This is a genomic window from Litchfieldella rifensis, assembly GCF_042646605.1.
GTDB lineage: Bacteria > Pseudomonadota > Gammaproteobacteria > Pseudomonadales > Halomonadaceae > Litchfieldella > Litchfieldella rifensis.
Window position 1 is genome coordinate 1 of the sequence record NZ_JBHRUG010000049.1, and the last position, 57,192, is coordinate 57,192.

At 59.0% G+C, this 57,192-nt stretch carries 49 protein-coding genes (1 of these 49 only partly in view); 38 read left to right on the forward strand and 11 right to left on the reverse strand.

Going from position 1 to position 57,192, the window contains the following annotated elements; translation table 11 throughout:
• From ACFOEV_RS21705 to ACFOEV_RS21790, 18 genes are all read left to right on the forward strand, one after another.
• On the forward strand, positions 1-411 hold a 411-nt coding region (locus ACFOEV_RS21705), incomplete at its 5' end, for an elongation factor 1-alpha C-terminal domain-related protein (RefSeq protein ID WP_449280250.1).
• 163 nt (positions 412-574) lie between these two features.
• Positions 575-1,807: a capsular polysaccharide export protein, LipB/KpsS family gene (locus tag ACFOEV_RS21710; protein WP_386777084.1), complete on the forward strand. Its 1,233-nt coding sequence runs from the start codon at positions 575-577 to the stop codon at positions 1,805-1,807.
• Positions 1,804-2,967 carry a hypothetical protein gene (locus tag ACFOEV_RS21715; RefSeq protein WP_386777086.1) on the forward strand — a complete coding sequence of 388 codons (1,164 nt, stop codon included), beginning with the start codon at positions 1,804-1,806 and terminating at the stop codon, positions 2,965-2,967. The genes ACFOEV_RS21710 and ACFOEV_RS21715 overlap by 4 nt, the downstream gene beginning before the upstream one ends.
• Positions 2,968-3,119: 152 nt before the next feature.
• Complete coding sequence (locus tag ACFOEV_RS21720; RefSeq protein ID WP_386777088.1) at positions 3,120-4,043, forward strand: hypothetical protein; 924 nt, start codon at positions 3,120-3,122, stop codon at positions 4,041-4,043.
• A 76-nt stretch (positions 4,044-4,119) separates the two neighbouring features.
• The gene (locus tag ACFOEV_RS21725; RefSeq protein ID WP_386777090.1) at positions 4,120-4,848 is read left to right on the forward strand and encodes a sulfotransferase family 2 domain-containing protein; all 729 of its coding nucleotides are present in this window, start codon (positions 4,120-4,122) and stop codon (positions 4,846-4,848) included.
• Positions 4,849-5,022: 174 nt separating this feature from the next.
• Positions 5,023-6,096 carry a glycosyltransferase gene (locus ACFOEV_RS21730; RefSeq protein ID WP_386777092.1) on the forward strand — a complete coding sequence of 358 codons (1,074 nt, stop codon included), beginning with the start codon at positions 5,023-5,025 and terminating at the stop codon, positions 6,094-6,096.
• The gene (kdsA, locus tag ACFOEV_RS21735) at positions 6,096-6,938 is read left to right on the forward strand and encodes a 3-deoxy-8-phosphooctulonate synthase (RefSeq protein WP_386777094.1); all 843 of its coding nucleotides are present in this window, start codon (positions 6,096-6,098) and stop codon (positions 6,936-6,938) included. The genes ACFOEV_RS21730 and kdsA overlap by 1 nt, the downstream gene beginning before the upstream one ends.
• Positions 6,939-6,943: 5 nt before the next feature.
• Entirely contained in the window at positions 6,944-7,498 is a 555-nt protein-coding gene (locus tag ACFOEV_RS21740) for a KdsC family phosphatase (protein ID WP_386777096.1), read from the forward strand.
• Complete coding sequence (gene kdsB / locus ACFOEV_RS21745; RefSeq protein ID WP_386777098.1) at positions 7,485-8,276, forward strand: 3-deoxy-manno-octulosonate cytidylyltransferase; 792 nt, start codon at positions 7,485-7,487, stop codon at positions 8,274-8,276. The genes ACFOEV_RS21740 and kdsB overlap by 14 nt, the downstream gene beginning before the upstream one ends.
• Positions 8,266-9,198 (forward strand): KpsF/GutQ family sugar-phosphate isomerase, encoded by a 933-nt coding sequence (locus tag ACFOEV_RS21750; RefSeq protein ID WP_386777100.1) that lies wholly within the window; start codon positions 8,266-8,268, stop codon positions 9,196-9,198. Before kdsB ends, ACFOEV_RS21750 begins: the two co-directional genes overlap by 11 nt.
• A gap of 20 nt (positions 9,199-9,218) precedes the next feature.
• On the forward strand, positions 9,219-9,812 hold the full coding sequence (cysC, locus tag ACFOEV_RS21755; RefSeq protein WP_386777102.1) for an adenylyl-sulfate kinase: 594 nt from the start codon (positions 9,219-9,221) through the stop codon (positions 9,810-9,812).
• 56 nt (positions 9,813-9,868) lie between these two features.
• Positions 9,869-11,275, forward strand: coding sequence for an undecaprenyl-phosphate glucose phosphotransferase (locus ACFOEV_RS21760; protein WP_386777104.1), 1,407 nt, complete (start codon positions 9,869-9,871; stop codon positions 11,273-11,275).
• The gene (locus tag ACFOEV_RS21765) at positions 11,265-11,642 is read left to right on the forward strand and encodes a hypothetical protein (RefSeq protein WP_386777106.1); all 378 of its coding nucleotides are present in this window, start codon (positions 11,265-11,267) and stop codon (positions 11,640-11,642) included. Before ACFOEV_RS21760 ends, ACFOEV_RS21765 begins: the two co-directional genes overlap by 11 nt.
• 116 nt (positions 11,643-11,758) lie before the next feature.
• Positions 11,759-12,772 (forward strand): UDP-glucose 4-epimerase GalE, encoded by a 1,014-nt coding sequence (galE, locus tag ACFOEV_RS21770; protein ID WP_386777108.1) that lies wholly within the window; start codon positions 11,759-11,761, stop codon positions 12,770-12,772.
• Positions 12,773-12,836: 64 nt separating this feature from the next.
• Complete coding sequence (gene pgi, locus ACFOEV_RS21775) at positions 12,837-14,582, forward strand: glucose-6-phosphate isomerase (RefSeq protein WP_386777110.1); 1,746 nt, start codon at positions 12,837-12,839, stop codon at positions 14,580-14,582.
• Entirely contained in the window at positions 14,570-15,994 is a 1,425-nt protein-coding gene (locus ACFOEV_RS21780) for a phosphomannomutase/phosphoglucomutase (RefSeq protein ID WP_386777112.1), read from the forward strand. Before pgi ends, ACFOEV_RS21780 begins: the two co-directional genes overlap by 13 nt.
• A gap of 55 nt (positions 15,995-16,049) precedes the next feature.
• Positions 16,050-16,931, forward strand: a complete 882-nt coding sequence (locus ACFOEV_RS21785; protein WP_386777114.1) for a UTP--glucose-1-phosphate uridylyltransferase — start codon at positions 16,050-16,052, stop codon at positions 16,929-16,931.
• Positions 16,932-17,494: 563 nt separating this feature from the next.
• The gene (locus tag ACFOEV_RS21790) at positions 17,495-17,977 is read left to right on the forward strand and encodes a hypothetical protein (RefSeq protein WP_386777116.1); all 483 of its coding nucleotides are present in this window, start codon (positions 17,495-17,497) and stop codon (positions 17,975-17,977) included.
• A 139-nt stretch (positions 17,978-18,116) separates the two neighbouring features.
• Here the strand turns inward: ACFOEV_RS21790 and ACFOEV_RS21795 are convergent, their stop codons facing one another.
• The 3 genes from ACFOEV_RS21795 to phhA are packed head-to-tail and all read right to left on the reverse strand — an operon-like array spanning position 18,117 to position 20,506.
• Positions 18,117-19,304 carry an amino acid aminotransferase gene (locus ACFOEV_RS21795; protein ID WP_386777118.1) on the reverse strand — a complete coding sequence of 396 codons (1,188 nt, stop codon included), beginning with the start codon at positions 19,302-19,304 and terminating at the stop codon, positions 18,117-18,119.
• 1 nt (position 19,305) lies between these two features.
• Complete coding sequence (locus tag ACFOEV_RS21800; RefSeq protein WP_386777120.1) at positions 19,306-19,644, reverse strand: 4a-hydroxytetrahydrobiopterin dehydratase; 339 nt, start codon at positions 19,642-19,644, stop codon at positions 19,306-19,308.
• 52 nt (positions 19,645-19,696) lie between these two features.
• Positions 19,697-20,506 carry a phenylalanine 4-monooxygenase gene (gene phhA / locus ACFOEV_RS21805; RefSeq protein ID WP_386777122.1) on the reverse strand — a complete coding sequence of 270 codons (810 nt, stop codon included), beginning with the start codon at positions 20,504-20,506 and terminating at the stop codon, positions 19,697-19,699.
• Between the two features lie 252 nt (positions 20,507-20,758).
• On the opposite strand from phhA, the gene ACFOEV_RS21810 reads away from it, so the two are divergent.
• The 4 genes from ACFOEV_RS21810 to ACFOEV_RS21825 all read left to right on the forward strand — a co-directional run bounded on the left by ACFOEV_RS21810 (position 20,759) and on the right by ACFOEV_RS21825 (position 29,091).
• The gene (locus ACFOEV_RS21810; protein WP_386777124.1) at positions 20,759-22,321 is read left to right on the forward strand and encodes a sigma-54-dependent transcriptional regulator; all 1,563 of its coding nucleotides are present in this window, start codon (positions 20,759-20,761) and stop codon (positions 22,319-22,321) included.
• Position 22,322: 1 nt separating this feature from the next.
• Positions 22,323-22,943, forward strand: coding sequence for a hypothetical protein (locus ACFOEV_RS21815; RefSeq protein ID WP_386777126.1), 621 nt, complete (start codon positions 22,323-22,325; stop codon positions 22,941-22,943).
• 134 nt (positions 22,944-23,077) lie between these two features.
• Positions 23,078-27,616, forward strand: a complete 4,539-nt coding sequence (gene gltB, locus ACFOEV_RS21820) for a glutamate synthase large subunit (RefSeq protein WP_386777127.1) — start codon at positions 23,078-23,080, stop codon at positions 27,614-27,616.
• Positions 27,616-29,091, forward strand: coding sequence for a glutamate synthase subunit beta (locus ACFOEV_RS21825; RefSeq protein WP_386777129.1), 1,476 nt, complete (start codon positions 27,616-27,618; stop codon positions 29,089-29,091). The genes gltB and ACFOEV_RS21825 overlap by 1 nt, the downstream gene beginning before the upstream one ends.
• On the opposite strand, the gene ACFOEV_RS21830 is transcribed toward ACFOEV_RS21825, so the two are convergent.
• Positions 29,061-31,067 carry a RecQ family ATP-dependent DNA helicase gene (locus tag ACFOEV_RS21830; protein ID WP_386777131.1) on the reverse strand — a complete coding sequence of 669 codons (2,007 nt, stop codon included), beginning with the start codon at positions 31,065-31,067 and terminating at the stop codon, positions 29,061-29,063. The genes ACFOEV_RS21825 and ACFOEV_RS21830 overlap by 31 nt on opposite strands.
• Before the next feature lie 103 nt (positions 31,068-31,170).
• Here ACFOEV_RS21830 and ACFOEV_RS21835 point away from each other — a divergent pair, with 103 nt between their 5' ends.
• The 7 genes from ACFOEV_RS21835 (at position 31,171) to ACFOEV_RS21865 (ending at position 41,733) form a co-directional block, all read left to right on the forward strand.
• Positions 31,171-31,749 carry an endonuclease dU gene (locus ACFOEV_RS21835; RefSeq protein WP_386777133.1) on the forward strand — a complete coding sequence of 193 codons (579 nt, stop codon included), beginning with the start codon at positions 31,171-31,173 and terminating at the stop codon, positions 31,747-31,749.
• Between the two features lie 97 nt (positions 31,750-31,846).
• Positions 31,847-32,506 (forward strand): dienelactone hydrolase family protein, encoded by a 660-nt coding sequence (locus ACFOEV_RS21840; RefSeq protein ID WP_386777135.1) that lies wholly within the window; start codon positions 31,847-31,849, stop codon positions 32,504-32,506.
• Positions 32,507-32,522: 16 nt separating this feature from the next.
• The gene (locus ACFOEV_RS21845; protein ID WP_386777137.1) at positions 32,523-33,221 is read left to right on the forward strand and encodes an SDR family NAD(P)-dependent oxidoreductase; all 699 of its coding nucleotides are present in this window, start codon (positions 32,523-32,525) and stop codon (positions 33,219-33,221) included.
• Between the two features lie 109 nt (positions 33,222-33,330).
• Positions 33,331-34,794 carry a hypothetical protein gene (locus ACFOEV_RS21850; protein WP_386777139.1) on the forward strand — a complete coding sequence of 488 codons (1,464 nt, stop codon included), beginning with the start codon at positions 33,331-33,333 and terminating at the stop codon, positions 34,792-34,794.
• Positions 34,791-35,744, forward strand: coding sequence for a hypothetical protein (locus ACFOEV_RS21855; protein ID WP_386777141.1), 954 nt, complete (start codon positions 34,791-34,793; stop codon positions 35,742-35,744). The genes ACFOEV_RS21850 and ACFOEV_RS21855 overlap by 4 nt, the downstream gene beginning before the upstream one ends.
• Complete coding sequence (locus ACFOEV_RS21860) at positions 35,741-40,639, forward strand: hypothetical protein (RefSeq protein ID WP_386777143.1); 4,899 nt, start codon at positions 35,741-35,743, stop codon at positions 40,637-40,639. The genes ACFOEV_RS21855 and ACFOEV_RS21860 overlap by 4 nt, the downstream gene beginning before the upstream one ends.
• The gene (locus ACFOEV_RS21865; protein ID WP_386777145.1) at positions 40,636-41,733 is read left to right on the forward strand and encodes a Wadjet anti-phage system protein JetD domain-containing protein; all 1,098 of its coding nucleotides are present in this window, start codon (positions 40,636-40,638) and stop codon (positions 41,731-41,733) included. The genes ACFOEV_RS21860 and ACFOEV_RS21865 overlap by 4 nt, the downstream gene beginning before the upstream one ends.
• Before the next feature lie 17 nt (positions 41,734-41,750).
• Here ACFOEV_RS21865 and ACFOEV_RS21870 read toward each other — a convergent pair whose 3' ends face one another.
• The 3 genes from ACFOEV_RS21870 to cfa form a co-directional block, all read right to left on the reverse strand.
• Positions 41,751-42,665, reverse strand: coding sequence for a sensor domain-containing diguanylate cyclase (locus tag ACFOEV_RS21870; protein ID WP_386777147.1), 915 nt, complete (start codon positions 42,663-42,665; stop codon positions 41,751-41,753).
• Between the two features lie 223 nt (positions 42,666-42,888).
• Positions 42,889-43,233: a class I SAM-dependent methyltransferase gene (locus ACFOEV_RS21875; RefSeq protein ID WP_386777149.1), complete on the reverse strand. Its 345-nt coding sequence runs from the start codon at positions 43,231-43,233 to the stop codon at positions 42,889-42,891.
• On the reverse strand, positions 43,143-44,294 hold the full coding sequence (cfa, locus tag ACFOEV_RS21880; RefSeq protein ID WP_386777151.1) for a cyclopropane fatty acyl phospholipid synthase: 1,152 nt from the start codon (positions 44,292-44,294) through the stop codon (positions 43,143-43,145). The genes ACFOEV_RS21875 and cfa overlap by 91 nt, the downstream gene beginning before the upstream one ends.
• Before the next feature lie 209 nt (positions 44,295-44,503).
• Between cfa and ACFOEV_RS21885 the strand changes: the two genes are divergently transcribed.
• Together ACFOEV_RS21885 and fdhA are read left to right on the forward strand one after the other, a co-directional pair.
• Positions 44,504-44,809: an MTH1187 family thiamine-binding protein gene (locus ACFOEV_RS21885; RefSeq protein WP_386777153.1), complete on the forward strand. Its 306-nt coding sequence runs from the start codon at positions 44,504-44,506 to the stop codon at positions 44,807-44,809.
• Between the two features lie 241 nt (positions 44,810-45,050).
• A complete protein-coding gene (gene fdhA, locus ACFOEV_RS21890) occupies positions 45,051-46,244 on the forward strand; it encodes a formaldehyde dehydrogenase, glutathione-independent (RefSeq protein ID WP_386777155.1) in 1,194 nt (397 codons plus the stop codon).
• Positions 46,245-46,304: 60 nt separating this feature from the next.
• Here the strand turns inward: fdhA and ACFOEV_RS21895 are convergent, their stop codons facing one another.
• A complete protein-coding gene (locus ACFOEV_RS21895) occupies positions 46,305-47,237 on the reverse strand; it encodes a LysR family transcriptional regulator ArgP (RefSeq protein WP_386777157.1) in 933 nt (310 codons plus the stop codon).
• A gap of 95 nt (positions 47,238-47,332) precedes the next feature.
• Here ACFOEV_RS21895 and ACFOEV_RS21900 point away from each other — a divergent pair, with 95 nt between their 5' ends.
• A complete protein-coding gene (locus ACFOEV_RS21900; protein ID WP_386777159.1) occupies positions 47,333-47,941 on the forward strand; it encodes a LysE/ArgO family amino acid transporter in 609 nt (202 codons plus the stop codon).
• Between the two features lie 35 nt (positions 47,942-47,976).
• Here the strand turns inward: ACFOEV_RS21900 and ACFOEV_RS21905 are convergent, their stop codons facing one another.
• The 3 genes from ACFOEV_RS21905 to ACFOEV_RS21915 all read right to left on the reverse strand — a co-directional run bounded on the left by ACFOEV_RS21905 (position 47,977) and on the right by ACFOEV_RS21915 (position 50,090).
• The gene (locus ACFOEV_RS21905) at positions 47,977-49,242 is read right to left on the reverse strand and encodes a TrkH family potassium uptake protein (RefSeq protein ID WP_386777161.1); all 1,266 of its coding nucleotides are present in this window, start codon (positions 49,240-49,242) and stop codon (positions 47,977-47,979) included.
• A 139-nt stretch (positions 49,243-49,381) separates the two neighbouring features.
• Positions 49,382-49,795 (reverse strand): potassium channel family protein, encoded by a 414-nt coding sequence (locus ACFOEV_RS21910; RefSeq protein WP_386777162.1) that lies wholly within the window; start codon positions 49,793-49,795, stop codon positions 49,382-49,384.
• Positions 49,755-50,090, reverse strand: coding sequence for an NAD(P)-binding protein (locus ACFOEV_RS21915; protein ID WP_386777164.1), 336 nt, complete (start codon positions 50,088-50,090; stop codon positions 49,755-49,757). The genes ACFOEV_RS21910 and ACFOEV_RS21915 overlap by 41 nt, the downstream gene beginning before the upstream one ends.
• Before the next feature lie 271 nt (positions 50,091-50,361).
• On the opposite strand from ACFOEV_RS21915, the gene hppD reads away from it, so the two are divergent.
• The 6 genes from hppD to ACFOEV_RS21945 form a co-directional block, all read left to right on the forward strand.
• Complete coding sequence (hppD, locus tag ACFOEV_RS21920) at positions 50,362-51,462, forward strand: 4-hydroxyphenylpyruvate dioxygenase (protein ID WP_386777166.1); 1,101 nt, start codon at positions 50,362-50,364, stop codon at positions 51,460-51,462.
• A 222-nt stretch (positions 51,463-51,684) separates the two neighbouring features.
• Complete coding sequence (locus tag ACFOEV_RS21925) at positions 51,685-53,145, forward strand: sodium-dependent transporter (RefSeq protein WP_386777168.1); 1,461 nt, start codon at positions 51,685-51,687, stop codon at positions 53,143-53,145.
• A gap of 519 nt (positions 53,146-53,664) precedes the next feature.
• Entirely contained in the window at positions 53,665-54,813 is a 1,149-nt protein-coding gene (nosP, locus tag ACFOEV_RS21930) for a nitric oxide-sensing protein NosP (protein WP_386777170.1), read from the forward strand.
• A 1-nt stretch (position 54,814) separates the two neighbouring features.
• A complete protein-coding gene (locus tag ACFOEV_RS21935) occupies positions 54,815-55,939 on the forward strand; it encodes an ATP-binding protein (protein ID WP_386777172.1) in 1,125 nt (374 codons plus the stop codon).
• 169 nt (positions 55,940-56,108) lie between these two features.
• Positions 56,109-56,990, forward strand: coding sequence for a uroporphyrinogen-III C-methyltransferase (cobA, locus tag ACFOEV_RS21940; RefSeq protein WP_386777174.1), 882 nt, complete (start codon positions 56,109-56,111; stop codon positions 56,988-56,990).
• Between the two features lie 37 nt (positions 56,991-57,027).
• Positions 57,028-57,192: the beginning of a septal ring lytic transglycosylase RlpA family protein gene (locus tag ACFOEV_RS21945; RefSeq protein ID WP_386777176.1), read on the forward strand. It continues 273 nt past the right edge of the window; only the first 165 of its 438 coding nucleotides appear in the window; the start codon lies at positions 57,028-57,030; its stop codon lies beyond the right edge, outside the window.

A 57,192-nucleotide genomic window follows, 5' to 3' on the forward strand; every position in this document is an offset into this window, starting at 1 on the left:
TTCACGGCCGATATCGTGTGGATGCACGACACGCCGCTGGCGCCCGGCAAGCTCTACGACTTCAAGCTGGCGACCCGCGACCTGTCCGGTGAGATCCGTGGCATTGACTACCAGATCGACGTCAACACCCTGGCGCGGCATCCCGCGGAGTCGCTGGCGCTGAACGCCATCGCGCATTGCGAGGTCGAGCTGACCGCCGCGATCCCGGTAGACGATTACCGCCAGAGCCCGGGGACCGGCAGCTTCATCGTGGTCGACCGGCTGACCAATGTGACGGTGGGGGCGGGGATGATTCGCGGCGCGGTACAGGCCTCCGGCGGCAAGCGCGAGCAGGTCGATTGGCTGGCGTTTGAGCTAGAGCTCAATGCCCTGATCCGCAAGCATTTCCCGCATTGGGAAGCGAAGAAATGATTTTTATAAAATAATCTGCTGTGTAATTCCTCATTATTGCAAGTTGGTTTTCTAATTTCCTCGCCAAGCTCTTTCCTTTTCAAGGAAAGCTAATATTGTCTGGTGCTGTACTTATAATATTTAATTTGGTCAAGTGAAAGATAATTAAATTAGAGAGGCCCCTGTGAGAATCTTATGGTTTGTAGCCACCATTGAAGATGTGAAATTTCTCAAGACTTTTAAGAAGAGCTTCGATGGTAAAATTGATGTATTTCACTTGAACTATATTACTTTAATGAATATGAGGCTTGAAAAATGCAAGCATCTTCTGCCTAAGAAATCAAGAGAATGTTTTAATAAGGATCTGTCAGAAAGTTTTAATGTCTTGTCTCAAAGACTAAATGATAACGAGGCAAGAAAAGCATATTCAGCAACTCGAGTGGAGGTCAAGAATTATTTGCAGCGTTTCAGAGATGAACACATTGCATTTATGATACCCAGCGGTAGACATGTGCATCATATAGCAGCAAAAGAGATAGCTAAAGAAAATGACGTGCCTTGTTTGTTCATTAACTACTCGAATTTCCCTGGTTACACTGTATTTGATAGGGAAGGAACTGATAGGGATTCAGAAATTTATGCCAACCCACGATGTCTAGATAGTTTTAATTATTGCCCGAAGGAGGAAGAAATAGAGAAAGTGTTTTTATCTTTCTCGGATCTCAAGAAGAAACAAAAAAAACTACCGCAACGAAATAAAGGTAAATTACATTCTTTAGCAAAGAAAACTGCCTTTAAAGTAGACACCATTTTTCAAAGAGTGACAAGTGTATATGGAGATCGACGAGTTGGTATTCTTTCATCTCGCGATGCAGTAATAAAAGGCAGGAATGGGGAGGGTGATCGTGAAAATATAAATATAGAGCTAAAAAGCTATGAGGGGGAGGGCTATATTTTCTTTCCACTACAAGTTTCTACAGATCAGCAGGTATTAGTTAACTATCGAGGAAAATCGATATTTAAAGCGATAGATGAGGTGGTGGAGTTAGCTAGATCCAGTAACCAGGCGCTGGTGATAAAAGAGCATCCTGCTGAAATGAATCGCAACAAAGTGATCAGCCATATAAAAGAAAAAGCCAAGAAATATAATAATATATATATAACAGATGAAAGCGTCTACGACAACTTTAAAAAGTGCAGAGAAGTGGTTACCGTTAATTCAACAGTCGGTCTTGAAGCCATTCTTTCAAATAAAAAAGTCACCTTCCTGGGAGATACTTTCTATAGTCGGTTATCTAGGCAGCAGCTGTGCATATACTTGAAAAAATATCTGATCAGCGTGGACTATAACACGCGAGAAGGCCTTGACCAAAAAAAGATAAAAGAAATTGCTAATCGGTTTGAGAGATTGCAATGAAGTTAAATTACCACAAGTTGATCATTTTTGTTGTGCTTATATTGTACTTCGTGGCTCCTAAAAGCATGACCATAAATTATATTGGTGACTTTAAAGAGATACCTGGTCATTTAGGGCCGTGGTATATCGAGAGGCTTCTTCTACTAGGAGTCTGCTTGGCCTATATTTGTATAAGCTTTTGTTATGGAAAATTCAATCATAAAGAAATGTCAGTATTTTTCTTTCTTTCTTCAATAGCGGTAATACAGTTCCTCGATGGGAACCCTGTTGCTTTTTACGCTGTTATAGGTTCATCCGCTGCCTATGCATTATTAAAAAGTCATAATGAATTGAATTTCACAAAAAGAGAGATAACGATAATTGTATTGTTGATTTTATGTTACCCACTTCAATATGTTTTCTATCGATTGGGAACAAGAACGACCGCTAGTTTCTTGGATGCTAATATATCTGGATATTATCTATTCCTTTGTTATATCGTGTTGCGAAATGCCTCTAATTTTTGGATTAGGTCTATACTTCCTGGTTTGATGATGATAGCTGGCGTGATGAGTTTGAGTAGAAACTTCATTCTCGCAATTTTCTTGTTTGAACTATTCAACTTTTCTTTGATAAGAATCAAGCTTTACCAGGTTGATACGAAATATCGCCTATTAAAAGCTTCTCATTTGACTGTGGTTACAACTTTTCTGGTTTTGATGACATCAGTTTATTTAGTGTCTCAGCCATATGAGAAAGCAACGGGTAGTACTGAAAGATTGACGAATCTACAGGATGGATCTAACTATAAAAGAGCATTAGCTAATACACTTATGTTAGAAAGGATTTTCGAAAAAGGGGATTTTCTTTTATACGGAAATGGTACTGAAAAAGACTCTGTTGAAGCACCTAGGCCACATAATGCATTTTTTAGAGCAATACATCGCTATGGGTTGCCATTAGCGTTGGCCTGTTTCCCGATCTTTTTTATGGTTATAGACGGCTTCAGACTCGGAAATTATGGAGCTGTACTTGGGCTTTTTTCATACTACAGTATACTTAATGATTTTATTACAGGAACTGAACTCCTTCTGCTTGTTATCATGCTGACTATAATGAGAAAGTTGCAAATGGCTCGTCAAGAGAACGTAGCATATAACTTTCATTCCGCGTGTAGATAGATTGTGTAATATGTGTCTCTGGTTTACGTTCGCCCTGGACAAGCCGGCTTAGGAATAGAACCTTTTATCTTTATAGCTTGCTTATAACATGTAAGGAAAAGATAAGCAGCATGGAACTATGAAGTTAGTGTTTTCAGAAGAAGAGGGCGAGGATGAGAATTTATTTGCATATTGGATACCATAAGACTGCAACGAAGACGCTTCAAGAGCATGTTTTTTATAAGTTGAATCAAGTTCAATACTTAGGGAGAAGTAGAAATTTAGATGTGCAATGCACAAAAATTCATAGAGAACTAGTGAGCTTAATCTGTGAATGTACACATAAAGAGTATTTGCTTAAGTTAGAACCGTTTCAAGAAAAGCTGAATAATTATCTTGGAGCAAATGAGAAAGCAAAGCTAGTTAGTAATGAGCTTATTCTTGGAGATGGGCAATCATTCATGGGAGGGGAGGTTCTCCTTAGTGAGCGCATTTCTAGGATAAAAGAGATATTCCATAACCATGACATATATATACTGCTAACGACCAGAAAGCAACCGTCAGCAATATACTCGCTATATGTTCAGAAGAAGCCGTATTTGCCTAACACCACGAGAAGATTTTCTGACTTTTGTGCCGATGAAAAATTGTTGTCTCTATATGACTATATGAAGGTTTATAAGACATTAGAGGAGCACTTTCCTCAAAAGGTGAAACTGGTGGATTTTGAAGAGATAGTTAACGGGAGTGGATTAAAAGATATCATTGAATATCTAGGGGCAAATGAGGGATGCAGTTGGAAGTTGCCAAATACCAACACAAAAGAAAAAAATAGCCTTGGTGTGGTTACCGGAAAATATAACATAAGGAAAATCATATACGGAACATTAGGGAATGGTGTCGTAAGTTCAATAAAAAACAATGAAAGATTGTTGAAAATTCTGACTCCCGTATGGAGAAAAATTGCTAACAAGACATTAGTGAAAGATGTTATTCCAAATATGACGAAAGATGAAGAAAATCATATTCTTGAGATATACAAAAACTCAAATCAAGAGCTTTTCAGTAAATTTGGAATAAACTACATTAAAAATTAACTGTTGTTTATAAGATATGAACCCCTTGTTATTAAAGCCTAAAGAGATAGTGGATTAAAGGAATAAAGGGAATGTTATGTCTATAGTACATAAGCTAAGGCGGCAGGTTTCAGAGTTAGATATTTTAAAGAGTGTATACTTGAATTCAATGAGGCCATTGCCAGTACATTTGAGATATAACATAAACAGAGCATTAAGGTCACCTTATTCGACTTTGGAAGATGAAAATAAAATTATATTCATTCACATCCCAAAAACTGCTGGCAATGCAATAATGAAGTCTTTATATGGTGCACCCGCTACGGGGCACGATTATGCTATGAGGTATCTAAAATATGATGCTGAAAAGTTTTACTCGTATTACAAGTTTGCTGTCGTAAGAAATCCATGGGATAGATTGGTTTCCTCCTTTTTCTATTTAAAGCAGGGTGGCATGGGTTTTTTCGACAAAGACTTTGCGAACAAGTATTTGTCGACAATTGATTCTTTTGATTATTTCCTAGACAAGATGGCTGATGATCTAAAGTATAGAGAAAAAATTCTCTCCTGGGTGCACTTCGTTCCTCAAACGAAATTTATTTGTGATCCATCTGGCAATGTATTAGTAGATGAGGTCCTGAAAATAGAAAACATCGATGACGCCTTTGGGGATTTAAAGATTAAGCTCGGAAAGCAAAGCGCAAGCTTGATAAGACATAATGATAGCAAAAGAGATAGCTATAAGTTTTATTATAATAATAAAGGCGTGGATGTGGTGCAGTATATCTATACGCAGGATGTCAATAGGCTGGGATACGAGTTTTAGTGCTTTAATATCAAGATATGTTCCAGGAAATTATAGCTTGTTTAGAAGCGCAGCGCGCTTGAATTTCAATTCATTTTTCACAAATGAAGAGCAGAAAAAATAGATTTGTGTTTTCTAAGTTAGCCCGTCATATAATTTATTTGTATTTTTAAAGCTAAGCTTATAGAGGATAATATGAAGTATCTTCACATCATAGAGGCTACAGCGACTGGCACTTTATCAATGGCAAGTTTGCTTGCTAATGCGCAACAGTTGCAAGGGAACGATGTGAAGGTCGTTTACTCATTGAGGCCTGAGACACCAGAGGATATTGAGGAATTCTTTGTTTCTGATATTAAAAAAATAATGATAGACATGTCAAGTCCCAAGGGAAAGCTGCTTAGTATATTTTCGATAAAAAAAGTCCTCGATAGCTATTGCCCAGATGTTATCGTAATGCACTCTTCTTTCGCTGGCTTTATTGGTAGATTGGCGGTTTTTTTATCAAGAAAAAAATCAAATTGCTATTATATCCCCCATTGCATTTCATTTATGCGAAAAGATATTGGCAACTTGAAAAAAGGGATTTTTGTTGCACTTGAGAGAATAGCATCAATAAAAAAGTGTACTTATATAGCCTGCTCAAATAGCGAGCTTGAAGAAATAAAAAGCAAGATTCCGAATTGTGAGTGCCTTGTTGTCGAAAATGCTGTCTCTGATTCTTTCTCGGATATAAAGAATTCCACAAAAAAAGTGCCTGAAAAAAAATCAATAGTCTCGATAGGCCAAATCCGTACTCAAAAAAATCCTAAGCTTTTTGCGGAAATCTGCAAAAACTTAAAAGGAAGAAATATAGAATTTATATGGGTGGGGGATGGAGATGAAGATCTCAAATCTCACCTCATCGGAAATGGCGTGGTTGTTACGGGATGGGTAAGTCCCGAAGAGGTAAAAAAACATTTGGCTAATGCCAAAATATATCTCTCGACTTCAAGCTGGGAAGGGCTTCCTGTCTCTTTGATAGAAGCAAGTTATGCCGACGTGGTAATTGTTGCAACAAACTGTCCCGGCAATACAGATATAGTCACTGATGGACATACTGGATATTTGTATAAAGATGCTGGCGAGGCTGCCAAACGCATATTAGCACTGTTGGCTTCAGATGAGACTATGGAAAAAATTGCAAAACAGGCTAGGGAATGCGCATTGTCCAGATTCTCATATGAAGGATATGTGAGAAAAATGACTGAAATTATGGAGAGTAACTGATGTTGTCAATTTCAAATTCTGTGACTGTCGAAAATACGGCCCCTTTTGTGCTTTTTGGGGGAGTTAATGTCCTCGAGAATCTGGACAAGACACTCTTTGCATGTTCTGAGTACGCCAGGGTAGTGCAAAAGATGGGTATCCCATTTGTTTTTAAAGCTTCTTTTGATAAGGCTAATCGATCTTCGATCAACTCTTACCGTGGGGTGGGATTGGAAGAAGGACTGAGAATTTTTGAAGAGGTTAAGCGAGAGTTTTCAATCCCGGTGATTACTGATGTCCATGAGTCCGAGCAGGCAATGCCAGTGGCGGAAGTGGTTGATGTATTGCAACTGCCAGCATTTCTGGCTCGCCAAACAGATCTTGTTTTAGCAATGGCTAGAACAGGAAAGCCAATAAACATTAAAAAACCCCAATTTATTAGCCCTGGTCAAGTGAAAAATATAGTCGAAAAGTTTAGAGAAGCAGGTAATGATCAGTTGATATTATGCGAGCGGGGTAGTTGCTTCGGTTACGATAACTTGGTTGTCGATATGTTGGGTTTCCGACAAATGAAAGAAGTCAGTGGCAATTGTCCGGTCATTTTCGATGTCACTCATAGTCTGCAATGCAGAGATCCATTTGGCTCAGCGTCTGGGGGACGTCGTAGCCAAGCGTTGGAATTGGCGCGTGCGGGAATGGCTGTTGGTTTGGCTGGCCTATTCCTGGAAGCGCACCCCGACCCGAATCAAGCCAAGTGTGATGGGCCTAGCGCGTTGCCTCTCGACATGCTTGAGCCGTTTCTTGCTCAGATAAAGGCCATCGACGATTTGGTAAAAAATCTTCCAGAAATCGAAATCTCATAAATCTCATGGAGAAAATCATAGATTTACGACGTTCTATCAAACTTGTTCTTTTTGATGTGGATGGGGTGCTGACGGATGGCACTCTTTATATCGGTGGTAGTGGGGAAGAATATAAGCCTTTCAATGCCAAAGATGGAGTGGCAGTTTCTCTTCTCAGTCATTATGGAATAAAGGCAGGTGTGATTTCTGGAAAATCAAGTCCTGCGCTTCTTTACCGAGTAAATCAGCTAAAAATGGATGTCATCAGAACCGGCTGCTCAGAGAAATCAATCGCGCTACATGAAATTGCGCAAGGACTTGGGATTTCCGCAAGTGAAGTCTGTTTTGTCGGTGACGATATTATCGATTATCACGCCATGAATGAAGCTGGTGTCTCTTATGCTCCTAATGATGCCCATCCTTTGATACTTAAGTGTGCTGACCAAGTTACAAAGTGCGCAGGTGGTGCCGGTGTCGCAAGGGAAGTCGCGGAAGATATACTGTCTGCACATGGGTACTCGCTTCATGATATGTACTCCTTTATGTTGAAAAAGGACATGTTTCACGATGTCACCCAATGAGTTTGAAAACCGTCGGACAAAAGTGGTTATTCCCGCACGTTATGCCTCGAGTCGCTTTCCCGGAAAGCCACTAGTGGAGTTGGCGGGTGTACCAATGGTGGCTAGGGTTTATCGAAAGGTAGCGGAGGCGCTACCAGAAAGTGAGGTGCTCGTAGCTGCTGACGATGAGCGTGTTGCTGATTTTCTTGATGCCCAAAAAATACCTTGTGTCATGACATCTACTGGCCATGAGTCGGGCACGGACAGGATTGAGGAAGTTGCTACCAAACTGGCATGGGGGGACGAAGATTTAATCGTCAATGTGCAGGGTGATGAGCCGCTAGTCCCTTCCAATATGTTGCAAACTTTTGCTGGCTTTTGCAGTAACCGACCAAAATTGGAAATGGCGACGATCGCATGTCCAGTCGAATCTTCTGAACTGCTTCATGACTCTAACTTGGTAAAGGTCATTCAAAACAAGAAATTTCAGGCTATCTATTTTTCACGTCATTGTATCCCTTTTTTTCGAGATGAGCCTGTGGGAAATTGGCCTTGTGAAATATATCTCAGGCATATTGGTATTTATGCATACCGTCGAAGCATTTTGAGAAAAATAACGGAAAATTCTGCTTGTCAGCTGGAATTGGCTGAAAAACTCGAACAGTTGCGTGCCATCTGGCTAGGAGTTGCAATCGATATCATGCAATGGGGTGAATCTCCCCCACATGGTGTCGATACTCCAGAGGATGCAGAACGAGTGGGAAATTTATTGAAGCAAGGAGAAGCTTATGAATATTGATCATGTCGAGATGGGAAAGCAGGTTTTTATTAAAGAATCTAATGCTCTTATCGCTGTTTCAAAAAAGCTGGACAGCGTGTTTTCCAAAACCATAGATAAAATACTGGAATCTTCTGGCCGTGTTATCGTATGCGGTATGGGGAAGTCGGGTATCGTGGGAAAGAAGATTGCTGCAACACTAGCCAGCACCGGCACCCCCAGTTTCTTTATGCATCCTGGCGAAGCCTATCACGGCGACTTGGGTATGGTTACCAAGGAAGATATCTTTCTTGCCATATCCAACTCAGGTGAAACTGAAGAGGTTGTCAAGTTAATCCCCTTTCTTAAAGACAATGGTAATTATTTGATAAGCTTGACGGGAAATCCTGATTCTTCGCTCGCCAAAGCTTCACATAGTCATCTGGATGTCGGTGTTGATGAGGAGGCTTGCCCGTTGCAGTTGGCACCGACCTCATCAACGACGGCCACTTTGGCAATGGGCGATGCTTTGGCCGTGACCCTGATGAAGGCAAGAGACTTCAGGCCAGAAAATTTTGCTCGCTTTCATCCAGGCGGTTCACTCGGAAGGCGGTTACTTAGCCGAGTGGAAAATGAAATGACCTCCGAAAATTTACCTGTCGTTAAGGCAGATGCCGAAGTCCTTGATGTTATTAAAGCCATGTCAGTCGCGAGTCTTGGAATCGCGATTGTCCGGCATGATAGGGGCTGGGGTATCATCACGGATGGTGATGTGCGTAGGGCTATTGAAAAGCATGGTGAAGCTGTATTTGTAAAAAAAGCCCACGATTTTATGACACCTGATGCAGCAAGGATATCACCTGCCACGCGTGTTGAAGATGCATTAATCATAATGGAGTCCAAAAAGATCTCTGTTCTTCTTGTTATGGAAAAACAAGACTTGCTCGGCGTCTTCAAAAAATAAATGGCTGAAGGATTTTTCTCATGAGTCAGAATACCGTCTGGCATGCACACAAGGTGTGCCGAAAGCATCGCGAGAGAGTCAATAACCACAAGTCCTGCCTACTATGGTTCACCGGCCTTAGTGGCTCAGGTAAGTCAACTATCGCCGGACTGGTGGAAGAAAAGCTTCACATGATGGGGAAGCGCACTTATCTACTAGATGGCGATAATGTCCGTAAGGGCATGAATCGCGACCTAGGCTTTTCTGACGAAGATCGTATCGAGAATGTTCGACGTATCGGGGAGATGTCACGTCTATTCGTCGATGCTGGCATTATCACGTTGTCGGCCTTTATCTCGCCGTTTTGCTCGGAGCGGCAGAGCGTGCGTGGCCTAATGTCTGTGGGTGATTTTATCGAAGTGTTTGTCGATGCTCCGATCTCAACCTGTGAACGGCGGGATCCCAAGGGACTGTATCAGCGTGCACGTGATGGTCTGATCAAGAACTTCACCGGGATCGATTCACCCTATGAAGCACCCACCAATCCGGAGATTCATCTACTGAATGACGGCATTGACCCTAATGAGATGGCAGAACAGGTGATCGCTTATCTGAAAGAGCATGACTACATATAGTCATTCATGAAAAAAATTCACAACAAGTTCGACTTAGGATTGCAAGGGGGTTAACTATGGAAATGACAGTGACGCGAGGTAGGGTGCGCAGCCTCTCGCACAACCGTTGGTTGATTAGTTGTACTGCCCGGTTGGCCGATATCCTGCTGACATTATTGGCCGGTTATACCGCCTACGTTGGTTACTTTTCCCAATGGCAAATGGAGGAACAGTACCTGTGGGGCATCATCGTCGGGGCATTGCTGGTAGCAGCAGTTTTACCCAATCTGGGGGTATACCGTACTTGGCGGGGCCGCTTATTGAGCCCCTTGTTGTTCAAGCTGATGATCGGTTACGTCATCGTGGGTGTCATCTGTACCAGTCTGTTGTATTTGACCGGACTGAGTGAGAATTTCTCACGGATATGGATGGCGGCCTTGTTTTTGGTAGCCTTTGTTGGCTCGGTATCTGCCAGGGCCATCGCCTATCCGATTATCAATCGCTTTCGTCTACAGGGACGCAACCGTCGGCAAGTGGTCCTGATCGGGGACGCCCACTCTTGCGCAACGGCAGCGCAGCACCTGCAGGCGGAGCCCACCGCGGGCTTCGATATCAACCGGATCTATCTGATAGGGCAGGATACCATGAGCGAACTGGCTGATCTGGAGCTGCGCTGGAAGTCCTATGACGCCAATATGGTGCAAGATATCGATACCGATGAGGTATGGATTTGCCTGCCTATCTCACGTGGCAACCGGGTCAAGGAAGTGATTGCGGATCTGGGGCTGACAGCAGCCAATGTTCGCTTCATGCCGGATATGCGCGACTTTCGATTGATCAATCACGATATCTCCAACGTGGCTAACCTTTATCTGCTGGATATGAGCTGTACGCCAATCTCGGGGGCGGCACGCTTCTTGAAGAGCGCCGAGGATCGCATTATCTCGGCGCTGATTCTGCTGATGATCTCGCCGGTCATGCTGGCACTTGCTGCAGGGGTAAAGCTTTCATCGCCGGGGCCGGTGTTCTATCGCCAGGAGCGGGTAAGCTGGAACGGCAAGTCGTTCGATATGTTGAAGTTCCGTTCCATGCCAGTGGACTCTGAAAAGGACGGTGTGCAGTGGGGTGGATCGAAAAAGAAGACCACTACCAGGTTTGGTGCCTTTATCCGCAAGACCAGTCTGGATGAGCTGCCGCAATTCATCAATGTGCTGAAAGGGGACATGTCGATCGTCGGTCCTCGTCCTGAGCGCACGGTATTCGTGGACCGCTTCAAGCGTGAGATTCCCGGTTATATGCAGAAGCATTTGATGAAGGCCGGGATCACCGGCTGGGCACAGATCAATGGTTGGCGAGGCGATACCGATCTGGAAAAGCGTATCGAATGTGACCTGTGGTATATCGAGAATTGGTCGCTGATGTTGGATTTGAAGATCATCTTTTTGACTATCTTCAAAGGGTTTATCAGCAAGAATGCGTATTGATCCGTCGCTGGCGCGATGGCCGCTGGTGATTCTCAGCATCGCGCTGCTGGCCTTCCTGATCGGTGGGCTGATGCCTAGCCCCGTGCGTGCTGCTATCGAGCAGCGCATGAATCTGCCGTTCTCCGTGCCTCCCGTGGCGCATGTGGCGCTGTGCGCGGTCATGACTGCCAGCCTGCGCTGGTGGCGGCCGGCTTGGCATGCCGGTGCCGTGTTGGCGGTCGTGCTGTTGATCGGCGGGGTTGCCGAGATTGGACAGCACTGGATTCCTCACCGCACTCCAAATTGGGGAGACATGGGCCTGAACTTGGCCGGGGGGCTACTAGGGCTGCTGGTGATGTCGTCTGGCCGTCGTTATTCCGAACGTTGACTCGCCATTCCAACCATAACTCGTCGCGCCAGTCATCAAACGGGGCCGGTCCTCGCTTTCTTGCCGCCATGCGTTTTACGGGCGGGGTGGCGTCTAAAACATAGGAGTCAGTGGATATGTCGATCCTGGTTACTGGCGGAGCGGGCTATATCGGCTCGCATACCGTACTTGAGTTGCTGGAAGCGGGCCATGACGTCGTCGTGGTGGACAATCTCAGCAATGGCTCACAGGAAGCCTTGCATCGGATTGAAGCCATCACCGGCAAGTCGGCGCGCTTCATCGAAGGGGACGTGCGTGATCGCACGCTACTGGATGAGATATTTGCCACCTATCCGGTAGAGGCGGTGATCCACTTTGCCGGGTTGAAGGCCGTAGGCGAGAGTGTGAATCGGCCACTGGCCTACTACGACAATAATGTGCACGGCAGCCTGGTACTGTGCCAGGCCATGGCGGCGGCAGGAGTGTTCAAGTTCGTATTCAGCTCCTCGGCGACCGTTTATGGACCCGATGCTCCGGTGCCTTATGTCGAGAGCATGCCGAGGGGACGGACTTCCAACCCCTATGGCACTTCGAAGGCCATGATCGAGCAGGTGCTTACCGACCTGTGCCGGGCCGATGATCGCTGGTCGGTGGCGCTGTTGCGCTATTTCAATCCCATCGGCGCGCATCCTTCCGGCTTGATCGGTGAGGACCCGCAAGGCATCCCCAACAATCTGATGCCATTCATCGCGCAGGTGGCAGTCGGCCGTCTGCCCGAGCTGTCTGTTTTCGGCAATGACTATCCCACCGAGGATGGCACCTGCGTGCGTGATTACCTGCATGTCGTGGACTTGGCCATCGGTCATGTGCAGTCCTTGGCCAGCCTGGCGGCACCTGGGGTGCATACCTACAACCTGGGAACCGGTCAGGGATATTCTGTGCTGGAGATGGTCGAAACCTTCGAACAGGTCACCGGTCAAAAGGTGCCGTATCGGTTCGCCCCTCGCCGTGATGGCGACCTGGCAGCGTTCTGGGCCGATGCCAGCAAAGCGGAACGAGAGCTGGGTTGGCGTGCGGAGAGAGGGCTCCGCGAGATGCTGCGTGATACTTGGCACTGGCAGAAAAAGAACCCCAACGGCTATCGCGAATAAAGCGGGCTAGGTAGCCACCAGTGAGGGAAGGGGAACGTTTTTATGCCATTAAGGAGATTATGACATGGAGTCATCCACAGTAGCTTCCACCGAGAAATCAGATCCCCGGGAGCAGGCGACCGAACGGCTATCGCAAATGCTCGAGCATAGCGCCGACGAGGTCATGTCGTGTTCCTTGCATCAGTTGATGCAGGATGATCAGGGGCGTTTCAGCCAACTGAGCCGACGTGTGGGGCCATTTCTCGTTGATTTCAGCAAGCAGCGTGTCACCAGGCAGACCATGGATCTTCTCATCTGGCTGGCCAGCAATAGCGGCTTGTCGGCGAAGCGCAAGGCATTGCTAGAGGGCGAGATCGTCAACGCGTCGGAGAGACGTCCGGCTTTACACCCCTTGCTGCGTTGGCCCCACGATAAACGACCACCTGCAGGTTGTGAGTCGGTAGTGAAGGCGGTTCATACTGAATTGCAGCGCATGGAGGAGCTGGTTGAGCGTATCCGCGGAGGTGGCTGGCGTGGCGCGACCGGTGAGACGATCACCGATGTGGTCAATATCGGGGTTGGCGGGTCTGACCTCGGTCCACGTATGGCGTGCCAAGCTCTGAGCGAGTTTGCCCCGCATTCCGAGCGAAAGATGGCAGTGCATTTCGTCTCGACGATGGACGGTGCTCAACTGGCGCCTTTGTTGCGCCGCCTGGATCCGAAAAGAACGCTGTTCATCCTGTCGTCCAAGTCCTTCACCACCGTCGATACCCAGTTCAACATGCGCACCGCGTTGTCGTGGCTGATGCGTGAATTGGGACAATCCGAGTCTTCCATCAAGCGTCATCACATCCTGGGGGTCTCCTCGCGGGAAGACCGCATGACCCAATGGGGGCTGCCGGCCGAGAATCAACTGCATTTCGCGGAAGGTGTGGGAGGACGATTCTCACTGTGGTCCCCGATAGGGATCAGTGTCGGTTTGGCGCTGGGAATGCCGACTTTCCATGAGCTGCTGGCGGGAGCGCATTGGATGGATCGGCATTTTGCCGAGGCGCCAATGATCAAGAATTTGCCAGTGCTGTTGGCCATGCTGGGCGTGTGGAATAGCGACTTCCTGCACATCCCCAGCCATGCCGTGCTGCCCTATGACGGTCGTTTGGCACTGTTGCCAAGCTATCTGCAGCAGTTGGAGATGGAATCCAATGGCAAGTCCACCACGGCCGAAGGAACGCCGATCGATGGTACGACGTGTCCCATTCTCTGGGGTGAGGTTGGCCCGAATGCTCAACACGCCTTTTTCCAGTTGCTGCATCAGGGCACGCATGATGTGAGCTGCGAGTTCATTGCCCCTGTGCAGCGTTACACCGAAGCTCACCATGATCGGGAGGCGTCGGAACTGCAGGCTCAGCATCGTCTTACGCTGGCCAACTGCCTGGCTCAATCCCAATTGTTGGCATTGGGAGATGACGCGCTCGATACCTCACTTGGCGATGACGCCATCGTTGGCTACCGCGGCAATCAGCCGAGTTCCACCCTGCTATTGGATACCTTGACGCCTTGGTCTTTGGGGGCGCTGCTCGCGCTCTATGAGCACAAGGTCTTCGTCCAGTCGGTGGTATGGAAGATCAACCCCTTCGATCAACCGGGTGTGGAATTGGGCAAACGCCTTGCAACCGGCTTGCACGACATTCTCGAAGAGCTGGCGCCGATGAACGACGAGCTGGATGCCTCGACACGCGAACTCCTGGCACATATTCATATGGCGGTTCCGCGAGGCGATGGATCGACACTCTCTTCCCGTTACCAGGAGTATTCCCAATGCAAAGCGTGATGATGCATGACGAACAAGACTCGCAAGAGATTCCCACCTCGATTTTCCGTGCATACGACATTCGCGGCATTGTAGGAGATACCCTGCGCCCCGGCTGGGTGGCATTGATCGGTCGCGCCATTGGTGCCGAGGCAAGGGCGCGTGGCGAATCGACGGTGGTCGTGGCCCGCGATGGTCGCTTGTCGAGTGAAGAGATGAGCCAGGCACTGATCTATGGCTTGAAGACGGCCGGGTGCAATGTCGTGGACATCGGCATGGTGCCGACTCCCACGCTGTATTTTGCCGCGCAGCAGATCGAGGGTACCAGTTCCGGGGTGATGGTGACGGGGAGCCATAACCCGTCCGATTACAACGGCTTCAAGATCGTGCTCAAGGGCGAGTCTCTTTCGGGCAACGCCATTACGGCACTCTACGAACGGATCGTGGATGGCGACTTCACCTCGGCGACAGGCAAGGAGAACTCTTGTGAGGTCGATATCAGTGACGTCTACTTGAACCGTATTCTCGATGATGTGAAGCCGGCGAGGCCGTTGCGCATCGTGGTGGATTGCGGAAATGGCGTCACTGGCAAACTGGGGCCATTGCTGTTCGAACGTATGGGCTGTGATGTGGCGCCACTGTTCGCCGAGATAGATGGGCATTTCCCGAACCACCATCCTGACCCGGGCAAGCCGGAGAATCTGCGCGAATTGATCCGTTGTGTAAAGGAGAGCGGTGCGGATCTCGGCCTGGCATTCGACGGCGATGGAGATCGCGTGGGCGTCGTGACGCCGAGCGGAGAGTTGATCTGTCCGGATCGATTGATGATGGCCTTTGCCGAGGACCTGCTATCGCGCAACCCCGGGGCTCGCGTGATCTTTGACGTGAAGTGTACGGGAAACCTGGCCCGAGTGATCGAAAGGGCCGGTGGCGTGCCGGAGATGTACCGCACCGGCCACTCGCTGATCAAGGCACGCATGAAGGAAACCGGTGCCCTGTTGGCCGGGGAGATGAGCGGTCATATCTTCTTCACCGAGAGGTGGCTGGGCTTCGATGACGGCTTGTATGCCGCAGCGCGATTGGTCGAGATCCTGGCCTCCCAGGAGCTCGATGCCGACGAGTTCTTCGCCCGCTACCCACAGGACGTCAGCACCCCCGAAGTCAATGTCTCGGTCAGCGACGAGACCAAGTTCGATATCGTATCGCACGTCGCGCAACATGGGTTCTTTGGTGATGGTGTGAAAAGTACCTTGGACGGGGTGAGAGTGGACTTCGACGATGGCTGGGGGTTATGCCGTGCTTCGAATACCTCTCCGGTACTGGTGCTGCGTTTCGAAGGCAAGGATGAAGCGGCCATGTCACGCATTCGCGAGTGCTTCGTTGCCAATTTGACCGAGGCGTTGGGTAAGCCGCCGGTTCTGTCGGCCCATTGAGGAAGCGCTGAATAATTGTCTGCGTTGCTGGAAAGCGTTTTCAAAGGAGTAATGAATGATGAAGCCTCTTCGTAAGGTGATTATTCCGGTTGCCGGTTTCGGCACTCGGCTGTTGCCGATCAGCAAGTCCATTCCCAAGGAGATGGTGCCGGTGGTCGATCGACCGGTGATACAGCATGTGGTCGAGGAGGCCCTGGCGGCTGGTTTGAACGAGGTGGTTCTGGTCACCCGCAGTGGAAAGTCTGCCATCGAGGATCACTTCGATATCCATTTCGAACTCGAGGCGAGCCTCGAAGCCAAGGGCAAGGAGAGCCTGCTGGCGGCCTTGCGCGCCATTGCTCCCCCGCAATTGAAGCTGACCGTCATTCGCCAGCCACGGGCGCTTGGGTTGGGGCATGCGGTGCATTGCGCGGCGCATTTGCTCAATGAGGATGAGCCCTTTGCGGTCATTCTGCCCGACGTGCTGGTGAAGCCGAAGGTGGGTGAGATCGAGCAGGTTGTCGATTTGCATGCCATGGTACGCAACTGGGAGGCGACGGAGCGTGCGCAAATCATGGTCGAGGCCGTGCCGCGGGAAGAGGTGGAGCGCTATGGCATCGTCGATTGCGGCGGCGACGAACCTCATGCCGGTGAGTCCATGCCGATGATCGGCGTGGTGGAAAAGCCGAAACCGGAAGCGGCACCGTCACGCTTGTCAGTGATTGGCCGCTATATCCTTCCGTATCGCACCATGGCCTTGCTGGAGGATATGCCGCCAGGAGCGGGTGGCGAGATCCAACTGACCGACGCGATTGAGCAGTTGATTCAGGAGGAGCGGGGCGTCGACGCCTTCCGGATGCGCGGTCGTTCCTTTGACTGCGGGCATATCGGCGGCTGGCTCCAAGCCAATTACGTGTTGGCGCGTGAAGCCGGTTATGAGGAATATCTCCGCGCCTGACACGAGCTGAACGGACTCTTGTTTTCTTCTCTTGAGTGGCCCTTCATGCGCATTCTCGACAGCCCTTCCGGCATCACCGGAGGGGCTGTCTGTTTTTTGCGACTTGATAACAAATTGATTTTGCTGATCTTATTGTGCATTTGTCGCGCTTGTTGTCGTCGTGCGACAGTTTTCCCCTCTCCACGCGTGGACGTGGACCGGAATGGAAACGCTGTTCGATTATTGTCCATTGTTTCCAATGGGTTTTTTCCCTTTTGGCATGCTGCTCGCTATAGCCTGAATGTGGCGGTGGCGCGATCGCCATGCTGGATGAAGGAACGAGGCAGGCCAATGTGCAGGATCGCACATACAAAGGGATGGCGGGATGCTCAAGGAAGGGCATCCGCAGGCCGGGGAGGACAGGCTGCCGAACCGGTCAGGACATGGGATGACAGGACGCCTCGTTTCCTCAAGGACGTTGCCGGCCCAAGGATGGGCACTGGCAGACTGGGCAGGAAGCCCGATGGAAAAGTCGATTTGGAATGCATTGCCTACCGCTTGTCGTGGGCAGCTAGGGAGGACCTATGAAGCTACGGACACTTGCTATCGGCACAGCCATCTTGGGGCTGACCTCCGGTGGTATGGTGGCTTACTACCACGAGCGAGATGACCAATTCGGTGATCAGGTCGGCATGCTTGCCCAAGCCTCGAGTGAGATGTCGGCCGATGTTGCCGGTGGAGTTTCAGCCGCCGGGGGAGCAGCCGATGCGGAAGTCGGCATTTCCACCGCCGGCGAAGCCGGAGCCACCACTCACGACCATGAGGGTGATACGTCACACGAGGCATCGATCGAGGGAGAGGCGGAAGCCGATGTCGACAGCGATGCCGAGCTTGCGGTCGATGATGCCACCGATACTGCGGAGGGCTCGGTTGGTACTGCCACCGACACCGCCGAGAGTGCCGTCGATACCGCCACCGACACCGCTGAAGGTGTCACGGGCGGAGGTGTTGAAGCAGGTGCCGAAGCACAGGCTAGCGGGGACGCCGAGGGCTCCCTGTCACAATGACCGACAGAGGGTGCCATGCCGTTGCAACCGTGGGATGACATGCATTTCCTTCATGTTTGATAGCGCCGTCCGCGACATTCCCAATGCACAATGCCCGGGCAAGCCCGGGCATTGTCGTCTCACTGCCAGTGCTCTGCCTTCAGTTCACCGCGGCAATCGCCTTGGTCACGTAGGGCAGGTTCTCTGTGGCGAGTCCCGCCACGTTGGCCCGCCCGGAGCGCACCATATAGATCCCGAATTCGTCGCGCAGGCGGTCGACCTGCTCGGGCATCAGGCCGGTGTAGGAGAACATGCCACGTTGCTCACCCACGCAGGCGTATTTCTGCTCCAGGCCGTAGGGCTTGAGGGCATCGACGAAGTCGCGACGCAGACCGTTGATACGGTCGCGCATCTCGGTCAGCTCCTCGCGCCAGAGCGCGGCCAGTTCCGCGGACTCGAGAATTTCGGTCACGATGGCGGCGCCATGAGCGGGGGGATTGGAGTAGTTCTCGCGGGCGACGATGGCCATCTGCGAACGGATGTTCTCCATCTCCTCGCGGTTCTTGGCCACCATGATCATGCACCCGGTACGCTCGCGGTAGACACCGAAGTTCTTCGAGCAGGAACTGGTGATCAGAACCTCATCGAGGTTCTCGGCCATCAGGCGTACGCCGAAGGCGTCCTCGTCGAGACCATCGCCGAAGCCCTGGTAGGCAAAATCGATCAGCGGCAGCAACCCACGTTCCTGGACCACGGCCAGCACTTCGTGCCACTGGTCGTGGGACAGGTCGAAGCCGGATGGGTTATGGCAGCAGGCGTGCAGCACTACCACGTCACCCGCAGGGATCTGCTTGATCGCCGCGAGCATGCCAGCGAAATCCAGGCGGTTCTCGGCGTCCACGTAAGGGTATTTGCCGAGCTTGAGACCGGCGGCTTCGAAGATCCCCCGATGATTCGGCCAGGTGGGGTCGCTGACCCAGATACCCTTGCCGGGCAGCTGGGTATGGATGAAATCCGCCGCCAGGCGCAGCGCCCCGGTACCGCCGGGCGATTGGGTAGCGCTGGCGCGGTCTGCGGCCAGGACCGGTGAGTCCTCGCCCAATACCAGGGGCAGGATCACCTTGCCGTAACGCGGATCGCCATGCGAGCCGATATAGCTCTTGGTGGTCTCGTTTTTCAGCAGCAGCGCCTCGGCCTCCTTGACGGCCCGCATGATAGGCGTGGTGCCCTTCGCGTCACGGTAGACGCCCACCCCCAAATCGACCTTGTTGGGGTTGGTGTCCTTGTTGAAGGCCTCGATCAGCCCGAGGATGGCATCCCCGGGCACGCGCTGAATCTGCTCGAACATTTTACTGTGCTACCTCGTCGGTTCTAGCGGCCAGAATGAAATCGTTCTTGTGCAGGCCCTTCAACTCGTGGGACCACCAGGTCACGGTGACCTTGCCCCATTCGGTCAGAAGCGCGGGATGATGACCGGCTTCCTCGGCGATCTCGCCGACCTTGTTGGTGAACGCCAGGGCCTGCTTGAAGTTGCGGAACTTGAATACCCGCTCCAACTGCATGATGCCATCGCGCTCGACGATCTGCCACTCGGGAATCTCGCGTTGGTACGTTTCGATGTCGGCTTCCGTGACGCGGGGGGCATCCCAGCTGCAGGCTTCGCATTGCTGTTGGGAAAGGTCGCTCATAAGCTCTCGACTCCTTGTCGATCGTGTCGTGGTTGTGGTGGAAGAAGATGGTTCAGGCGTTGGCCGCCTGCGGCGCGCTCGGCTTCGGCGGGAACTTGGGCGGATACAGCCCGAGCTCCATGGCCTGGTGCACCATGGCCATGATGTCTTGTCCTGAAAGGTCGTGCAGGGTGTGCAGGCCTTCAATCACATAGTAGAGCGGCTGCAGGATGTCGATGCGATAGGGGGTGCGCAGCGCATCGATCGGGTCGAAGGGATAGTGCTCGGGGACGTCCGACAGGGCGTGGAAAGTTTCCTTGGGCGAGGAAATGATTCCACCGCCGTAGATGCGTCGGCCCTGAGGCGTATCCACCAGGCCGAACTCCACGGTCATCCAGTATAGTCGGGCCAGGTAAACCCGCTCCTGCTTGCTGGCCGACAACCCCAGCTTGCCGTAGGTAGCGGTGAATTCGGCGAAATCCGGGTTGGTGAGCATCGGACAGTGGCCGAAGAGCTCATGGAAGATGTCCGGCTCCTGGAGGTAGTCGATTTCTTCCGGCGAGCGAATGAAGGTCGCCACCGGGAAACGCCGGCTGGCCAACAGTTCGAAGAAGGTATCGAAGGGAATCAACGCCGGCACCTGGGCGGTCCGCCAGCCGGTGCTTTCCAGCAGGACGCGATCCACGTCGCCGAGCTGGGGGATGCGATCCTGGGGCAGGGCCAGGCGCTCGAGACCGTCGATGTATTCCTGACACACGCGTCCTTCGATGATCGCCGTCTGGCGCTCCATCAGGGTCTGCCAGGTGGCATGCTCCTGGTCGCTGTAGGCGATATAACCGTTGGCATCCGGCATGCGTGCCTGATACTGGGTCTGCTTGGCCATCATGGACCTCCCTGAATGTTGTGGTTATCGAATGGAAGATATCCTCAGCATAGGGCCTTCTCTCCGCCGGAGGTTGGCCTCGACAAGGGGGATCAACGTACAGAGGGCAATCCAGGCGTAAGGATTTCTTTACGAATGGTGTGGCATCGAAGCACTTCGGGCCGATCGATGCCAGGATTCGCCATTGAGCGGTGGGAGGGTGTCACGCTATCTTGACAGTTGAGTCACGCTCTTTTGACGGAAAAATTCTCCATGCGCCTCAAGTTTCACTGTCAGAACCGTATCGGTATTCTGCGCGATATCGTCTCTCACTTCGCCGACTACGGCGTGAATGTCGCCCGTGGTGAAGTCGGTGGCGATCACGGCAACACCATCTACCTGCATCTGCCGCACCTGCTCAATGCCCAACTGGCGACCCTCCGCCCGACCCTGGAGACCATCCCCGGCGTGTTCAGCGTCAAGCGTGTCAGCCTGATGCCCAGCGAGCGCCGGCACCTGGAGCTCGATGCATTGCTGTCGTCGCTTTCCGAGCCCGTGATGTCGATCGACATGGAGGGCCATATCGTTGCCGCCAACCGCGCGGCGGGGCAGATGCTTGGCGTGCGTGTCGATGAGGTCCCGGGGCTGTCGCTGGATCGCTACCTGCCCGATCTCGACCTGCCCGAACTCGTCCGTCGCAACAATGCCCGGGTCAACGGCCTGCGCTTGAAACTCAAGGGTGCCACCTACCTGGCGGATATCTCGCCATTGCACAGCGAGAATGACGACGATGTGGCCTCGCTGGCCGGGGCCGTGGTCACCCTGCATCGTGCCGATCGCATCGGTGAGCGTATCTACCATGTACAACGCCAGGAACTGCGTGGCTTCGAAGCCATCTTCCAGTCGAGCCCCCGGCTCGCCGAGCTGATTCGTGAGGCCCGGCGCATGGCGCCCCTTGACGCTCCGCTGCTGATCGAAGGCGAAACCGGCACCGGCAAGGAGCTGCTGGCGCGGGCCTGTCATCTGGCCAGCCCGCGTGGGCAGGCGCCGTTCATGGCGCTCAACTGCGCCGGGCTGCCCGAATCCATGGCCGAAACCGAACTGTTCGGCTATGCCCCCGGGGCCTTCGAAGGGGCCCGCCCCGAAGGCAAGCTGGGACTGCTGGAACTCACCGCCGGGGGCACCATCTTTCTCGACGAGGTCGGTGAGATGAGTCCCCGGCTACAGGTCAAGCTGCTGCGTTTCCTGCAGGACGGCGGCTTTCGCCGCGTGGGTAGTGACGAGGAAACCTACCTGGACGTGCGGGTGATCTGTGCCACCCAGCAGGACCTGCCGGCGTTGTGTACGGCCGGCCATTTCCGCCAGGATCTCTATCACCGCCTGAATGTGCTCTCGGTCCAGGTGCCGCCGCTGCGCGATTGCCTGGATGGCATCGAGGAGCTGGCCAATCATTTCATCGACCGCGCGTCGCGTCAGATCGGTTGTCCCTTGCCCAGGCTCTCGCCTGCTGCACTGGCGAGGCTCTCGGCCTATCACTGGCCGGGCAACGTGCGCCAACTCGAGAACGTATTGTTCCAGGCAGTGTCGCTGTGCGAGGGTGGCTCGATCGAGCCGTCGCACCTGCGCCTGCCGGATGTAGGCCAGGCACCTGGACTCGCCGGTATCGATATGGATGCCAGCCTGGCCGATATCATGGGCGAAGTGGAAAGGCGTGTACTGGCGGCGCTCTATCCTCGCTATCCTTCCAGCCGCCTGTTGGGCCGGCGCCTGGGCGTGTCGCATACCACCATCGCCAACAAGCTGAAACGTCACGGGATCGGTGACGAGGGAGGCTGATATGCTCGCCGGTCGACGACAGTTGCCGCTGTGGCTCAAGCTCGCTTTCAGTCTGTGGATCCTGTTCTGGGCGCCGACTTACGTGGTGTTGATCGGTGCTCAGAACTTCTTCTGGCTGTGCGATCTGGCCAACTTCCTGCTCCTGGTAGGGTTGTGGACCGAGAGTCGGCGCCTGTTGTCGATGCAGTTGCTCTCGGTGCTGCTGGTAGGCGTCCTGTGGGCGGTGGACGTCGGTACCGCGCTGGTGACCGGCGTGCATCCCATCGGTGGCACCGAGTACATGTTCGACCCCGGCCATCCGCCCGTGACGCGGGCGTTGTCGCTTTTCCACCTGATTCTGCCGATCGTCGCCGTGTTCGCGGTCTCGCGGCTGGGCTATGACCGTCCGGCCATTTTCTGGCAGACCGCGTTGACCTGGCTGGTGATTCCCCTGAGCTATGTCTTCACCGACCCAGAACGCAATATCAACTGGGTACAGGGACCCTTCGGTCAACCCCAGGACAGCCTGGATCCACTGGTCTACCTGGTCGGCCTGATGCTGTTGTGGCCGCTGGTGATCTATTTGCCGGTCCATCTGCTGCTGATCGGCCTGCAGCATTGGCGCGTCCGCCATCGCCAGTGAGCCTGCCGCAATCGTCCCCGGCGCGCGAGAGGCGGTCCCAGACCTTCTGCTATCGTCTGAGTTTGTGACAGTGCCGGCCCTACATGGCCTAGTATGTGAAAGGTGCAAAGCCACCCGGCAGGGGTAACGACACCATGCGATACCCGGCAGGTAAATCCAGCGAGGGCCGCCACCTTGGGCCTCGCGCCGGCTATGCCAACTGCGGCGTTGGCGCCGTGATCAACGTGCACGGCGAAGCGACACATGGCCTGATCGAGGACGGCTTGCGCATGCTGCGCAACCTCGATCACCGCGGGGCGCGTGGCGCCGAGGAAAACACCGGGGACGGTGCCGGAATGCTGCTACAGGTGCCGCACCGCTTTTTCGCCGCCGCCATCCCCGGCCTACCCAGTGCCGGCAGCTATGGCGTTGGTCAGCTCTTTCTTCCCCAGGACAAGGCGCAACGCTCCGCCATCAAGCGGCTGATGACGTCGGTCATCGATGCCCTGGGATACCGCCTACTCGCCTGGCGTCGTGTGCCCACCGATAACCGCGGCCTGGGGCGAACCGCGCTGGACTCCGAACCCGTGGTCGAACAGTGCTTCGTGGCCCCCAGGCAGGCCATGTCGCCAGTGGCATTCGATGTCGGCCTCTACGTCCTGCGCTGCGAAATCCAGAATCGCGTGCGCGAGCGGGCACTGGGCGGCGAGGGGGCCAGCCTGTTCTACATCTGCAGCCTGGACCGGCGACGCATCGTCTACAAGGGGTTGCTGACCTGTGCCCAACTGGCCAGCTACTACCCGGACCTGAGCGATTCGAGGGTGGAAAGCGCGCTGGTGCTGGTGCACTCGCGTTTCTCTACCAACACCCTGGGGGCCTGGGAGTTGGCACATCCCTATCGCAGCCTGGTCCACAATGGCGAGTTCAATACGCTACTCGGCAATGTCAATTGGATGCGAGCACGGGAACCCCTGCTGGCAAGCGAACGCTTCGGTGCCGATATCGAGCGGATTCGTCCAGTTCTTGCCGAAGACGACCAGAGCGATTCCGCCGATTTCGACCACGTCCTGGAACTGCTGCTGGTCGGTGGCCGCTCGCTGCCCCATGCATTGCGCATGCTGATTCCCGAGGCCTGGGAAAAGGACGCAGCGATGGCCCCGGAACGCCGCGCCTTCTATGACTATCATTCCACCCTCATGGAGCCGTGGGACGGGCCGGCGCTGGTAGTGGCCTCGGATGGCGACGCGGTCGGCGCGGTCATCGACCGTAACGGCCTGCGCCCCTGTCGCTACTGCCTGACCCGCGACGACAAGCTGATCATGGCCAGCGAGAGCGGCACGCTGGACACCGACTTCGGTGAGATCGTGATGCAGGGACGACTGCGCCCGGGCCAGCTCTTTTTCGCCGATACCCGCGAAGGGCGCATCGTGCCCGAGGCGGAGGTTTTCCAGCGCCTGACCGGTGCCGCTCCCTATGCCGACTGGCTGGCTCAGCACCGGCTCAAGCTCGCCGACCTGGTCGATGAAACTGCCGAGCCCGTCATCAGCGCACTCGATCCGGCCACGCTCGACGCCCATCAATGTGCCTTCGGCTACACGCTCGAGGGCCTGCGTGTGCTGCTGGCGCCGATGGCCGAGTCTGGCAAGGATCCACTGGGCGCGATGGGCAACGACACCCCGCTGGCGGCCCTGTCGGCGCAGCGCAAGCCGTTATTCGCCTACTTCCACCAGCTCTTCGCTCAGGTCACCAACCCGCCGCTGGATTACCTGCGCGAGGCGCTGGTCACTTCGCTGAGCGGCCACCTTGGCCATCAGCGCAATCTATTGGGCCAGACGCCCGAGCACTGTCGCCAGTTGCTGATCGACAGTCCTATCCTCGACGATCGGGAGTTCGCCGCCCTGGCCGGACTCGATCTTGATGGGCTGCACGTGCACGAGATCGATACCACCTATTCCCCCGGCCAGGGGATGGCCTCGGTCATCGAGCGGCTCCGTCGCGACGCCGAAGCCGCTGTCGATGCCGGCGCCACCCTCGTGATCCTCGACGACCATCGGGTAGGGCCGCAGCGGGTGGCCGTGCCCGCGCTGCTGGTGGTTGGTGCCGTCCACCATGGCCTGATCCGGGCCGGCAAGCGCAGCCGAGTGTCGCTGGTGTTGCGCAGTGGCGAGCCCTATGCGGTGCATCACTACTGCACTCTGGTGGGGTATGGCGCCGATGCCATTTATCCGTGGCTGGCCTACCGCAGCCTCGAACATCTGCAGGTCGAGGGCACGCTCACCGGCGTCGAGAGCAGCGCCGCGGCGCGCCATGCCTATCGACTTGCCATCGAGGACGGCTTGCTCAAGGTCATGGCCAAGATGGGCATTTCCACCCTGGAGAGCTACAAGGGCGCGCAGATCTTCGAGTGCATCGGTCTGGACCAAGCGCTGGTCGATGAGTGTTTTGCCGGCACCCCGGGGCACATCCCGGGCGTCGGACTGGACACCATCGAAGACGAGACCGAGCAGGCCCATGCCGTCGCCTACAGCGACCGTATCGCCGGTAACCTGCAACTGTTGCAGGGTGGCGACTTCTACTGGCGGCGCGATGGCGAATGGCACCAGTGGAATCCCCGCACCATCGGCTATCTGCAGCAGGCGGCCCGTCACAACGACGTCGTGAGCTACCGGCGCTTCGCCGAGGCCGTCAACGACCAGAGCCGCTGTCTGCAGACGTTGCGTGGCCTGCTCGACTTCGACATCGAGCCACAACGCTCGATTCCGCTCGAGCGAGTCGAGCCGACCGAGTCGATTCTCAAGCGTTTCGGCACCGGTTCGATGTCGTTCGGCGCCCTGTCGCGCGAGGCCCACGAAGTCATGGCGATCGCCATGAACCGCATCGGCGGCAAGGCCGGTAGTGGGGAGGGCGGGGAACAGGTCGAGCGCTTCGGCACCGAGGCCGAGAACTCGATGAAGCAGTGCGCCTCGGGGCGCTTCGGGGTCACCGCACACTACCTGGCGAGTGCTCGTCAGATCGAGATCAAGATGGCCCAGGGCGCCAAGCCGGGCGAGGGCGGCGAACTGCCCGGCGGCAAGGTCGATGCGGCGATCGCCGAAGTGCGTTTCACGGTGCCGGGGGTCGGGCTGATCTCGCCGCCGCCGCACCACGACATCTATTCGATCGAGGACCTGGCCCAGTTGATCCACGATCTCAAGTGCGCCAACCCGGAGGCGGAGGTCCACGTCAAGCTGGTCTCCAAGGCCAATGTCGGCACCATCGCCGCCGGCGTCGCCAAGGCGCGCGCCGATGCGGTGCTGATCTCCGGCGATGCCGGTGGCACCGGGGCGGCCAAGAAGACCTCGATCAAGCATACGGGGACACCGTGGGAATTGGGGTTGGCCGAGACCCATCGGGTGCTGATGGCCAACAACCTGCGCTCGCGCATCACCGTGCGTACCGACGGTGGCATGAAGACCGGGCGCGACGTGGCGATGGCCGCGCTGTTGGGGGCCGAGGAGTTCGGTTTCGGCACCGCGCCGATGGTCGTCGTCGGTTGCCTGCTGCTGCGCAAGTGCCACTGCAATACCTGTTCGGTCGGCGTGGCGACCCAGGATCCCCGATTGCGCGAGCGCTTCGATGGCGAGGCCGAGCACATCATCAATTATCTGCGCTTCGTCGCCGAGGAACTGCGCGAGATCATGGCCGCGCTTGGCTTCGTGTCGATCCGCGAGATGGTGGGGCGTGTCGATCGCCTGCGCCCACGAGAGGTGGCGCACCCCAGGGGCATCATGCTGGACGCCGGCGCGCTGCTGACCCGGGTGGAATCGTCCGATACCCCCTACAAGATACGCGAGCAGAACCACCAGCTCGACGACAAGCTCGATCAGCGCCTGATGGCCCAGGCGGCGCCAGCACTCAAAGAGGGTAGGCCAGTACGTATCGACACCACGGTATGCAATCGGGATCGCAGCGTCGGCACCTTGCTGTCGTCGGCGCTGGTCAAGCGCTATGCGCCGACCATGCCGGCCGACGATACCCTGCGCATCCATCTGCAGGGAACGGCCGGCCAGAGCTTCGGCGCCTTCGTCGCCCGGGGCATCAGCCTGCACTTGACCGGTGACGCCAACGACTATCTCGGCAAGGGCCTGTCGGGCGGCCGGATCAGCGTGCGCACCCCGCCGGAGGCCGGCTATGCCGCGGCCGACAACGTCATCATCGGCAATGTCGCACTGTTCGGTGCCACCAGCGGCGAGGCCTACATCAACGGCCTGGCCGGCGAGCGCTTCTGTGTGCGCAATTCGGGAGCACTGGCCGTGGTCGAGGGTGTCGGCGATCATGGCTGCGAGTACATGACCGGTGGCGTGGCACTGATTCTGGGCCCGTGTGGCAAGAACTTCGCCGCCGGCATGAGTGGTGGCGAGGCCTACCTGCTCGACGAGCAGGGTGACCTGGCCGAGCGGGTCAATGCCGAGCGGGTCGGGCTGGAAGCCGTGGAGGATGCGCGCGACATCGCCCTGGTGCAACGCCTGCTGGAAAATCACTATGCCTACACCGGCAGCCATCGCGCCCGGACACTGCTCGATGATTGGCCTGCCACCCTGGCGCGGCTGGTCAAGGTGGTGCCCGAGGCCTATGCCGAGGTAGTCAGCCGCGAGCTGGCCGAGGGGCGGGATATTCGCGTCGTACCGCCGACCGCGGCCCAGGAGGTTGCCTGATGGACGAGAACCATCCCGACGGCTTTCTCAGACATCCGCGCGAGCCGATCGGCAAGCGCGACCCGCACGAGCGTATCGGCGACTATCGTGAGATCTATGCGCCGAGCTGGCAGGACGAGCATCTGCAACGCCAGGGCGAGCGCTGCATGGATTGCGGCGTGCCGACCTGCATGGGCGGCTGTCCCATCGGCAACCTGATCCCCGAGTGGAACGATCTGGTGGTGCGCGGTCGCTGGCGCGAGGCCTTGGCGCGACTGCATGCTACCAACAATTTCCCGGAGTTCACCGGTTATACCTGCCCCGCACCCTGCGAGCCGGCCTGCACGCTGGCCTACAACGCCGATGCCGTGACCATCAAGAGCCTCGAACGAGCGATCGTCGACAGGGGCTGGGAAATGGGTTGGATCCGTCCCGAGTCACCGGCACAGCGAACCGGCAAGCGGGTAGCGGTGGTCGGCAGTGGCCCGGCGGGGCTGGCGTGTGCCCAGCAGCTCAACCGCGCCGGGCACACGGTGACGGTATTCGAACGCGACGAGGCGCTCGGCGGGCTGATGACCCTGGGCATCCCCGATTTCAAGTTCGCCAAGCATCAGGTCGAACGGCGCCTCGACCAACTGCGTGGGGAAGGCATCGAGTTTCGCACCGGGGTCGAAATCGGCCCTGCGATGTCATTGGCCCAGTTGCGCGAACGTTTCGATGCGGTGTGCCTGGCGATCGGTGCCCAGCAGCATCGCGATGTCACGGTGCCGGGGCGCGAGCTGGGGGGAATCCATTTCGGCATGCCCTACCTGACCGCCGAGAATCGTCGTCAGGCGGGCCGCGATGGCCTGGCGATCGACGCCCACGGCAAGCGAGTGGTGGTACTGGGCGGGGGCGACACCGGCGCCGATTGCGTGGCCACCGCTCACCGTCAGGGCGCGCTGGACGTGGCACAGATCAGCGTGCGCGAGCAGCCGCCGATGACACGCCCGGCCGACAACCCCTGGCCGTGGCAGCCGCGCACCTACGAACAGACCTATGCCTTGGAGGAGGGGGGCCGGGCGCTGTTCGCGCTCAATGTCACCGCCTTCGTCGATGACGACGGTGATGGCGCCGTGGATGCCCTGGTCACCGAGCGCGTCAAGTGGACCCTCGATAGCCAGGGACGGCGCGTGGACAAGACGGTGCTCGAGGAGAATATCCGCATGGCCGCCGACCTGGTGCTGATCGCCATTGGCTTCCGGGGTGCCCAGGCCCAGGCGTTCGTCGACCAGGGGCTGACCCTTGCCGACAACGGCGCGTTGGCCACCGACGAGACCATGATGACCGATCTGGAGGGGGTCTTCGCCAGCGGCGATGCCCGCCGCGGAGCCTCGCTGGTGGTGTGGGCGATCGGCGAGGGACGTGACGTCGCACGCCATATCGACACCTACCTGACGGGGGCATCGCGGCTGCCGCCGAGCCTTCAGACCCTGACTCCGCCGACCGACGACTGACCTTCCAGCCAGCTCTGCACCTCGGCATAGGGGTAGGCCTCGAGTGCCGCGAAGCCGGGCAGTTGCCTGGCCTTGAGGCGGGTGAACAGCGGGGTGGTGATGCCACACAGGAAACGGGTCAGCAATGCCGTCGAGGGCGGGGCGTCATGCAGTGTGCGATAGCGCTCGACCAGCGCCTGGCACAGGGCGCCGGCGTCTTGCGAGTCCAGCGGCGGGAGGGCATCCCCCTCGGGAATTCTGGCTACCTGGCCACGACACACGGAACAGTGGCCGCAGCGCTCGGGCGCCCGGTCGTCGCCGAAGTAGCGGGCCAGCCGATGGCTCAGGCAGGCATCGCTTTCGAACAGCTCGAGCATGGCGTGGATGCGGGCGATCTCGGCGGCTTCCTTGTCGCGGAAATAGCCGTGCAGCTCGTCGGCCAGCCGCGCCGGGTCGACATGGGGCGCAAGCACTTGGTAGACCTCGGTCATCTGCTTGCTTTCCAGCTGGATCCAGCCCTTGTCGTTGAAGTATTCCAGCGCCGCGATCACCCGGGCGCGCTGGGTATCCAGGCCACGCGCCTGGCCGAGTCGGTAGAGGGCATCGAAATCCAGACTGCACCAGGTCTTGGCGCGACTGGCCGCCGCGACGATGGCCTGTACGAATTCCCGGCGTTCGCCCTGAAAGCGTTCCACCAGGGCGTCGGGGTCACTCAGGTACTTGAAACGGTACTCGGCGAAATAGGCATAGCGCGGGGCGATGATGCCGCGCAGCTCGAGTTGTACCAGTAAGGTCTTGAGCGGCAGCGGACGGATATTGGCCTGCTGCGCGAGGCTGGTAAGCATCAGTTCCCACTGGCTGTCGGTGTCGTCTCTGGTGGCGGCCAGCAAATCGTCGATCACGCGGCGGATACCGTCGGGCTCCGGGGTGTCGCCGTAGACGAAGTTTTCCAGCACCCTGAGGGTGTCGCGACCACCCAGTACCAGGCACTCGGCGGGGTGACCGTCGCGCCCCGCACGGCCGATCTCCTGGCTGTAATTCTCGATCGACTTGGGCAGGTCGAAGTGCACCACGTTGCGGATATCGGCCTTGTCGATGCCCATGCCGAAGGCGATGGTGGCAACGATGCAGTTCACCTGGCCGGCCATGAACTCCTGCTGAATCCGCTCGCGGGCCTCGTTACCCAGCCCGGCATGGTAGGCGCAGGCTTGGAGTCCGGCCTTGCCGAGATAGGCGGTGAGCTGCTCGGCGGTCTTCTGCAGGGTCACGTAGACGATGGTCGGTTGGGGTGAGGCTGTCTCCAGGCGCGGGCGCAGCCACTCGACCAGCGCGCCGGCGCGGCGGGAGGCCTCGACTGGCGCCACCTGCAGGTCGAGATTGTGGCGATAGAAGCCAGTGGCGGTGACGTCTTCGGCGGCGATCTCGAAACGGCTGCGCATGTCGGCGATCACCCGGGGCGTGGCCGTGGCGGTCAGCAGCAGCGCCTGGGGGATGGCGAACTGGCGCTGGTAGTCGGGTAGCTTGAGGTAGTCGGGACGAAAGTTGTGGCCCCACTCGGAGATGCAGTGGGCCTCGTCGACCACCAGCAGCGAGATCGGTATGCGCTGGATGAAGGTGCGGAAACGCTCGTTCTTGAGCCGTTCCACCGAGATCATCAGGATGCGGATCTCGCCGCGTTTGACGCCGTCCATGACCGCGGCGGCCTCCTCGCGACTCTGGCTGGAGTCGATGCTTGCCGCCTTGATGCCATGGCGGTCCAGGAACGCCAGTTGGTCCTGCATCAGCGCCAACAAGGGGGAAACCACCAGTGTCAGGTGAGGGAGATGCAGTGCCGGAAGCTGGTAACACAGCGACTTGCCGGAACCGGTGGGGAAGATCGCCGCCGCCGAGTGTCCGGCCACCACCGACTCGATCACCGCGCGTTGGCCGGCGCGAAAATCGTCGTAGCCGAAGACCTGCTGTAATGTCTGCTGGATAGGTGATGTCTCTTGGGTCATGGGGGGTGGCACTCCATTGCCAGAACGAGAATGCATCAGCATAGCGGTCGCGGCAGGGTGTTGTCTCACCGGGTGACCAAATGCAAACCGGCAAGCGCTAGGCATGACGACCAGACAGCCCAGAACTTTCTCGCATATCGTCGGTTTCGACGATTGCCCCTTCCCGCGCGGCCATCGCGGCGACGTGCCCATCGTTGGCGTGATCTACTCCGGCCTCCGGCTGCAAGGCGTGGTTTCGGGCAAGGTGCGGCGCGATGGTGCCAACAGCACGCGCGAACTGACGCGCCTGGTGCGCGAATCCAAGTTCGCCGCGCATCTCCAACTCGTGCTGTTGCAGGGGGTGGCCCTGGCCGGCTTCAACGTGGTCGACGTGCCCCGGCTGCACGCGGCGCTGGGCATTCCGGTACTGGTCGTTGCCCGCCATGCGCCGCGCCGGGACGCCATGCGTCGGGCGTTGCTCGAGTGTATCCCCGGTGGCGCCCGCAAGTGGGCCCTGGTCGAGCGTCTCGGGGAGATGGAGCCGCTGGCGGGCGTTTACGTACAGCGCATGGGGCTCAGCCGTGAGGAGGCCGCCGCGGTATTGCACGAGACGTCGCTCAACGGTGTCATTCCCGAGCCACTGCGCACCGCGCATCTGATCGCCGGTGGTATTGCGACCGGAGAAAGCTCGGGACGCGCGTAAGAGGGCGATCTGCTGGAGTGAAGCGGCGGTCGCTAACTACACTCGAAGAATAAGTAGGAGTGTCTTTTCATCTATCCGTGAAGAGGAGGAATCCCCTATGGCTTCTTCCCGCACGAACGTCAAGCTGCAAGCCGCCGGGGTCGACCTCGAGGGCGATTTGATCGTGCCGGAGAACCCAGCGGGAATCGTGGCATTTGCCCACGGCAGCGGCAGTAGCCGCTTCAGCACTCGCAACCAGCAGGTGGCCCGCTACCTCAGTGAACAAGGGCTGGCCACCTTGCTGTTCGATCTGCTGACGGCGCAGGAAAACGAGATCGACGAGCGTACCCGTGAGCTGCGCTTCGATATCGAACTGATCGGCAAGCGCATGACCGGCGCCGTGGACTGGGTGGCGAAAGCGCAGGAGGCCCAGGGCCTGGATATCGGGCTGTTCGGTGCCAGTACCGGGGCGGCGGCCGCGTTGATCGCTGCCGCCGAACGACCGGACCAGGTCCGTGCGGTGGTCTCACGGGGAGGACGTCCGGACCTGGCCGGCGATTATCTGCCGGCGGTCAAGGCGCCGACGCTGATGCTGGTCGGCGGATGGGACGAGCCGGTGATCGATCTCAACGAACAGGCCCGGGAACGGATGCGGGCGATTTGCGATCTGGTCATCGTGCCCGGCGCGACCCACCTGTTCGAGGAGCCGGGCAAGCTGGATGAGGTGCAGGAGCACGCCGGCCGCTGGTTCCTCCAGCATCTCGCTGGCTCCTCATAGCGCAAGGAGACTCCGGATGAACAAGGTCTGTGCAATCATCGGCATCGGGCCGGGCAACGGCCTCGCAATGGTGCGTCGCTTCACCCGCGAGGGCTACACGGTGGCGATGTTGTCGCGGAATGTCGAGCGCCTGAAGGAGCTGGAAAATGAGGTGCCCGGGGCGTATGCCTACCAGTATGACGCCATCGATGGCGAGCGGGCGGCCGAGGTCTTCGCCAGGATTCACCAGGACCTCGGCCCGGTCTCGGTGCTGCTTTACAACGCCGGGGCGGGCGTGTTCAAGAGCGCTGGGGAAGTGACACTGGATGAGTTCGAAAGCACCTGGCGGGTGAACTGCTACGGCTTGCTGGCGGCCACTCAGGCCGTGCTCGGTCAGTTGCGCGAGCACGACCAGGCGAGTCTCATCGTCACCGGGGCGTCGGCAGCATGGCGTGGCCGGGCAGCCACCGCGCCCTTCGCGTCGGCCAAGGCGGCGCAGCGCAGCCTGGCGCAGTCGCTGGCGCGTCAGCTTGGTCCCGAGAACATCCATGTCGCCTACGTGGTGATCGATGGGGTGATCGACCTGCCGCGTACTCGTCAGGCGATGCCGGACAAGCCGGACGAGTTCTTCCTCGATGCCGATGCCATCGCCGACAGCGTCTGGTTCCTCACCCGGCAGCACCGCTCGGCGTGGACCTTCGAACTCGATCTGCGCCCGTTCGGCGAGTCCTGGTAAAGGGCCCGCTCTGCCTGTGAAAACGAGCGTGGACGAGTGTGAGCGAGATCGTTCATGACCCACTGCCTCTCCCTTGGCATAATGGCGGTTTTGGCCTCAGGGATGACCCATGACCGCCTGGAGCAAGTTACTCGTCGCCACCACGCGGCTGATCGACCTGCACGACAGCGCCCACGAACCGGGCTCGCCGTTCGTGCAGGTCAGCCAGGAGCAGCGTCGCGGCTACCGTGACGGTTACTGGCTGGACCTCGGCTGCCTGCTGCTCGACTACCTGCTCGACGTGGATTTCGCCACCAACAGCGCCTTCGTCTCGCAGACCCGCTGCCTCGCTCAGTTGCGTGAGCACTATCCCCGCTTGCCGCACGATGACCTGGCCTTCGTCGTCAATCTGCTGTCGACCCCGAGCGAACTACATTTTCGTCAGGTGTCCCCGACCGCGGACACGCACAGCGTGGAGGGGGAGATCTCGAGGAGCATGCGCAGCACCAAGCGCACCGCGCTGATCGAAAAGCAGGGCCAGACCGGTCAGGTACGCCTGACACCGAGTGGCCGCCAGGCAGTTACGCTGGCCAGCCAGGTCGAGGATCTGCTGTATTCCGAATACGACGCCGCCAAGGTGCTCGCTGCACTGGCCCGGGGCGACTTCGCGCGGATTCCCGATATCACCAACCAGATCCTGATGGCGATTCGCGCCCTGACCCAGGAACTGCGCCGGGTGCGCGAGAACCCCACCCGCGAGGGCAAGCTGTCGGCCTTTCTCGACAACGAGCGCCATTACCACAATGCGCTGTCGACGATCCAGAACACCCTGCTCAGCGCACGCTCGCAACTGGCCACGCCGGATGTCATGCAGCGCTTCGAGCACTGGTGCGAGCGCCAGGAGGACGACTGGGACCTGCGCATGCTGGCGGGCGCCATCGGGCGGGTGCTCAATGCGATCGAGAACCTCTCGCGGCGGCTTTCCGAGCTGCTCTCGGATATCGCCGAAGGCCGCATTCAGTCGATGGGGGTGATCGACTTCGCCGACATGGCACGGCGGCTGTTGAGCGAGCCGTTGCATGCGCCGCTTCGTGATGCGCTGGTCAATCGGATGATGCCGTTCGGCCTGGCTGCCGCCATGCCGCGCGTCGAGCCGCTGATCCCGCTGGTCGAGACGCGTCGTGCCGAGAAGAGCGCCGCGGCGCTGGTGTTCGACGAACACGACGATGCCCGCCCGGAAGATCCGCTGCTGGCACGTTTCCTCGAGGCACGCGGCCCGGCCTTGCGCAAGCGCCTGGGTGAGGCACCACTGTCGCTGCCCGATGCCTTGAGCGAAGGCTGGCACCGCTTCGAGGAAGAAGACTGCCTGGCCCAGTTGCTCAACACCTTCGTCGATACCCATCTGCTCGGCGAACGCCTGACGGTCGGCATCGAGGCCGATCCGTTCGTCATCACGCTCGCCGACGGGCGCCGGATCGAAGGGGCGGTAACGCCCTCGCTACGCTTTCTACCGGCGTCCGAGGCCGCACCACATTCCGAGATGGAAACTTCAGACGCGGCAGAGTCCATCGCCGCTCAGGACACGTATTCATGAACATGACCGAGATGGGCGAGGTCGTCGCCTACCTGTTGCGCTACCGTACCGCCGAGCGCCAGCCCAGTGGCGGCCGCAAGCGTCGCGCTGCCCGCGAAGGCCAGCTCTCCGAGCGTGATGTGTGTGCCTTGATCGATGACGCCCTGGATACCGAGCGCGAGGCGCTGCGCGACTTTCTCGCCGGCCAGGGGCTGCGTCTGCGCGTCTTCGAGCCCGGCGACTATCCCGGCATCGCTCCCGGCTCGCGGCTCTATGCCCTCGTGCCGGACCCGGAGCTGGAGCAGCCACCGCTCTATACCCGCGACCCGGTATTCGATGCCCTGCGCCTGCGTCAGGAGAGTCGCGCCGAGCTGGCCCAGTGGTATCTGCAGCTGTGGCTGCTGCTGCATACCCTGCTGTATACCCGGCTCAACCGGGCACTGTCGGATATCAGTCGCTACCAGGAAGCGACCTTCGCCACGACGGAACTGGTCGAGCTGATGCGAGAGCAGCTCGAAAGCCTACGTGGCCTGGGAGAGGCCGCGCCCGAGACCAGCCGCGTGCTGCTCGATGAGCGCGGCGAGGATATCGCTCGGCGGGTCAAGGCGTTCATCGAGTTGCAGGTGCGCGCCGGCCAGCTCGAAGCCGTGCGCGAAACCACCGACGACGACGGCGATATCTGGCAGCAGACGCTGCTGGGCGCCCTGGAGGCCGAGCAGGTCGGCGTGCACCACCTCTCGCATCTGGTCGAGCTGCTCTCCGGTCAGGGAACCCAGGAGGGGGGAAGCCAGGACCGAGGGAAAGAGGATGGCGCGACCACCGAGGAGACTCAGACAGTGGCGGCCGCCGCGGAGGAGGTGTCGGGTGACGAACTCGATCCGACACTCGCCCTCGAGAATGCCGACGACGTTGACGAAGCGGCCGATCTGTTCGCCGATGCCGACATGCAAGACACCGGAGGCCGTGCATGAGCGTGATCAACCGTATCGAAGTGGCCAACCTGCTCAACAAGCATGGCGATATCGCGTCACCCTGGGACGCCAAGATGCGTCACCTGCTGCTCGATCTGCGCGGTCAGTCGAGTGCCATCAGCATGGAGAACGGCTTCGGCAAGACCACCCTGGCCGAAGCGTTGATCGGGCTGCTCTCGCGCGACCGGTCGCTACTGTCGCGCACCCGGCGCAAGTGCTCACCATCGAGCGTCGGCGGCCAGGGGCGCAGTTGGTCCCATCTGCGCGTCGAATTCCGCTCGGGCAGCGGCACCACGGGGCAATCCGACATGCTCGCCGCGGCTGGCGAGGAGGTCGCCGGCGAGACCTTCGTGTTCGGCATGTACGGTTATAGCGATGGCAGCGGTCTGGCGTTCTATCACTACGCCGGCAAGCTCGGCGACGTGCCGGTGTATCACATGACCCGCGACGGCAAGCTGGCGCTGTACGCCAACGCCGACGTGCAGGCGGCGATGCGCGCCCAGGGCGTGACCCGCAGTGCCAATCGCGAAGAATGGCTCGATGCCGTGGGGGCGCATATCTCGCGCCGCGAGCTGGCCCAGCTCGCGGCTTTCCAGAAGGAGGGCGGCGCCGACAAGAGCCAGATCTTCAACGCCATCAAGCCGCGCGCCGGTGAAAAGGCCGATCAGGCGTTCTTCTTCGAGGTGCTGGCACCGCAGATCCTCTCCGGGGCGACCCGCGGCGAGACCGACGAAGGCGAGGAGTTGATCGAGGACGTCATTCTCAATTCGGGCACCAAGGTCACCGAGTTGCGTCATCGGTTGCACGAGGCCGAGCAGGACCAGCGACGGGCCGAGGACAAGGTCACGCGTCTCGACGAGCTCAATCGCCAGGGCGAAGCGCTGCTCGAGGCACGCCACTCCCTGGCGGCGCTGGACGAGGGCCTCGCGGCGAGCGAACGCCTGCTGGGCGGCCAGGCGTTGACCGAGTTGCCGGGCTTGCCGCGTCGCCCATCGCTCGATGACGATGCCGTCACGGATCCCGAACTGGTCGCCGGTTTCGCCTGGGGCGTCGGCGACACCGAGCGTCCCCGCGTTTCCACCTGGCTGCTCGCCAAGCTGACCCAGCAGAACGAACGCAGTGTCCGCCAGGCCTTGTCCGAACGCGGTGTCCGGGTCGACTCCCACCGTCGCTTGATCCACTTGCCCGAAGCGGGCTGGCCCTGTGCGAAGGATGTCAATCATGTCGCCTTTGCCGCGGCCCGCGAGTGGCTGACCGACAGCCATGCCTTCGCCGATGATGCAGCTCGCTATCGCGCCCTGGCGCGACTCGACGAGGCCGTGGATGCCTTCGAGTCACTGGATGGCAACCGCTTCCGTGACGAGGTGATTGCCGACCGCGAGTATCTCAAGGAGCTCAAGGCCGACGCCCGGCAGCTCGATGCGCAATGGGAACGGCTCGACCGCGAGCGTGAACAGCTCGAGTCGCGCCAGCGTGAGTTTACCGACAACCAGAGCTTCTACACCCAGGCGCTCGCTCAGGGGCTGTTCAGCGAGGCCGAGCTGGAAACCCCGGAGACGACCCGGGACGCGGCGGAGGCCGCTGCCGAGCAGGCGCGCCGGGCGCTATCCGAGCATATCGGTCGCGTCGGTGAACTCAAGCAGGTCGCCAAATGGCACGCCGAATTCAAGACCGCCCATCCCGACAGCTCTCCCGGGGAGTTGCTGGCGCTGAAGAGCGAGCAGCAGGAAACGCTTAGCGGCGAGCACGACGACGTCAGCATCGAGCTGGAAAGTGTCGCCGCCCAGCGCGAGAACGCGCGTGACGAACTCGAGCGACTGCGTGGCGAGCGACAGCGGCTCGAGGGCGAGCGGGGCCCGCTCAAACAGGGCCAGGACGCCTGGCAGGCCTTCGCCGCTGGCTGGCCCGACGAGGACATCCGCGAGTTCTGGGCGCGCCGAAAGGCCGAGCTGGCCGCGCTGCAGCAGGAGTGTCGGCAGCAGCGTCAACGCCGGGAAGAGGCACAGGCGCGCCGCGCGCGGCTGACACCGCTGGCGCAGGCGGCACAGCGTTACGCGCAGTGGCATGGTGACGACGAGCCAGTGCACCTGCGTGACCGGCTCTATCGCCAGTCCCGCGAGCTCGAGGATGAGCGTCACCGGCTGGACCAGGAAGCGCGTCACCTGCGCGAGCTGCATCAGGCCTGGCTGGCGTTTCGCGAACACAGCGACCAATCGCCCGACGCCTGGCTCAAGGACGCCAAGGGCCGCTATCCACGGCTGTTGCGCGAAGCGGAGGGGCTCGATGCCCGGATCGTCAGTCGCGAGCGCTATCTGGAAAGCCTCGCCGGCGACCCGCTGGCCCGTCAGGTGGCCGAGGAGGAGGCGCATCGCCTGCTCGATGCGGCTGAAATCGCCTGTGTGCCGCTGCATGAGGTGCTGACGCAAACCGACGCCGATAGTCACCAGCGTCGCGACTGGCTGGCCCAGGCCGCCGGCCAGCTGTTCGCGCCGGTGGTCGAGGGCGAGGCGGCGGCGCGGGACGCCGCCGAGCGCCTGATCGAACGAGGACTGGGCGTGCCGGTCATCGAGGCGAGCCGACTGGCTGACTGCCTGGCCGCGGGCCAGCCACCGCTTGGCGCCGTTCAGGGTGTGGAAACGCTGGCGGTGAAGGCGGCGCTGGATCCGCAGTACCTGACGGCGCTGCGCGACGATATCCAGGGGCGCCTGGCCATCGACCGTGAGCGCCGTGCCGCCCTGGACGACGAGATCGCTCGGCTCGACCCGCATGGCGAACGCTTCTCCCTGGCCCTGCGCGCCCGTGCCGCCGTCGAGGAGAAGGTCGAGGACGCACTCGAGGGACTGGAGCGGGACAAGGCCGCACTGGCATCCCAACGGGAGCAACTCGCGCCGAGGATGACCGACGCAGCGCTCACCGCCATCGACGACTTCCAGCGTTTCCTGCTGGAGGGCGGTGACAGGGCCCTGGAAGAGGCCGCCGAGACGCTGGTCGATGCCGAGGCGCAGTTGGCCGAGCTGGCGCCGAAAGTGGCCCAAGCCGAGCAGGAACTCGAGGCCCATGGTGCCACCTGGCTGGCGGCCGAGAAGTTCGCCGATGCCGGCGGCGTCGAGCGTCTGGCGGCGCTGGAAGCGCGCCTTCTTGGGCTGATCGAGCAGGAGACCATCGCCGGCGAGCGCTTCGAACAGGCGGGTGAGCGTCTCGAGTCGCTGCGTCGCCGGCGTGACGAGCTGGCCGATCGGTTGCGTGTGCTGTTCGCCGACGGCGAGCGCGATCGACTGCGTGCCCTGGAAGCCTTCGAAGACGAGGGTGGCGTGGCGTTCATGCAATCCGCCGCCTCGGTCGAGAGCGAGCTCAATGCGTCGCTGGCCACCGCCAGCCGGCGTGCCGACTTCGATTTCACGCGCATTCGTGCCTATCTCGACGTGCGCGACGAGAGCGGTGGCAGCCAGAAGCTCGAACGCGAGATCGCCCGGCTGAAACATGAGCGCAGTGCGACGCATGCCGCGCGCAAGACCAATGGCCAGGAGCAGGAGGGCGTCGAGGCGAGGCTCGATGCCAATCAGCGCGCCATGACCTGGAGCGACCAGCTGGCCATCGCCTGGCTGGAGGTGCTGCGCGAGCTGTCGAATGGCTGGCTGCAGCGCCTGGCGGCGCTCGACGACCTGGCCGCGTCGAGCCGTTGGCCGGCCGATCATCCCCAGGCCGAAGCGCTGGACGACGCCTTGTGCGACTGGCGTCGCTTGGCCGGTAGTGACGCGAATGACGACGGCGAGCCCGATCTTGCCGCGCTGGAAACCTGTCAGCAGACGCTGCTCGACGCACTGGGCGAGTTGAATCTCGGCGAGCGGGCGCGCAATCGCGAGCGCCAGGCGCGCGACGTGGAGAATCGCGAGCAGCAGTTGGCCGGGGCCGTCGCCGATGCCGGCGACAGTCGCTTGTTCAACGACACCGAACGCGCGCGACTGGCGACGCTGGATGGGGTCAGCCCGGCGGCACTGGACGATCTGCGCGCCCTGTATGCCCAGCTCAATGTCCAGCTCGGCGATCACCGCGACCGGGTCGCCAAACTGCACGCTTCGCGCGAGCACATCGAGGGCACGCTGGTCGAGCGACTGGGTTCGATCATCACCGATGCCGCCGGTAATCTGGATATCCTCAAGCGCGTGGCCCGCCGCAGCGGCGAAGGCGGCGCCTACTTCGAGGTCAAGGCGGCGCTGATCGGCGACGACGCGGTGCGCGAGCTGATCCAGTTGCTGCTAGCCGATATCGATGAGCACCAGGCGGCCCAGCGTCGGCGCCTGCAGCAGGATAGCGCCACCAGCGGCGACCAGCGTCGACGGGACGAGGAACTGACCCGCCAGATCCGTCGGCGCATCTATCGTGGCCTGTTCCGCGACGTCTCGATTCGCCTCAAGCACGAGGCCATTCGCCCGCACGGGAGACTGTTCTCGCTCAACGAGGACATGTCCGAGGGGCAGCGCGAAGCGGTGTCGCTGATGTGGCTGGTCAAGCTCTCCGAGTTCGCCATCGAGCGTGAGTTGCGCGAATTGCCCGGTACCCACAAGCGGCGTGCCCGGGCCGGCCGCGAGAGCGTGATCCTGCTCGACGGCCTGTTCTCCAAGCTCTCGCACCGCCGCCTGATCCAGGACTCGCTGGAGTCGCTGCGCAACACCCGCGGGCGCTTCCAGATGATCGGCCTGATCCACAACCCCAACTACGAAAACGATGCGGCGATCTTCCCGACCTACCTTGTCGGTAGCGTGATCGGCGGGGCACAGGGGCAGGGCGGTCACGTGGTGGTGCGCGATGGTCGTGTGGTCGACCCCGACACCATTGGCCGTGGCCAGGGCGAGGCCAGCCTGTTCGGCATTCATGTCACGGAGCCGGTCACATGAGCTATTTGAGCGAGTGTGCCGAGGCCGTGCAGATCTACTTGGAAGGTGACTGGGCAAAGCACTATCGCAAGCGGGGTGCCAAGCGCTGGCGCAGCGTGAGTCTGGTCAAAAGGCTCAAGCGGGAAGGTATCTGCACGACCGAACTGGATGGCTGGGAGGCCTTGAGTGAGCTGGCCCGGGCGGGAGTGATCGAGACCACGCAGCCCATCGCGGCAAATCAGTGTCTCAACGTGCACGTGTCCCTGTCCGAGGCCGAGCGTCACCGTCTCGAAGCCGAGTTTTCCGACGTCGACGACGCGCTGCAGTTGCAGGCCGGTCAAGCCGTCGTGTGGCGACATGCGCTCGATGGTGTCCTGTACGATTGGTCGCTGGACGATCAGTACCGGCTTGCCCAGGGACTGCGTGAACTGGCCGGAGCGCTGCCCCAGGCGTACGCGATGAGTGCCTTCGAGGCCAGCGCGCGGTATCTGCTCGGTAGCAGCAAGCTGTTGACGGCGCTGCCTCGTGAACTGGTGCGGGCCTTCGCCATCGATGTGGCGGCCTTCCGTGGGCCGGTGGCCTGGGTGCTGGCGGCGATGCCGTCCGAGCCGGAGGGTCTGCTGGTGATCGAGAACCCCCAGAGTTTCGACCAGGCATGTCGCGCCGGCCTGAGTGAACGTCTCGCGCTGGTCTGCAGCTTCGGTTATGGCCTGTCACTCAGCGAAGTCCTGAAGGCACCGGAACGGGTGCGCTTGATCGGTGAAGGGACTGCCTCCCGGACCTTGAGCGAGTTGCTCGGCTCGCCGAACAAGACCTTCTGGGGGGACCTCGACCCGGAGGGATTACGCATCTATTGTCGCCTGCGCCAAACCGTCCCGGCGCTGCGACTCTCGGCACTCTATGGTCCGATGATCGCTGTGCTCGAGAGTGGCGGCGGGCATCCGCTGCATGGTCTTACCGGCAAGGCCGATCAGCGTCCTGCCAGAGGCTGGTCGCGTGGACTGGATCAGGAGATGCTGGACGATGCCAGTCTGACGGCACTCGCCGGCCAAGCGCTCGACGAGGCGATACAGCAGCGCTGGCTCGCGTATCTTGGCTCAACCGATGTCGAGTGAGATGGCCTCTGCGCCGGTCACTCGACGCTGATCACCAGGTTGCGCCCCCGGTGTTTGGCGGCATACAGGCCTCGGTCGGCACGCTCTATCAGGACGTCCCTGGACTCCCCCACACGATGTTCGGCGACCCCGATGCTGACGGTCACCCGCCCTTGGGTGATGCCGAAGTCGTGGGCAGCGATAGACTGGCGAAGCCGTTCCGCCAGGGGCTGGCAACGTGACAGGGGCGTCAGTGGTAGCATGATGGCGAACTCTTCGCCGCCCAGCCGGGCAACGAGGTCTTCCTCCCGCAAGGCGTCGGTGCATAGCCCGGCCAGCTCCGTGAGTACCTGGTCCCCCTGCAGATGTCCCCAGGTGTCGTTGATGCGCTTGAAGTGATCGAGATCGATCAGCATCAACGATAAAGGGGTGCTGTGGCGGTTGCTCAGTGAAATCTCTTCATCCAGGCGACACATCAGCTTGCGGCGATTGGCCAGGCCGGTCAGTTCGTCGGTATCGGACAGTTCGCGCAAATGCGCCTGGTAGGCGATCTGTTCGCTGATATCCAGCATCAGGCCGTGCCACAGGGTGCCGTTACCCAAGGGCTCGGGTTGGGCGCGAGCGGCGATCCAGTGTACCTCGCCGTCGGGTTGGCGCAGGCGAAACTGGGTGGCCAGCGGCGTCTGGTTCTTGGCCGAGCGCTCGATGGCGGCCATCAAGCGGGGAAAGTCCTCCGGATCGACTCTATCGAACGCATGGTGGGCATCGTCGGCCAACAGGCGTCGCTCGACTCCGCGGATCAGGGCAACACTGCCGGCAAGATAGGGAAACCGCATCCGTCCACTGGCACTGCGGTGAAACTGGAAGATCATGCCGGGAATGCGTTCGGTCATCTTCTTGAGCTGTTCGAGACTTCCCAGGGTCTCGAGCAGCGCACTCGTGTCGGAAGGCATGCGCAATGGCCTCCTGGTTGGCTTCCTGCTGCGTGATGGGATTGCTGCTATGCATTCGCCTTTGGCGTCGGCATTCCCAGACTGCTGCAGGCCGACACGACGAAGTCGAGCGCCGGGCGCCCGTCAAGGGCGCTAATAATACGCCTGGTGGGGAGTCGGCGTCACTCGTCCCTAGGTGTAAGAGATTGCCGACATTGAAATAGCGTTGATTTGGCTGGCCCATTCAGCGCGGGGCATCGTAGCGGCCGGTCCGTCCCCGGGAGTAGACGATCTGCCACAGTTGCAGGTTGCGCGCGCGAAAGGCGCCGGCACATACCGACAGGTAATAGCGGAACATGCGACGGGTGCGTTCGCTGTAGTGGTCGGCGATTTCGTGCCAGTGGGCATCGACGTTCCCGAGCCAGGCCATCAGGGTGCGGTCGTAGTCGGCATCGGGGTTATGGAGAGAGCCAGTCTTCCCTCTTGGCGACGACGCGACTAACGCGGGGCATCGTAGCGGCCGGTCCGTCCCCGGGAGTAGACGATCTGCCACAGTTGCAGGTTGCGCGCGCGAAAGGCGCCGGCACATACCGACAGGTAATAGCGGAACATGCGACGGGTGCGTTCGCTGTAGTGGTCGGCGATTTCGTGCCAGTGGGCATCGACGTTCCCGAGCCAGGCCATCAGGGTGCGGTCGTAGTCGGCACCGAAGTTCTGCCAGTCTTCCATCAGCAGGTAGCCTTCGCAGGCACGGGTGATATGCATTGCCGAGGGCAGCACGCCGTTGGGAAAGATGTACTTGTTGATCCAGGGATCGACAGTGATGTCGGAGTTGTTGGAGCCGATGGTATGCAGCAGGAACAGGCCATCGGATGCCAGCAGTGATTCGACGGTGTTGAAATAGGTGCGATAGTTGCGATGGCCGACGTGTTCGAACATGCCGATCGACACGATCCGGTCGTAGCAACCCGTCAGGTCACGATAGTCCTGCAGCAGAATCTCCACCGGCAGGCCCTCGCAACGCTCACGGGCAAGCGCGGCCTGTTCCTTGGAAATGGTGATGCCGGTGACCTCGACACCGTAATGCCGGGCGGCATGCTCGGCGAAACTACCCCAGCCACAGCCGATGTCGAGGACGCGCATGCCGGGTTCCAGCGCGAGTTTGCGCGCCGCCAGGTCGATCTTGGCCGTTTGCGCCTCGTGCAGAGTGGTGGCGTCCTTCCAGTAGCCACACGAGTAACACATGGTTGGATCGAGCATCCGTTCGAAGAGGTCGTTACCCAAGTCGTAGTGAGCCTCGCCTACAATGTAAGCGCGGGCCTTGCTCTGCAGATTCAGGAAGCCGGCCTGCAGGCGATACATGAGGCGTTCCGAGGGGGTATGGGCACGCTCGCCGAGCCCGTGGCGTAGCAGGCGATTGGCCATTTCGTCGATGCGACTGCACTCCCACCAGCCATCCATATAGGACTCACCGAGCCCAAGCGTGCCTTGATGCAGGACGCGAGAGAAGAAATCGGGATGGAAGACCTGGATATCCCACGGGTGATCGCCATTGAGGGTCACCCCGGATCCCTCGAGAAGTTGTTCGAAGACGCGACGAGCTCGGGTGTCGGGGAGGGCAATAGGGCCGATGCGAGTATCACTGGTCATGTGCCGAACTCCGAATCGATTTGCGCGTCAGAGCGCGATACGGGTCTCGAGCAAGGCGTTCCTTGCCGCTTTGCAACAACCTCGTTAGCTTGCTACTGGTTAAGCAGGGATTCAACAGGTTAAGGCTATATACACGATAGCCTAGACCAGAAAGTCGTTGATTGCCTTGGCCGATCAGGCTGAGGAGCGTCACAAGGGAGGACGAAGCGATGCATGTGATCGCGGACGTGAGCATCATTCCCATCGGTGTCGAGGCATCGGTTTCGCCTTATATCGCGGCCTGCGAGAAGGTGATCCGTGACACCCATCTGAACCATCGCCTGCATGCCCATGGCACTAACGTCGAGGGCCCTTGGGACGATGTGATCGCCGTCACCAAGCGCTGCCACGAAGTGCTTCACGAGATGGGCGCCCCGCGGGTCAATACGACCTTGAAGCTTGGTACCCGTACCGATCGCGAGCAGACCATGGACGATAGGGTGACGAAGGTCGAAGAGCTGCTGAAGCAGCAGTAGGAAGTTCCCGCCGTCGTGGCCCTGACGGTAGCGAAAGCCCGGTGTACCACCACCGGGCTTTCGTCTGCGCGAGGAGGGCGCCGTGTCCAGTGGTCGGGTTTGGATATGCCGGTGCCTTTCTGAGCACATCGCCTCAATGGTGGACGTCTACTCTGAAAGCCCGCACCGCTGCCTCGGCGGCGGCGTGGAACAGCATCGATCCCTGATGCCGCATTCGAAAACAACAGAAGGACGCCAGCCAATGAGTCAAGGCAACCGCGGGGTGGTCTACAAGGGCCCCGGCAAGGTGGAAGTGCAATCGATTCCCTTTCCGGAATTGGCACTGGGCAATCGCAAGTGCGACCACGGCGTGATCCTGAAGGTGGTCACTACCAACATCTGTGGCAGCGACCAGCACATGGTGCGTGGGCGCACCACCGCGCCGTCCGGCCTGGTGCTGGGCCACGAGATCACCGGCCTGGTGGTCGAGTGCGGCCGCGACGTGGAGTTCATCAAGCCGGGCGACCTGGTCTCGGTGCCGTTCAACATCGCCTGTGGCCGCTGCCGCAACTGCAAGGAAGGCAGGACCGGCATCTGCCTCAACGTCAACCCGGCTCGCCCCGGGGCGGCCTACGGCTATGTCGACATGGGCGGCTGGGTCGGCGGCCAGACCGAATACGTCATGGTGCCCTACGCCGACTTCAACCTGCTGAAGTTTCCGGACGCCGACCAGGCCATGGAGAAGATCCGCGACCTGACCCTGCTGTCCGACATCTTCCCCACCGGCTTCCACGGCTGCGTCACCGCCGGCGTCGGCCCGGGGTCCACTGTCTACATCGCCGGTGCCGGCCCAGTCGGCCTAGCGGCGGCGGTCTCCGCCCAGTTGCTGGGGGCGGCTTGCGTGATCGTCGGCGACATGATCGAAGACCGTCTGGCGCAGGCACGCAGCTTCGGTTGCGAAACCATCGACCTGACCCAGGACGGCGACATGGCCGACAAGCTCGAGGCGATCCTCGGCGAGCGTGAAGTCGATGCCTTCGTCGATTGCGTCGGCTTCGAAGCCCACGCCTGTGGCTGCAACCACGGCAAGGAAGCACCGGCCACCGTTCTGAACTCGGCAATGCAGATGACCCGCGCCGGCGGCCAGATCGGCATTCCGGGCCTGTACGTGACCGAAGATCCGGGCGCGGCCGATGACGCCGCCAAGCAAGGCGCGCTGAGCATGCGCTTCGGCCTCGGCTGGGCCAAGTCCCACAGCTTCCACACCGGCCAGTGCCCGGTGATGAAGTATCACCGTCCGCTGATGCAGGCGATTCTATTCGAGAAGGTCAAGATCGCCGATGCGGTCAACGTCCAGATGATCACCCTCGACCAGGCCCCGCAGGGCTACGCCGACTTCGATGGTGGCGCGGCGAAGAAATTCGTTATCGACCCGCATGGCAGTGTAGCCGCCTGATCGCATTCGTGATCGACGCTTCGACACCCCGCCCCGGCGGGGTGTCGTCGTATTACAGGGTCATGTCGGGACCGGGGCGAGCCAGTCGTTGCCGATCCTCAGCAGGTGGTGGGTCAGGGCTTCGAGGGTTTCGCCGCCATGGCGCCAATGGTGCCAGTAGAGCGGTACATCGATGTAATGGCTGGGGTCGAGTTCCACCAGTTGCCCCGATTGTAGATGATGACCGGCATCTAGATCGATGAGAGCTCCCTCGCGCAATTCTCTTTCCGCCTGGCGTTCGGGAATCATGCCATAGCCCAGGCCGGCCAGTGCCATGCGCACGAAGCCTTCCGATGAAGGACACAGGTGGTGGGGAAAGGGCTCGTGCACGCCATGCATGGCCAGATAGCGGTGCTGCAGGTGATCATCCGGGCCATAGACGATGGCCGGGGCCCGTTTCAGGGTCTGTGCAGACAGTCCTGTGGGGAAATAACGGGCGATGAAATCGGGGCTGGCCAAGGCACGATAGCGCATGCTGCCGAGCGAATGTGAGCGTGCCCCCTGTACCGGACGGGGGGAATCGCAGATGCAGCCGGCCACTTCGCCGTCGCGCATGCGTTTGAGGGCGACTTCCTGATCCTCCACCACCAGGTCGAAGAGCACGCTGCGCTCGCGGCAGAAATCTCCGATGCCTTCCGGCCACCAGGTGGCCAGGCTGTCGGCGTTGATCGCCAGGCGCAGTCGCTGTTCGCTTTCACCGAGTGCCGGTACACGGTCGAGCAGGTCGTGCTCGAGTAGACGTACCTGCCTGGCATGGTTGAGCAGGCGTCGACCCAGCGGCGTTGGTGCTAGCTTGGGGCTGCGCACCAGCACCGGTTGACCGAGCCGTGCCTCCAACAGCTTGATGCGTTGCGAGACGGCGGATTGCGTAAGCCCCAAGTGTTGGGCAGCGCGTTCGAATCCCGATTGATCGATCACCGCGGCTAGCGCTTCAAGGAGTTTATAGTCGAGCATCAGATTTATTAATCATATATTCTCTGAATTAATTTAATTTATTGCACAATCAAGCCTATTCTGCGACCCCAATGCAAGCGGACATGGGAAAAAAGATGATGGTTTCCACTCTGCACGGCTTATTCGTCTGTGCCGGCCTGATCGTCGCCATCGGGGCGCAGAATGCCTTCGTGCTCAGCCAGGGATTGCGGCGTGAACACGGCTGGCTGGTCGCCTCGGTGTGTGCACTCTGCGACTGGCTGCTGGTGGGTCTCGGCGTGCTGGGCGTGGGAAGCCTGTTGGCCGAACAGGCGGTACTGCTGGAAGTGGCACGCTGGGGGGGCGCGGCCTTCCTGGCTTGGCAGGCAGCGCTGGCATTGCGACGTGCTTGGGCCGCCGATGGCCTGGTTGCCGATGTAGCCTCGAGAGGAACGTGGCAGGCGGTACTCGCGACCACCTTGGCCGTGACCTTGCTGAATCCGCAAGTCTACCTCGAGACGGTGGTAATGTTGGGTGCGATCGGTGCGGTACAACCGAGTCCTGGGGGCTTCTTCATCGGGGCGGCGATGGCATCTTTCGGCTGGTTCTTCGGCTTGGTGGCAGCGGCGGGTTGGCTGGCGCCGCGTCTCGAAAACCCTATGGCCTGGCGCGTCATCGATGGAGGGATCGCCATCATGATGGCGTGGATCGCCTGGCGACTGGCCAGCGGGGCCATGCTCGGGTGAGGAGTCGATTCCCTCAGGCATTGCCTGAAAAGTGGCTAACCGATTTGTACGTTTTCCTCGGCATACTTCAAGCCGCGGCGCTGGCGGGTGGTGATGAAGAAACCCAGGGTGATGGGACCCGCGCGGCCCAGTAGCATGGTGACGATCACTGCCAGCTGACTGGGCACTGAAAGCTCGCTGGTGACCCCCCGCGATAGCCCCACGGTGCCGAAGGCGGATACCGCTTCGAAGGCGAGGGCGAGAAATGGCTTTTCCGGTTCGTTGATGGTCATCACGAACAGACAGAGGAAGATCAGTAGCATACCAGCCAAGGCCACGGCCACCGCCTTGAACGCAGTCGTTTCGGGGATTGCGCGCCAGAATATCGCTGGCTGCGGTCTGCCGGCCACGAAGGCGCGTGCCACCAGCAGCAGCACCACGAAGGTCGTGACCTTGATACCACTGGCCGTTGAACTGGAGCCGGCACCGATGAACATCCATAGCATGGTCAATAACGCCGTCGGTGTCGTCAGCTCAGAGGTATCCAGGGTGTTGAACCCCGCGGTGCGTGGCGTAACGGCCTGAAACCAGGCGGCTTGTAGACGTGTGCCGATGCTATCGAGTCCACCCAATGTGGCGGGATTATTCCACTCCAGCAACAGCAACGAGCCCATGGCTACCAGCATTAGCCATAGGGTGGCGTGCAGCACGATCCGCGAGTTCAATGACAGGGAGCGCTGTCGGGGCAACTGTACGAGTTCGGCGATGACCACGAATCCCAGCCCGCCGATGACGAACAACGCGCTGACCACACCATTGACCAGGGGATTGGCGACTTCGTCCGTGAGGCTGTCCGGCCAGGTCGAGAAACCGGCATTGTTGAATGCCGAGATGGCATGGAACACGCTGACCCACAAGCCTTCCCACAGGCCGAACCGGGGTATCCAGGTCATGACCAGCAACAGGGTACCCAGGGTTTCTGCGATCAAGGCGAAGCCGATGACCAAGCGCACGAGGTGTGCCAGGGTGCTAAAGGAGGTTTGGTTGAAGCTTTCGCGAATCAACCTCTGTTGCTGGAGTGGCAAGCGCATGCCCAGCAATACCAGCGTCAGCGCGGCAAAGGTCATGAAGCCGAGACCGCCGAGCTGGATCAAGCCAAGGACCACGAGCTGGCCGAACAGCGTCAATTGCGAGGTATCGACAACAACCAGGCCGGTGACCGTGACCGCCGAAGTAGCGGTGAACAGTGCCTCGTGCCATGCCAGAGGAACGGTCGAGGCCATGGGCAGCAGCAAGAGCAGGGTGCCGACAGCACTGAGCAAGGCAAATCCCAGAAATAGAAGTTCCGGGGGCGAGAACCGGATGACCCATCCATGGGGGTGCAGGTGAAGCGGTCGAGTGAGACGATGCCTAAACCTCATCCAGGATTTCCTTGTGTTCGGGCGGTGGCGTTTTTCTTCCCTAAAGTTTCTTGCCTAAGGAACGTAAATCATCCAGGTCCCCCATCAGTATCAGATTGTCCTCGTCCTCCAGGGTGGTGTCGTCACCGGGTGCCTTGATCACCCTGTCGCTGCGTTTTAGGGCCAATAAGGACAACTTGTTGTGATCCAGGCCCAGGTCGCCGACCGTCGTGAAATTCTCGCGCAGATGCGGCGTGGTCTGCAGTTCGACGATGAACTGGCGATCGCCCAGGTCGATGAAATCCATCATCGCCTGGTAATGCAGGCTTTCCGCCACCCGCAGACCGGTATCGTATTCGGGGTAGACCACGTGATCGGCTCCGAGGTGCTCGAGCAGGCGGTAATGCGTGTCCGAGTGGGCCTTGACCCAGATTTCACGGGCCCCTTGCTCGCGCGCGAGCAAGGTGCAGATCATGCTGGCTTCGAGGTTGTCGTCGGTATTCGCGCGCGAGCAAGGTGCAGATCATGCTGGCTTCGAGGTTGTCGTCGGTATCGATGACCACGGCGTCGTAGTCGCCCAAGGACAGTTCCGACAGCGTTTGCTCCTCGGTGATATCGGCCACCACGGTATGGTTGAAAATATCGGCGAGGGCGTTGACGCGGGCTTCACTACGGTCGACCCCAAGCACTTTGTCATGCTGGCGGTGCAATTCCTTGGCGACGGTAACGCCGAAGAAACCCATGCCCAGAATGGCGAACTGTTGTGACATGACGACCTCCTGGCCTTGTGCAACCCCGAGTTCACTGGGAATCAGTGTAGTGCAGCCACAATTTGTAAACTTTTCGATACACCATGTCAGGCTTTTTCGCCGCCGAGGTGCCTTGGAATGGGCTTTTAGCCAGGCTGTAAGAATTTTCTGACAGCAGTGGCTCGAATGGCTCGCTCGGCGGTGTGGCTAGGCGGCGGCATGGCGTTCCTCGTGATGCGACAGGGCTCTAGGCTGTTATCCAGGTTGCACCGACAACAATCAGGAGGACTCCATGAACGCCCTTGCCCAATCGTCACCGGCCGTTTCGGCTCATAACCCCATCGGCACCAATGGCTTCGAATTCGTCGAATATACCGCGCCGACCCAGGAAGGCATCGATGACCTGCGTGCCTTGTTCACGCGTATGGGCTTCACCGAAACCCGCAAGCATCGCTCCAAGGAGGTCTTCCTGTTCCAGCAGGAGGGGGTCAACTTCGTGCTCAACGCGGAACCGGGCAGCTTCGCGGCCGAATTCGGCAAGCAGCATGGTCCCAGTGCCTGTGCCATGGCCTGGAAGGTGGCCGATGCCAAGCAGGCCTTCGAGCATGCCGTGGCCAATGGCGCTGAGCCGGCGAGAAATCCGGTGGGCCCTGGCGAGGTCGGCATTCCCGCGGTCAAGGGGATCGGTGGCTCGCTACTGTATTTCGTGGACAACAAGCTCGATGACGAAGGGCGCACCATCTACGATGTCGATTTCGAGAAGATCCCCGGCCGCAACCCCAACGACAACAGCGTGGGTCTCCAGGTGCTCGACCATCTGACCCACAACGTCGAGCGTGGCCAGATGGATGTGTGGGCGGACTTCTATACCCGCATCGCCAACTTCCGTGAGATCCGTTACTTCGACATCGCCGGCAAGCAGACTGGCCTGCATTCCCGCGCCATGACTGCGCCCTGCGGCAAGATGCACATTCCCATCAACGAGTCCGCCGACGACGCTTCGCAGATCGCCGAGTTCCTGCGCGAGTACAACGGCGAAGGCATCCAGCACCTGGCCATGGCCACCGACGACATCTATGCCACCGTGCGTGCCCTGCGTGCCAACGGCGTCAAGTTCATGTCCACGCCGGACACCTACTACGAGAAGGTCGACGAGCGCGTACCCAACCATGAGGAAAACGTCGAGGAACTGCGTGAGCTGAGTCTGCTGGTCGACGGCGCACCGGATCAGGGGGTGCTGTTGCAGATCTTCACCGAGACAGTGATCGGCCCGATCTTCTTCGAGATCATCCAGCGCAAGGGCAACGACGGGTTCGGTGAGGGCAACTTCAAGGCCCTGTTCGAGTCCATCGAGGAAGACCAGATCCGTCGCGGGGTACTGAAGCCCGAGTGAATGACGCTGGCGACGAATAGTCCGTTGATCGCCCCCGCCACGCCATCCGGTGGGGGCGATCATGTGATGGTCGAATAGCCGTGTGGCGATGACCGCCCCGTACGGGCATATCGTGGCAATTCCAGCAAGTTTAAACGGTCTTACCTCTGACGAACCCCTGATTTGCAGCAAAAAATAACGCTACAATCGTCGACAACAACAATCTCCCCGAAGGTATTCAAGATGACGGCAAGACGACAACCCAAGAACCTATGGTTGGGGCGCTGGGGATTCATCCTGGCGGCGACGGGCTCGGCAGTGGGCCTGGGCAATATCTGGAAATTTCCCTACATGACCGGCGAGTATGGCGGTGGCGCCTTCGTGCTGGTCTACCTCGCCTGTATCCTGGCCGTGGGCGTGCCGATCATGATGGTCGAGATCGGCTTCGGGCGTCGTGGGCGTGGCAGCCCCATCGATGCCATCCGGCGTGTGGTCAAGGAGTCGGGAGGGCACTCGGCCTGGTCACTGTTCGGCTGGATGGCGATGCTGTGTGGCTTCATGATCCTGTCGTTCTACGTGGTGGTGGCAGGCTGGTCTTTCGCTTATCTCTGGAAGACCCTCAGCGGTGGCCTGGTCGGTAACGAGGTCGCCGACATGGCGGCCATCTTCGAGGCCAACAACGCCAACCCCTGGAATCTAGGCTTCTGGAGCACCCTGGTGACCGTTATCACCATGCTGATCGTCGGCAGTGGGGTGCAGAAGGGCATCGAGCGCAGTGTGAGCTGGATGATGCCGGGCATGGTGCTCATGCTGGCGATCATGATTGGTTATGCCATGTTCTCCGGTGGATTCCCCCAGGGGGTGGCTTTCCTGTTCTCCTTCGAGGTCGGCAAACTTTCCAGTGAAGGCTTGCTGGCAGCCATGGGACACGCCTTCTTTACCCTGTCGCTGGCTTCCGGGGCGATCCTCACCTACGGTTCCTATCTGCCGGATCGCAGTTCCATTGCGCGGACCACCTTCACGGTCGCCATCGCCGACACCGTGGTGGCACTGATGGCCGGCCTGGCGATCTTCCCGGTCATCTTCGCCAACGGCATGGACCCCGCCGCGGGGCCGGGCCTGCTGTTCATGAGTCTGCCACTGGCCTTCCAGGCCATGCCGCTGGGTACCCTGTTCGGAGCGATCTTCTTCATCATGCTGTCGATGGCCGCGCTGACGTCGGCGATCTCGATGATCGAGGCCACCGTGGCCTGGCTCAACGAGAGCAAGGGAGTCTCGCGCCGCAGTGCGGCATGGGGCGTGGGTATCCTGTTGTGGCTGGTCAGTACCCTGGCGATGCTGTCGTTCAATGTCGGGGCCGACTGGACGCTGCTCGGCAAGCACTTCTTCGACTGGCTGGATTACCTGACCTCGCGCTGGATGATGCCGCTGGGCGGCCTGGGCATGGCGCTGATGGCTGGCTTCCTGTTGCGCAACGAGGTGTTCAAGTCAGAACTCAGCCTTTCCCGTCCCCAGTATGCGCTGTGGCTGTTCATGGTGCGCTACGTGAGTCCGCTGGGTATCGTGCTGATCTTCATCGATGCGCTGGGTATCGCGACGCTCGACATGGCGAACCAGTGGCCCTGGCTGCTGGCACTGCTGGTGGTGGTCACCGTGATCGGCGAGCTGGCCAGCCCGCGCCTCAAACGGCAACTGGCTGGCTGATCGCATTCCTCTCAACACTCCTTCCAACCCCCGCCTTCGTGCGGGGGTTGGTCGTTTGGTTGCCCTCTGCCTGATCTGACGATACTCCCGCAGTGGCGATAGATACCACGCCGCCGGAGACTTAGACTGTGACTGGGCGCATCTCCTGGTCAATATAACTCATTGGTTTAAGTAACCTTTGTCGTAAGAAGCCAGGACGCGGTTCTATCTGAATCGTTGAAGGTGCCGGTTTAGGTATCTGTTATCGTAAGGTCATCTGAATCGAAGCAGATGCAATGGGGCATTAGGGAAGCGCTGAAGAAATCGACGAGTAGGATCTAGCGCAAGGCGCCCGGAGCACAGGAACCGGAGCATATGGGGTATATGTGAGGATCCGCCGGTCCGACGCTTCGGCACCGCGCAACGCAGCGATTGATCCACGCAGGCATTTATTCAGTGTTTCCATAGTGGCTGTGGCTACTGCCGCTTCCCTCCGTCGCCCGACTCGGGCGTACTGTTATCCATTCCAGAGAAGGTACGATGTCCCAAGATAGAATAAGAACAGCACACACCCGCGCCACCGATGCCCGTGAGGCTGCCCGTGAATTTCACGCGGAGGTCTCGCAACCGGGAATGGCACTGGTGGTTTTCTTTTGCTCCAGCAAGTATGACTTGGAGGCGTTGGCGGACGAGCTGAACGGCTTGTTCGGCGATGTCCCGGTCGTGGGGTGCACGACCGCCGGCGAGATTGGTCCCGCCGGCTATCTTACGCACAGCCTGACCGGGGTCAGTTTCCCCTCCAGCAGTTGCATGGCAGCTACCGGGTTGTTACAGGATCTGCAGCGGTTTGAATCCCACGCAGGCAACGATTTTGCCCAGGGCCTGTTGCGCCAACTGGAGGATTGCCACGAACCGTCATCACCGGAGAGCGTCTTTGCCCTGCTGCTCATCGATGGCTTGTCGTTACGAGAAGAGTCGGTGGCCCGGGCATTACAGGATGGCCTTGGCCGGATTCCGGTCGTCGGCGGATCAGCCGGTGATGACCTCGGGTTCGAACGGACCTGCGTATTCCATGGCGGCGCCTTCCACGAGGATGCGGCGGTGCTGGCGCTTGTTGGCACCCGCTGGCCCATGACCGTCTTCAAGACTCAGCACTTCGTCTCCACTGACACTCGCCTGGTGGTGACCGAGGCCGATACCGCCAATCGCATCGTACGAGAGATCAATGGGCTGCCGGCTGCCGAGGAGTATGCGCGGCTGATCGGCGTCTCCCTGGCGGAATTGACCCCTTCCAATTTCGCGGAATTTCCGGTGGTCGTGCTGATCGACGGTGCCGACTATGTACGCTCCATCCAGAGCATCAACGAAGACGGCAGCATCACCTTCTTTTGCGCAATCGACGAGGGGCTGGTGCTGCGAGTGGGACGTGGCGTCGACCTGGCCGGTAACCTGGAGCAGAGCCTGGCAAAGGTCAGTGAGGAAGTCGGGTCGCCACAATTGGTACTTACCTGCGACTGCATATTGCGCAGCCTGGAGATCGATCGGCTCGATGAGAAAAAGCGGGTTGGCGATATTCTGCGACGCTACAACGCGATTGGCTTCAGTACCTACGGCGAGCAGTTTGGCGGGTTGCACATCAACCAGACGTTGACCGGGGTCGCGATCGGCACCCCGCGGCTGGATGAGTGACATGAACGCTGATGGCCACGAGGAGGCGTTGCGTGCGGAGATCGTACGCCTCAACAAGATCGTCCAGTCGCTTATGGATCGAGCGGAACGGGACATGAGCAACCAGGGGTCCACCTTCGGCCTGTTTCAGAGCACGATCGTGCTGGAGGGGCAGGTGCGCAACCGTACCCGGGACCTGGAAGCGGCGCTGCGTGAAAACGAGAAGATGACGCGCGCGTTGCAAAACGCCAAGGAACGGCTGGAGGGTGAGAAGGAGGCGCAGCGGCAGCTATTGCTCAAGCTCGAGGAGGCCCACGTCCAGTTGCTGCAGTCGGAAAAGCTGGCATCCATCGGCCAGCTTGCCGCCGGTGTCGCCCACGAGATCAACAACCCCATTGGCTTCATCAACTCCAATCTGGGTACCCTCAGTGAGTATGCCTCGGCGCTGCTAAAGCTCATCGAAACCTATGAGATGGGGGAGGCTCTGTTGCGTGCCAACCCGGAACTGTCCGCCAGGCTCGATGACGTCAAGAAAGAGGCGGATATTGCCTTTGCGCGTGAAGATATCCTCTCACTGATCGACGAATCGATCGAGGGCACCCAGCGGGTCCGGGATATCGTACAGTCTCTACGTGATTTCTCGCGTCCAGGCGAGATGGGTTGGGAAATCGTGGATGTGCAACAGGGCATCAACAGCACGCTCAATGTGGTACGCAACGAAGTCAAGCACAAGGCCGAGGTGGTTCTGGAGTACGGTGACCTGCCACCGGTCGAGTGTCTGCCGTCACAGTTGAATCAGGTCGTGATGAACCTGGTGGTCAACGCCGCCCAGGCGATTCCGGATTACGGGAACATCACCATCAGGACGAGTAGCGACGGCGACCGGATCGCGATAGCGGTCACCGATACCGGTTCCGGTATGGCGGCCGAGACCTGTGCCAAGGTGTTCGATCCGTTCTTTACCACCAAGCCCGTGGGCAAGGGTACCGGTCTCGGCCTCTCCGTGTCGTACAGCATTATCGAACGCCATAACGGCCACATCGATGTACAGAGCGAACCCGGCGTTGGGACGACGTTTACCGTGATCCTGCCGATTCGGCAGACACCGACAACGGAACGCGATGACCTGTCTTCCGGGGCGGGTTAACCATCGTTCGCTCTGACTTTGCCAGATCAGACTGAAGTGGCGCGTGTCTGACACCCGTAGCGGAACGTTATAAACTTCCAAGCAGAGGTTACTGGCCAGTCCTCCGCAAAACCCTTATCGTTGGCTATATATAATCCCCTTTATAGATCTAACAGGTATAAATGGCGCCATGACGACCGCCGATCCTTCCCAAGTCGATGCCGCTGACGATCACGCCCGTCTGGCCGCGTTGCGTGACTTCCCCCGTGGCCAGGTGACGCTGATCGGCGCCGGGCCGGGTGATCCGGAGTTGCTGACCCTGAAGGCCTTGAAGCGCTTGCAGGTGGCGGAAGTGATCCTGCACGACCGCCTGGTGAGCGGTGAAGTGCTGGCGATGGCCAACCCCCGGGCACAGCGGCTCTATGTGGGCAAGGCGCGCTCGCGGCACAGCCTGCCCCAGGACGGCATCAACCGGGCGCTGGTGGAGTGGGCGCGGGCCGGCAAGCGGGTGGTGCGCCTGAAGGGCGGCGATCCCTTCATTTTCGGGCGTGGCGGTGAGGAGCTCGAGGCGCTGGCCGCTGCGGAAGTCGCCTTCGAAGTGATTCCGGGCATCACGGCGGCCTCGGGATGCGCCGCTTATGCGGGGATTCCGCTGACGCATCGCGACCATGCTCAGTCGGTACGGTTCATCACCGGCCACCTGCAGAACGGCAGCTGCGAACTCGACTGGCCGACGCTGGCGCACCCGGGACAGACGCTGGTGTTCTATATGGGCCTCGGCAGCCTGGATATCATTCGCCACCAGCTTCAGGCCCATGGCTTGGCCGGCGAAACACCGCTGGCATTGGTCGAGCAGGGCACGACCGCCCGTCAGCGAGTCCATGTCGGTACCCTGGCGGCTCTGCCGGCGAGTTTGGTGGATGGCGATGTGAAACCGCCGACCCTGATCATCGTCGGTGAGGTCGTCGCGCTGCACGATCGCCTGGCCTGGTTCGACGACGGGCGGGCGACGAGTCGGGGCTGGCAGGAAGGCAAGCATCCGACGCCGCAGTCCAAGAGTCACACCGCCTGAGGAAAGGAAGCACCTGAATGGAACAAGGAGTTCGCTGATGGTAGACAATCACTCGACCTGGCGGGGGCATGGGCGTGCCGCCCCGGTCGGCGTTTGGATATATGGCTTGGCCATGTTGCTGGTGACGGTGCTGCTGTCGGGTTGTGCAAGCCGTGATGTACACCGGACGGGAGCTGTCGATTTCAAGGCCGAGGAGGGGCTG

Bases quoted from the DNA above. Each gene is read 5' to 3' on its own strand.
- ACFOEV_RS21715 (WP_386777086.1), top strand. From the start codon at position 1,804: ATGAAGTTAAATTACCACAAGTTGATCATTTTTGTTGTGCTTATATTG.
- ACFOEV_RS21720 (WP_386777088.1), top strand. From the start codon at position 3,120: ATGAGAATTTATTTGCATATTGGATACCATAAGACTGCAACGAAGACG.
- ACFOEV_RS21725 (WP_386777090.1), top strand. From the start codon at position 4,120: ATGTCTATAGTACATAAGCTAAGGCGGCAGGTTTCAGAGTTAGATATT.
- ACFOEV_RS21730 (WP_386777092.1), top strand. From the start codon at position 5,023: ATGAAGTATCTTCACATCATAGAGGCTACAGCGACTGGCACTTTATCA.
- kdsA (WP_386777094.1), top strand. From the start codon at position 6,096: ATGTTGTCAATTTCAAATTCTGTGACTGTCGAAAATACGGCCCCTTTT.
- ACFOEV_RS21740 (WP_386777096.1), top strand. From the start codon at position 6,944: ATGGAGAAAATCATAGATTTACGACGTTCTATCAAACTTGTTCTTTTT.
- kdsB (WP_386777098.1), top strand. From the start codon at position 7,485: ATGTCACCCAATGAGTTTGAAAACCGTCGGACAAAAGTGGTTATTCCC.
- ACFOEV_RS21750 (WP_386777100.1), top strand. From the start codon at position 8,266: ATGAATATTGATCATGTCGAGATGGGAAAGCAGGTTTTTATTAAAGAA.
- cysC (WP_386777102.1), top strand. From the start codon at position 9,219: ATGAGTCAGAATACCGTCTGGCATGCACACAAGGTGTGCCGAAAGCAT.
- ACFOEV_RS21760 (WP_386777104.1), top strand. From the start codon at position 9,869: ATGGAAATGACAGTGACGCGAGGTAGGGTGCGCAGCCTCTCGCACAAC.
- ACFOEV_RS21765 (WP_386777106.1), top strand. From the start codon at position 11,265: ATGCGTATTGATCCGTCGCTGGCGCGATGGCCGCTGGTGATTCTCAGC.
- galE (WP_386777108.1), top strand. From the start codon at position 11,759: ATGTCGATCCTGGTTACTGGCGGAGCGGGCTATATCGGCTCGCATACC.
- pgi (WP_386777110.1), top strand. From the start codon at position 12,837: ATGGAGTCATCCACAGTAGCTTCCACCGAGAAATCAGATCCCCGGGAG.
- ACFOEV_RS21780 (WP_386777112.1), top strand. From the start codon at position 14,570: ATGCAAAGCGTGATGATGCATGACGAACAAGACTCGCAAGAGATTCCC.
- ACFOEV_RS21785 (WP_386777114.1), top strand. From the start codon at position 16,050: ATGATGAAGCCTCTTCGTAAGGTGATTATTCCGGTTGCCGGTTTCGGC.
- ACFOEV_RS21790 (WP_386777116.1), top strand. From the start codon at position 17,495: ATGAAGCTACGGACACTTGCTATCGGCACAGCCATCTTGGGGCTGACC.
- ACFOEV_RS21795 (WP_386777118.1), bottom strand. From the start codon at position 19,304: ATGTTCGAGCAGATTCAGCGCGTGCCCGGGGATGCCATCCTCGGGCTG.
- ACFOEV_RS21800 (WP_386777120.1), bottom strand. From the start codon at position 19,644: ATGAGCGACCTTTCCCAACAGCAATGCGAAGCCTGCAGCTGGGATGCC.
- phhA (WP_386777122.1), bottom strand. From the start codon at position 20,506: ATGGCCAAGCAGACCCAGTATCAGGCACGCATGCCGGATGCCAACGGT.
- ACFOEV_RS21810 (WP_386777124.1), top strand. From the start codon at position 20,759: ATGCGCCTCAAGTTTCACTGTCAGAACCGTATCGGTATTCTGCGCGAT.
- ACFOEV_RS21815 (WP_386777126.1), top strand. From the start codon at position 22,323: ATGCTCGCCGGTCGACGACAGTTGCCGCTGTGGCTCAAGCTCGCTTTC.
- gltB (WP_386777127.1), top strand. From the start codon at position 23,078: ATGCGATACCCGGCAGGTAAATCCAGCGAGGGCCGCCACCTTGGGCCT.
- ACFOEV_RS21825 (WP_386777129.1), top strand. From the start codon at position 27,616: ATGGACGAGAACCATCCCGACGGCTTTCTCAGACATCCGCGCGAGCCG.
- ACFOEV_RS21830 (WP_386777131.1), bottom strand. From the start codon at position 31,067: ATGACCCAAGAGACATCACCTATCCAGCAGACATTACAGCAGGTCTTC.
- ACFOEV_RS21835 (WP_386777133.1), top strand. From the start codon at position 31,171: ATGACGACCAGACAGCCCAGAACTTTCTCGCATATCGTCGGTTTCGAC.
- ACFOEV_RS21840 (WP_386777135.1), top strand. From the start codon at position 31,847: ATGGCTTCTTCCCGCACGAACGTCAAGCTGCAAGCCGCCGGGGTCGAC.
- ACFOEV_RS21845 (WP_386777137.1), top strand. From the start codon at position 32,523: ATGAACAAGGTCTGTGCAATCATCGGCATCGGGCCGGGCAACGGCCTC.
- ACFOEV_RS21850 (WP_386777139.1), top strand. From the start codon at position 33,331: ATGACCGCCTGGAGCAAGTTACTCGTCGCCACCACGCGGCTGATCGAC.
- ACFOEV_RS21855 (WP_386777141.1), top strand. From the start codon at position 34,791: ATGAACATGACCGAGATGGGCGAGGTCGTCGCCTACCTGTTGCGCTAC.
- ACFOEV_RS21860 (WP_386777143.1), top strand. From the start codon at position 35,741: ATGAGCGTGATCAACCGTATCGAAGTGGCCAACCTGCTCAACAAGCAT.
- ACFOEV_RS21865 (WP_386777145.1), top strand. From the start codon at position 40,636: ATGAGCTATTTGAGCGAGTGTGCCGAGGCCGTGCAGATCTACTTGGAA.
- ACFOEV_RS21870 (WP_386777147.1), bottom strand. From the start codon at position 42,665: ATGCCTTCCGACACGAGTGCGCTGCTCGAGACCCTGGGAAGTCTCGAA.
- ACFOEV_RS21875 (WP_386777149.1), bottom strand. From the start codon at position 43,233: ATGTGCCGGCGCCTTTCGCGCGCGCAACCTGCAACTGTGGCAGATCGT.
- cfa (WP_386777151.1), bottom strand. From the start codon at position 44,294: ATGACCAGTGATACTCGCATCGGCCCTATTGCCCTCCCCGACACCCGA.
- ACFOEV_RS21885 (WP_386777153.1), top strand. From the start codon at position 44,504: ATGCATGTGATCGCGGACGTGAGCATCATTCCCATCGGTGTCGAGGCA.
- fdhA (WP_386777155.1), top strand. From the start codon at position 45,051: ATGAGTCAAGGCAACCGCGGGGTGGTCTACAAGGGCCCCGGCAAGGTG.
- ACFOEV_RS21895 (WP_386777157.1), bottom strand. From the start codon at position 47,237: ATGCTCGACTATAAACTCCTTGAAGCGCTAGCCGCGGTGATCGATCAA.
- ACFOEV_RS21900 (WP_386777159.1), top strand. From the start codon at position 47,333: ATGATGGTTTCCACTCTGCACGGCTTATTCGTCTGTGCCGGCCTGATC.
- ACFOEV_RS21910 (WP_386777162.1), bottom strand. From the start codon at position 49,795: ATGATCTGCACCTTGCTCGCGCGCGAGCAAGGGGCCCGTGAAATCTGG.
- ACFOEV_RS21915 (WP_386777164.1), bottom strand. From the start codon at position 50,090: ATGTCACAACAGTTCGCCATTCTGGGCATGGGTTTCTTCGGCGTTACC.
- hppD (WP_386777166.1), top strand. From the start codon at position 50,362: ATGAACGCCCTTGCCCAATCGTCACCGGCCGTTTCGGCTCATAACCCC.
- ACFOEV_RS21925 (WP_386777168.1), top strand. From the start codon at position 51,685: ATGACGGCAAGACGACAACCCAAGAACCTATGGTTGGGGCGCTGGGGA.
- nosP (WP_386777170.1), top strand. From the start codon at position 53,665: ATGTCCCAAGATAGAATAAGAACAGCACACACCCGCGCCACCGATGCC.
- ACFOEV_RS21935 (WP_386777172.1), top strand. From the start codon at position 54,815: ATGAACGCTGATGGCCACGAGGAGGCGTTGCGTGCGGAGATCGTACGC.
- cobA (WP_386777174.1), top strand. From the start codon at position 56,109: ATGACGACCGCCGATCCTTCCCAAGTCGATGCCGCTGACGATCACGCC.